Genomic DNA, 57,671 nt, shown 5'->3' with positions numbered 1-57,671 from the left:
AGTGATAAATCAATTTGCATGACAGTAGACATGTTGGTATTGGTGACTATACCTTCACTGTCTTTAGTTAAGGCAGCAGGATCAATATTATTTAAGTCTAAAATATCAACCGTTGCTTTTTCGCCAGAACTATTAATGGCATAAATCCAACCTGTTGATTGTTGATATTGTACTATTTCAGCAGCTCCTTCAGGAGACTCTGCATTTAATACGGCACGTGCAATAAGTGACGTTGTTAAAGATTTAGTGGCGCTTTTACCGTCTTCACCAGCAACACCTTGCTCTCCCTGTTCTCCTTGCACTCCTTGTTCGCCAGTTACGCCTGCTGAACCGTCTTTACCGTCATCACCATTACATGCGGTGAGAGAAGCAAGTAATAAACCTGCTAAAGATATATTTTTAAGTGTTATCATTATATTACCATTAAGTGAGTAGAGTTATTTTGAGCTACTTTATGGCATGTTTATGACAAAAATTTTGCGCATAGATGACAGTATAATTACGTTTCGATGACTACCGTAGTCTGATACTTTACTGACTAATAACAACTTAACTCAATGGAACGGCGTTCATTGTTGGTTAAATGTATGGTACTTCTATTTTAAACACTTAAAATAATGCCATTGAAAACTTAAAGTTAATTTACATGCAAACGCCTTTACCTATTGATAGCCTCAATGTTGAATTTCTTCGCTGTTTGAAATTACATCGAACCTTGATTTTATCCGCCGAACCTGGGGCGGGAAAATCGACTCGACTGCCATTGTGGTTATTAGAAGAGCAAGCTTATGTTCCAAATCGCAGCCAAAATAAAATATATTTATTACAACCAAGACGTGTTGCGGCTAAAAATATAGCGACTTATTTGGCTAGTCAATTAGGAGAAACTGTTGGCCAACGTGTCGGTTATCGACTTCGCAACGAAAGTAAAGTTTCAGAGAATACTCGTTTAGAAGTGGTCACTGAAGGCGTTTTCGTGCAAATTATGCAAGCAGATCCCGAACTATCTCACACCTCATTAGTGATTTTTGATGAATTTCATGAACGATCACTACAAGCGGATTTAGCATTTGCTCTTGCTCGTGATATTCAACAAGGTTTGCGAGAAGATTTAACCTTATTGTTGATGTCGGCTACTTTAGCCAGTGATGAATTAGCCCATGCTTTACCTGATGCGGTTTGTTTACATACCCAAGGTCGAAGCTTTCCTGTCACGCTTGAATATCAACCCATTAAACATAATCACGCTTGGCGAGAGCAAATAGTTGCCGTGATCCAGCAAACACTGAAAACGCATGTTGGCTCCATGTTAGTTTTCTTACCGGGTAGTGCTGATATTCGTTTCCTTGCCTCGGCACTAGAGAATATCGTGAATAAAGAGGTAATAATTTGTCCACTTTATGGTGATCTCAGCCTTGTTGAACAGCAGCAAGCGATTAAACCATGCAAAGCCAATGAAAGGAAAATTGTCTTAACAACCAATATTGCTGAAACAAGTTTAACCATAGAAGGTATTAATATTGTTATTGATTCAGGACTTGAAAAAGTCGCCATTTATGATGAAAGCACATTAACGAATAAATTAATGCAACGAAATATCGCTAAATCTTCTGCTATACAACGAATGGGCAGAGCAGGGCGAATGTCTAAAGGGCATTGTATTCGATTATATAACGAAGAAGAATTTCATCGGCGAGCAATGCAAAATGGTCTTGCTATTCATCAAGCAGATATTTTACCTGTTGTGATTGAAGCAGCGCGTTGGCAAGTGAGCCGATTAGCGGATATGCCATTTTTAGATTTGCCCAATGCGGCTATTGAGGAGCAAGCATGGCAAACATTGCAAGATATCGAGGTTGTTAATGATAAAAGGCAATTAACCAGTCATGGCCAGCAGGTGGTTAAATTACCTTGTCATGCACGTTTTGCGCATATGATTATTCAAGCAACATCGTTTGAAAAACAATATCACTGCCAAGGGCTGGCTTTTCTTGCCTGTATTGTTGCGGCACTTTTGGAAGAACGAGATGTTTTTTCAATAGAACAAGCGCGAGACAATAGCGATATTGTGCAACGGGTACGCTTTATTCTCTCGAAGGCTCAAAACTTTAAAGCTCGACAAATTATGCAACAAGCCAAGAAACTGGCTGAAAAAATTCAGGGGTTAACGGGCAGTTCTAAGCAAATAGTATATCGCTCGGTTGATAATATAATGCTTGATAGCATGCCAATTGATAAGCTCGGCGTACTCGTTTATTTAGCTTATCCAGAAAGGTTATTAAAAAGAAGAAACCAAAACGGTGATTACTTAGCCAGTAATGGTAAAGGCATTACATTAGCATTTGCCGATGCATTAAATAATGAAGAATACTTGGTGGCTGCTCATGTCACTCAATATCAACAACAACTGCAAGTACGTATAGCGGCTATTGTTGATATAAAGCAATTGCAGGCATGGTCTTTAGTAAAAATCAATTTACACGAGCACCTCTCTTTTGATGAAACGTCAGGGCGTATTTTGGCCGTAAATCAAAAGAAAATAGGTGCCATTTTACTGGAAGAAAAACCCAATAAATCGCTTATCAATGAAGAGAAAATTTTTGCATTATGGCATGCGCAATTACAAAAAAATGGCCTGTCGTTGCTAAATTGGCAAAAGGAAGATAAAAGCTTATTGTTACGCTGGCAATGGCTTAATTCAACGTCCAGTGAAAAGAATTTACCTGATGTAAGTGAGCAGTCACTTATAAAGAATGCTTCGCTATGGCTACAACCATTTGTGACTAACGTTACAACACGTGCCCAAATAGCAAAACTGAACGTCTCAGAAATGTTATTAACCCTACTCGATTATCAACAACAGCAACAATTGAAAAAAGATGCCCCGAATTATTATATTGGCCCAACCGGAAGAAAATGTGCGATTCGCTATAGCCTTGATCAAGCACCAATTGTTTCTTTACCTATGCAAGAGATTTATGGTTTAAAAATTTCGCCAACGGTAGGCGGAAATAACTCCAAAGTAAATTTAACTTTTGAATTGCTTTCGCCTGCACAAAGGCCCATTCAAGTGACTGCTGATATAGCAGGATTTTGGCAAGGCAGTTATAAAGCGGTACAAAAAGACATGAAGGCTCAATACCCTAAACATTACTGGCCGGATGATCCTGCTAGCGCTCAACCAACAAACAAAACTAAAAGGCATATGAAAGCGCCTTAACGTGGTTTACAATGTTTTTTTTTACTTAGTTAACGTATAAAAATTTTATGACTTTACTTATCACCTATTTAGCGATTGCCATTGGTGTCTCATTTTTATGTTCTATTTTAGAAGCGGTATTATTATCGGTTACGCCGAGTTTTGTTGAAAAAACAATAAAACAGCGACCATTGGGAGGGAAGGTTCTCAAAACGGTTAAAAAAAATATTGATAAGTCTATTTCAAGTATTTTGATTTTAAACACTTTTGCACACACTATGGGAGCTGCCGGCGTTGGTGCGCAAGCTATCCGAGTGTTTGGCGAAGAAAAAGAAACCTTAATTGCCTTTTTATTAACTTTAGCTATTTTATATTTATCTGAAATCATTCCTAAAACTATTGGTGCTAAATTCTGGCGTAAATTAGCTATTCCTTCTGCTTATATCATCAGCTTTTTAGTGAAAGTCGTTTATCCGTTGGTATGGTTCTCTTCGTTGGTCACTCGCTTGTTTAATAATGGTAAATCTGATGTTGTTAGTCGTGATGAAATTAGAGCTTTTGCTGCTTTAGGTCATAAAGATGGTTCTTTATATCACCAAGAAAATCAACTAGTTGAAAATATTTTAACCTTAAGGGAGTTGAAAGTTGTTAATATTTTAACGCCCCGAAGTGTCGTGCATGCGCTTGATCAACAAACATCAGTGTCTGATGCGTTAGCAGCTGAAAAAACCGCTAACTTTACTCGCATTCCTGTTTTTGATCAGACCGTTGATAATATTGTTGGTGTCGTGTTAAAAGCCCATTTATTTCAAATCGAATTGCAAGGAAAAGGGGAGCAATCCTTACAAACGATTATGTTGCCAATTCATCGGGTTTCAGAGAATTTACCCGTGTTATTATTACTCGATTTATTCATTAAACGTAATGATCATATTTTTCTTGTTGAAGACCAATTTGGTCAAACGGCTGGACTAGTGACACTTGAAGATGCCATAGAAACCCTACTTGGACGTGAAATTGTTGATGAAAGTGACCAGGTCGTTGATATGCAAAAATTGGCAAAAGCACAATTTAGACAGCGTTTAAAATCTAACAATGTAAAAGTGTCTGAAGAGCATTCATCAGAAAAAGAATAACGAGGCATTAGTGTCAGAAAAACAACAAGCATCTGCAGACGATAATACAAAACCAGTGTCAAAATTAAAAAAGGTGCTGGTATTGTTCGCGAAACTCTCTTTCATTTTATTGATCTTATTAGCATTTTATACTTTGTACCTTGATGCCAAAGTGGTCGAAAAGTTTGAAGGGCAACGTTGGCAAGTGCCTGTCCAAGTGTTTGGTAAAGTGGAACGCTTTCATATAGGCGATGAAATTAATTTATCTCGACTGAAAGATAACTTGTTACTCACCGGATATCGTCGTACTAGCGCCGTTAAACAACCTGGCGATTTTGCCATTTCTAAAAAACGTATCATTATTTATCGCCGTGCTTTTGATTTTGGCGCAGGTGTTGAAGCACCTGATATCGTCACCATTGATGTTAAATCAAAAGGCCAAACTCCCGTAGTAAGTCAATTATATCTTGATAACCAAGTGACTGATTATGTGGAAATTGAGCCTTACTTAATGGGGCGAATTATTCCAGAAAATAAAGAGGATCGCGTGTTGATCCCTTTGCAGTCGGTGCCTGAAAAATTACTCGATACGTTATTAATCGTCGAAGACAGAGATTTTTATTTTCATGCGGGCATTTCTCCATTAGGTATTTTGCGGGCACTTTATAACAACCTAAAAGCAGGTAGAACAGTTCAAGGTGGTAGCACTTTAACGCAGCAGTTAGTTAAAAATATGTACCTAACACGCGATAAAACCTTATGGCGCAAAGTAAATGAAGCCATTATGTCGTTGTTGTTAGAGTATCGATACAGTAAAGATCAATTACTCGAAGCCTATATTAATGAAGTGTATTTAGGGCAACATTTTGCCAATGGTATTTATGGCTTTGGCTTAGCTGCTGAGTTTTATTTTGGTGAAAACATTGCACAACTAAGTAATGCACAAATGGCGACGTTGATTGGGGTGATCAAAGGACCGAGTTATTATGATCCTTGGCGCTACCCTGAACGCACTAAAAAGCGTCGAGATTTAGTACTTAAATTGATGTTTAACGAAGAATACATCTCCAAAGACGACTATTTATTAGCGTTAAAAACCCCCCTTGATATTAGAAAGTCTCGTCGATTAGCGCCGACAAAACAGAAATTTCCTGCTTACTTACAATTAGTTAAAAAAGAATTATCTGATCTACTTTCACCGGCTTTGCAACAGTCTGGAATACGAGTTTTCACCACTTTTTCAGTGTCTGAACAAATTGATTTAGAAAAAACGGTTAATAAACAACTTATTGAGTTGGCGAAAAAAAATGAACATGATCTACAAGTCGCGATGATTTTAACCGACATTGATAGCGGAGAAATTAAAGCACTCGTTGGAGATAAAAAAAGTGGTTATGCCGGTTTTAACCGTGCGCTTAATGCCAAACGTCCCATAGGATCTTTAATTAAACCGGCAATTTATCTCGCTGCATTAGAGCGTTATCAACAATATCAATTAGGGACATTACTTGATGACAAAGCGCTAAGTTTTGATTTAAACGACGGTGAAATATGGCGTCCTAAAAATTATGATGGTGAATACCGAGGGCAAGCCTCTATTTTTACGAGTTTAGTAAAATCATTAAATATACCTACGATTAATTTGGGGATGGCATTAGGCCTAGATAATGTTGCTGATATTATTCATTTATTGGGATATAACGATGATATCACCCTAAGACCATCGTTATTACTAGGGTCGATAAATATGTCGCCTTATCAAGTAAATCAGTTTTATTTACCTATCGCTAACCAAGGAAATCATGTGCAAAGCCATGTGGTTGAGTCGGTGATTTCTGCGCAAGGGGAAACTATTTATCAACATATCGTTGAAGAAACGCCGTATTTTTCTGCGCAAGCCAGTTATTTAACCGATTATATGTTAACGCAAGTGACACAACAGGGCACCGCAAAATCATTAACCTGGCGACTCAAAAATAAAGTGGTTGCTGGTAAAACGGGAACCACTAATGACCAACGAGATAGTTGGTTTGTTGGATATGATGGTAAACATATGGTCACAACGTGGTTGGGACGAGATGATAATAAAGCGACCGATTTTACTGGTAGTAGTGGCGCACTGACTTTATTTGCCGAATACATAAAGAAAATTGGAGTAACAGATAAAACAGCGATCGAACCTACCGGTATTAAACTTGTGCCATTTGACCAAGAAACCGGACAAGCGTTATCAGGTGCTTGTAACAATTCAATTGTTTATCCGGTTATTTATGATGGCTTAATATTAAACGATTCATGTAAGCAGAAAAAAAATGAACAAGCTAAAGAGTTAACTTGGTTTGAAAAGCTATTTGGCGGATAAATTATCTGCTAAATATGATGAAAACCTCGTAGTAAATAACAATCATTTGTATTTAATACCTTAAGAACACAACATCTTCAAAAAAAATAGTTATTTGCTAGGGTAACTGCCTTATTTACCTTGTAAAAAATAGGGCTTTTCTTTATGATCAGAAAAATTTTTTGTCGTTAGTTTCATTTGAACAAAAAGTATCGGTGAGTGTTCGGCACTGATGTAGTAATCATAAAAATCAAACTTGTTTAAATAGAATAATAATTGGAGATGTTGGATGAGCAATACGCCCGTGAATAACGGCCGTCGACGCTTTTTAACTGCGGCTACTTCGGTAGTTGGTGGTGTTGGTGTTGTCGGTGTGGCAGTGCCTTTCATTGGATCCTGGAACCCAAGTGCGCGTGCGAAAGCTGCCGGTGCTCCAGTTGAAATCAATGTAGGTAAATTACAGCCTGGTCAATTAATTCGTGCAGAATGGCGCGGTAAACCTGTCTATGTGATACGTCGTACTGAAGAAACGTTAAAAGCTTTAGCTAATCATGAAGATCAGTTACGTGATCCACAATCTGCTGAACCTCAACAGCCTGAATATGCAGCCAATGCATATCGTTCTATCAAACCTGAATATATGGTGGCATTAGGTGTTTGTACGCACTTAGGTTGTGCTCCTACGTATCATCAGGGTAATTTTGAAGAGCAAGTTGAAGGCGTGAAAGACGGTTTCTTCTGTCCATGTCATGGTTCTAAGTTTGATATGGCTGGCCGTGTATTCCAAGGTGTTCCTGCTCCTACTAACTTAGTAGTACCAGAGCATTCATTCCCAACTGAAACCACCGTCTTAATTGGTGTTGGTCAAGGAGAAGCGTAATGTTTGCAAATTTTATGGCTTGGATTGACAAGCGTTTACCGGTGACAGATTGTTGGAATAAGCATTTAGCCCAATATCCAGCACCTAAAAACTTTAACTTTTGGTATTTCTTTGGCTCGTTAGCTATGTTGGTTTTAGTGAACCAAATTTTAACGGGTATCTGGTTGACCATGAACTATGAACCTTCAGGGGAAGGGGCATTTGCTTCAATTGAATACATCATGCGTGATGTTGATTATGGTTGGTTGCTACGTTATATGCATTCAACAGGTGCTTCGGCATTCTTTATTGTTGTTTATATGCATATGTTCCGCGGTATGATGTACGGCTCTTACCAAAAACCACGTGAATTATTGTGGATTTTCGGCATGTTAATCTTCTTAGTATTAATGGCTGAAGCCTTTATGGGGTACTTATTACCTTGGGGTAATATGAGTTATTGGGGAGCACAAGTTATTATCTCGCTCTTTGGTGCTATCCCCGTTATTGGTGAAGAATTAACGATTTGGATTAAAGGTGACTACGTTATCTCTGGTGCTACACTTAATCGTTTCTTTGCCTTACACGTTGTGGCGTTACCATTAGTCTTGGTTGTCTTAGTATTTTTACATATTTTAGCCTTGCATGAAGTAGGCTCTAATAACCCTGAAGGGACAGATATTAAAAAGCCAAAAGGTAGTGTTAAACCTGAAGAATTAAGTAAGTTTAAGTTCCATAAGCATTATTCAGATAAGTACGATATTGTCGATGCTATACCGTTCCATCCGTATTATTCAGTAAAAGATATTATGGGTGTGGTTGGTTTCTTAATTTTATTCTGCTGGGTGATGTTTTTTGCTCCAGAGGGTGGCGGTTACTTTATTGAGGCGCCAAACTTTGAACCTGCGAACGGTTTGAAAACGCCTGAGCATATTGTACCTGTATGGTATTTTGGACCATTCTTTACCATTTTACGTGTTATTCCGGATAAATTATTAGGGATGATCACTATGTTCGCGGCTATCGGTATGTTATTCGCTTTACCATGGTTTGATCGCGGCGTGGTTAAAGCACTTAAATTCCGTAGTAGAACACATTTCTTAAACCTAACTCAGTTTGCTATTTGTTTTATCGTGTTAGGTATTTTAGGTACTATGCCGGCAACTGATTTAGCTAATTTAATTGGTCGAGTTGCTACATTTGGATATTTTGGATTTTTCGTAGCGCTTTGGTTCTATAGTAAAAATGAAAAAACTAAGCCAGTACCAGAGAGGGTTTCAGGATAATGAAAAAGTTACTTATAACAATTTTAGCTTTAGTTCCTTTAATGGCTTCTGCTGCTGGTCCTAGCATGGCTTTGGGCAAAGCAAATAATGATTTATCTGATAAAGAATCACTAAAGCGTGGTTTTGAGTCTTACTTAAATTATTGTTTAGGCTGTCACCAGCTACAATATCAACGTTACAACCGTACTTTTGCCGATTTAGGTATCGATGAAAAAGAAGGTGTTGAAAAATGGATGCCAACAGGAGAAAAACCTGGTGATCATATTACTAATACTATGCCAAAGAAAGAAGCTGCAGCATGGTTTGGTACTGCGCCACCAGATTTAACCTTAGAAGCACGTTTTAGAAGTCCTGATTATATTTATACTTATTTACGTACGTTTTACGAAGATAGTAAACGTCCTTTTGGTGTAAATAATAAAGTCTTCAAAGATGTAGGTATGCCGCATGTATTACAAGACCTTCAAGGGGTAAGAACAATAGATGAGCATGGCGAATTATCTTCAGCGAAAGGCGGTAGTATGACGGCTGAAGAATATGACGCTTTTGTACGTGACCTTGTTAACTTCCTTGAATATGTCGGTGAGCCAAATAAGCTTGAACGTAAAGCATTAGGTTACTGGGTTATTGGTTTCTTATTGATCTTATTTATTCTTTCTTATTTACTGAAAAAAGAATATTGGAGAGATGTACACTAAGTTAAAATTAGTGTCGTAATTTTTTCTGGGGGCATTTGCCCCCATTGTTAATTTTTTAATAGTAGAATTTTGGAGGCAAAATGGCCGTAGCTGCAAACAAACGCTCAGTGATGAATTTATATTCACATGCAGATGATATGTATAGCCACCAAACACGTATAGTGTTGGCGGAAAAAGGCGTTGGTGTAGATATTCACTTGGTTGATATGGCGAATTTGCCAGAAGATTTAATTGATTTAAATCCTTATGGAACAGTACCAACATTAATTGATCGTGAATTAGCACTATATGAAGCATCAATTATTATTGAATATTTGGATGAGCGTTTTCCTCATCCGCCATTGATGCCTGTTTATCCTGTATCACGTGGTCGTAGTCGTTTAATGATGCATCGTGTTGAGCAAGATTGGTATAGCTTAGCTAAGATCATTTTAAATGGTCCGGCAGATGAAGCTGATAAAGCAAGACAAGAATTAAAAGAAAGCTTATTAAGTGTTGCGCCTATTTTAAATGAAGCGCCTTACTTTATGAGTGAAGAGTTTAGTTTAGTGGATTGTTATTTAGCACCGCTATTATGGCGTTTACCTGTACTAGGTATTGAACTAGATGGCCAAGGCTCTAAAGAGCTAAAAACTTATATGCTTAAATTATTTGAACGTGAGTCTTTCCAAGCCTCTTTAACTGAAGCAGAACGTGAATTACGTTTTGGAAATCCGGTTTAGTCTTGATGTCTGACTCAATGACTTCATCAAAGCCCTACATTGTTAGGGCTTTTTATGACTGGATTTCAGATAATCAACTCACTCCTTATATTGTTGTTGATGTGAGCGTATATGGCGTTTTAGTGCCTATGTCGTATGTCAGTGATGGTCAAATCACTTTAAATATTTCTTCATCAGCGATTGGTGCTATTTCCATGGCTGGAGAGCAAATAGAATTCAGTGCTCGGTTTGGTGGCAAATTAGAAAATATCGTTGTGCCGTATGGTGCCGTTGCTGCAATCTATGCGAAAGAAAATGGTGCAGGTACCTCTTTAGCAATTGAACACCCAGATATTGAAGAATTACCTGAAGAAACAAGCCCTGCAACGTTATCAACGGTTGCTTCAGATCCAAGTGATTCCACAAGTGAAAAGCCGAAAAGTAATGGCAAAGGGCGAGCAAGTTTAAAAGTCGTCAAATAAAAAAATCCACCTAGGTATTAGGTGGATTTTGTATTAGGTGGATTTTGTATTAGGTGGATTTTACTTCGTCGGTTTTCATCATGAATAATGATCAACTTAATCACTAAGCTGAAGTGCGAACTCAATCTAAATATTCAAACATCTTAAAGACTTTATTCACACCACTAATATTACGAGCCACTTCAACAGCTGCATTTGCTTCACTGTTTTTAATTAAGCCCATTAAAAATACTTCGCCGTTTTCGGTAACCACTTTAATATTTGTAGCGTCAAGTCTGTCACTACCAAATAAGGCAGTTTTCACTTTTGAAGTTAACCAAATGTCATTACTTTTCGTGGTAACAGAGACCGTATTACCGATGCGTATTTGGTCATAAATATGTTCAATACCATCGACTTGGTTAATGGTTTTAATCGCCAAATCTTTTAAATAGCTATTCGGAGCTTGACCAACGACTAATACTTTACCGTTCACACTAATCACTTGTAGATTAGTGTTATCCGAAAGTCCGTTAACTTTCGCTAAGTTATTATGTGCGACAAGTTCAATTTTTTGATCGTCTACTTGATTACCAAAACTGCGATTATCGTTAACAACGGTTGCCCCGCCGATCACTCCAACAACGGCTGCGGCAACACAACCTTGTAAAATTGCGGCTGTAGAAGCGATAAAAATAAATTGTGTTAATTTCATGCTATTTATTCTTCTTGTGGGAAAAGTGTGGTATCAATAATGTCACATAGGCAATGAATAACCACTAAGTGTACTTCTTGAATTCGGGCAGTTCGTGAAGAGGGGACACGAATTTCAACATCTCCTTCACCTAACAAACCTGCAATATCACCGCCATCTTTACCAGTAAGAGCAATTATCGGCATATCACGAGCAACTGCTGCTTCAATGGCTTTAATGACATTACGTGAGTTACCACTGGTTGAGATCGCTAATAACACATCACCGTTATTACCCAAAGCACGTACTTGTTTTGAAAAAACTTCGTCAAAGTGATAATCGTTACCTATTGAAGTTAGTGTTGAGCTATCTGTTGTTAATGCGATTGCGGGTAAGGGAGGACGTTCTGTTTCATAACGATTTAATAACTCAGCAGAAAAATGCTGAGCATCGCCAGCAGAGCCGCCATTTCCACATGCTAAAATTTTATGTCCTGCAAGTAGGCTTTGTACCATCACCATACCAGCTTGTTCAATTGGACTGGCAAGGGCCTCGCTAGCGGCAATTTTAGTTTGAATGCTTTCAGTAAAATTGCTTTTAATTCGTTCTAACATAAATGAACTTTGCTCCATAAATTATGCTGGGTGTTTAATTCTATAATAGACTTTAGCTAAAAGCATTTTTTAGCCAGTGAATCGTTGGATTGTTGGTATCGCCTTCAATAGCGACAATATCAAATCGACAGGCGGTATTATATTCATTTAAGTTTTGCTGTTGTAAGTAAAATATTGCTGTTTTGATAATTTTTTGTTGTTTTTGCTGGGTAACGGCAGAAATAGCGCCACCAAAATGATTATTTTTACGATATTTTACTTCAACAAATACAAGACAATCGTCGTCTTTCATGATCAAGTCTATTTCACCTTGGCGACTATGAAAGTTTTTTGTTAATAATGACAAACCATTGTCTATTAAATAATGCTCGGCATATAGCTCCCAAGAATCGCCTAGGGTTTTAGTCGAGCGTTTAGTTGTCTCAGTAGTTTGCGCGAATTTATTCAGTTTGTGCCATAGCAACTTCTTGTACCTTATCCTTTTGGTAACGACCCCATAATAAACTTCTCGTTAATACCGTATTATTGTTCAGTTTTAGGATGCCTGTTTGACCATAGTGCCTGATATAGGGATATAGTTTAAACATATGAAATTTATCAATAAGCGATAAGCTGTCGTAACCCATCGCAAAAATTCGTTGTAAGCTGTCACTTCTGTTTGGCCAAATTGTTTCTATCAATTGTTTTAACGGTTGATTCTGCTGTTTACTGGGTAGAATCCATGGCATTTCAGTAAACTCTAAACCTGTTAGGTCACGACTATCACTTTTATCGGCGTTATCGCTGTGACTACGCGAACTTGCAAAGATAGGAATTTGATTAGAAAAAGGACTGATATTGACATCAATATAAGGTTTTAATAAACGAGTTTCATTAGGAGAACCCACTACATAAATCATATCTAAGTCACGTCTATTTCTCGCTTCGGTTTTAATTTTTTGTCGAATTCGCTTATCAATATTATTTATACGCGCTTGGCTTGCCGACACACCTAAGCTGTCTTTGAGCTCATTTTGCATGGTTGCGCCACCATTTATATAAACTGTCTCCGGTGTTTTTCCGGTAATTTTATGCCATTGCGATGCGAAAGTTTCAGCAATGCGTTTACTGACATTATCTTTCTGGCTAAATATAATGGGATGACGAAAGTTTCTTTGACTTAATGTTGTGGCTGCTTGAATTGCTTCATCAGCAGGGTTCATTGAAAGTACGATATGTTGTTCTTTTAAAGTTTCTCTTGTTGGCGAATTTAATAAAAGTGTTGGTAGCGTAAGTGCAGTTTGAGCGAGGTATTGATCAACATTTTCTTTTAATAATGGCCCAATAACATAATTAATACCTAATTCGGTAAAGGTTTGACTAAGCGTTGTCATATCCACTTTATTGGAGTCAATAAAATGGAGTTTTTTGTTCTCGGCATTATTATATGCTGACAATATACCTTGTTGTGAAGATTCACCCGCCGCTTTTTGTCTGCCAGATAACGGCAGTATAATAGCGATATTTTGCTGATTTTGAACAAAAGTTACCTCTTCATTCATCAATTGTGGAATTAAAAGGTTAGCAGGATGTTGTGAAAACTCTCTTTGCCATTGTGATAAATAGCGTTGAAAACTACTGGAATCATAACCAAATCGATGAGCAAAATTTAATAACTGTTGCCAGCCTTGTATCTGTGGAGGCTTGTTTGAAACCAGTTGTTCAATTTCCCATTGAGATAATTGATTTAACGTCAGCCAAAGCGTGTCAACATCAATTTTAGTGGTGTTGGGATTTAATTCAAACGCTCTTAAACGTGCATCCACTGCTGCTAAGTTCAAGCCACGTTGGTGTTGAACCTCTGCGAGTGTTTGATAATATTGAAATTGAAGAGGGGGAGAAAGCAAATCCGCCGCTTTAATTTGTTGAAGCGTTTTCAAAGCGAGTTCTATATTCCCAATTTGTAATAAACCTTGGGCTTTAATTAATACAAGTTGATCTCGTTGTAATTGATCTTCGGCAAGTGGTAGCGTTTGTTCGCTAAGCCATAAAGCTTTCGCTAAATTATTTTCATCAATAAACTTTTGGCTTGCTGAAATAATTAAATTAATCGCCTGGTGAGGTTCAGCATTTGCCGCTTGGTTTAAATATTCATCGGCGCTAATTGCTGCATCTATATCAACAGCAATGGTACTATCTGGTTGTTTTGCTTTTTTTTGACTGACTTTTGGGGTCGAACAGCTAAATAAAACACTTGCTAACAACATGGTGATCAACAGGGAAAAAGTGTGTTGTGATATTAAATTTTTGTTCACAAAGAAAAGCCCGTAATGTATCTAGTTACTGTATAATAAACGTCATCTTCGATTGGCTCAACACAAGTATAGATAAATGACAGATAAAGCAGAAATTTTAGGTACCTTATATATTGTTGCTACTCCGATAGGTAATTTAGCCGATATCAGTCAGCGGGCGTTAGATACTCTCGCAAGTGTCGATATCATTGCCTGTGAAGATACCCGACATACCAAAAAATTATTGTCTGCTTTTTCTATTTCCAATAAAACCTTATCACTGCACGATCATAATGAGAGACAAAAACAAGAGTATGTTGCTAGCTTATTACAAGCAGGTAAAAATATTGCTTTAGTATCTGATGCTGGTACACCTTTAATTAGTGACCCAGGATTTCACCTTGTTAGATATTGTCGTAGTTTAGGGATAAAGGTGTCGCCAGTACCAGGCGCTTGTGCTGCTATTTCAGCCTTGTCGGTTGCCGGTTTACCAACTGACAGATTTAGTTTTGAAGGCTTTTTACCGGCTAAATCTGGTGCAAGAAAAGCCGTGTTACAATCGCTAGAGCATGAAGCGAGAACCATGGTTTTTTATGACGCACCACGCAGAGCGATTGATACTGTTAAGGATATTGTCGAAACCTTAGGAGGAGAACGTTATGTTGTTATTGCAAGAGAACTCACTAAAACCTTTGAAACTATATATTCTGACATGGCAGAAAATTTACTTGCTTGGTTAGAGCAAGACTCTAATCAATTAAAAGGGGAAATGGTATTAATTATTGAAGGTTATAAAGCCGATGTTAATGAAATATCTCCACAAGCTATCGCGACGTTAAAATTATTATTAACAGAGATGAAGCCTAAAAGAGCATGTGCCATTGCCGCTGAAATTCATGGCGTCAAGAAAAATGCCCTTTATGATATAGCTTTATCGTTAAAATAATTTATTATCATAGGTATGTAGGGACTTTATAGATATTACATTGGATTTTCTAAGCATGGCATTAAAAGGAATAAGCACATGGCAACTATGCATGATTATGCTGTTTTTACAGGGAGCTATATTGCCAGCTACCACTATCGCCAACACATTTAAAATTACCACACCAGATATTATCACTGTCGTCCCTAGGGTAGAAAATAAATTACTTAAATCGTACCAAAAAGTAGGTATCAAGGCAGAACTCATTCGCTTACCGGCAAGAAGATCTTTGGAAACAGCGAAGGAAAGTGATTGGGTTGATGCAGAACTTGCTCGATCTGAACAGCTTGGTAGCATACTTGTCGATTATATTAGAATCCCTACGCCACTATTAACCCTTTCAGTGAATAGCTATAGCCAAAAAGCCAATCAATGTTTTCCTAATTGGAAGTCATTAAAATCTTCTCAAGTTGCCATTTTACGAGGTTTTTTATCGATAAAAGCACGATTAGTTGAACATAATATTAAATACTTAGAAGTTACTTCTAATGCTCAAGCGGTAGCGATGTTAAAAGCAAATCGCGTTGATGCGATTATTACTCCTGAGTTTTTATTAACCGATACATTAAAAGCACGTTTACAAAATAGTGCTTTGCATTGTATGAAGGTAATTGAAGCCGTGCCGCTTTATCATTACATACGAAAAAGACATCAAGCCATTGTGACACAACTAAAAGAAGTGATTAAAGAAGCGTTTAAAGACGAGCCCTAAAATATAGTTGTTTTTCCTGTTGGAGATGATGATTTCATCAGGTAGAATGCGCCTCGAGTTGACGAGACAATCGCTGCCTAATTTATTTCGATATTATTAGGGGGAGGAAAGTCCGGGCTCCAATGAGCAGGGTGCCAGGTAACGCCTGGGCGGTGCAAACCGACGACAAGTGCAGCAGAGAGAAGACCGCCGATGACTTCCTCGGAAGAACAGGTAAGGCTGAAAGGGTGCGGTAAGAGCGCACCGGATTGCTGGTAACAGTAATTGCAGGGTAAACTCCACCCGGAGCAAGACCAAATAGGGTTTCATTACTTTAAATAGTATACGCGTGGCTCGCGTGGAAACCGGGTAGGTTGCTTGAGCTATAAAGCGATTTATAGCCTAGACGAATGATTGTCACTCTTTTTCGAAAGAGATACAAAACCCGGCTTATGTGTCAACTCACCAATTTTAGTAACCGCTTAAGCTATTGATAATGGTTTAAGCGGTTTTCTAAAATCTTTTCATATTCTTATCGTTTCAATCACAAAGTGCTGCACGGTCAGGTGTAAGGAAAATAAAACTTTAAAGACAGTGAGTTTTATGTAACGTTGAAAATATTCTATAGAACCAATTTATAGTACTGTTTTTTAACGATTCTTGATAGTAAGTGCCGTATTGTTTGGGTAGATATATTCGTGAGATATAACTACCTCTCTAAATTTTAATACCTTTTATGTGCTTTTGCAGTATCAGCCATATGAGAATGAGATCTATAAAATAGTTTACCAGCTCCGCTTAAGTCGGTTTTTGTTGAAGTAATAAATGAGCAAATATTTATCTTTGGTGAAGAAGTTAACTTGGGTGTTGATTTAAATTTTTTAAAGCTTGTGGTGTAAAACCCGTCCAACGTTTAAAAGAGCGGCGAAAATTGGTGATATCAGAAAAATTGAGGTTTTCAGCGATCTTTTCGTTATTATAATTTTGTTCTGTTAATAAGAACACTGCTTGTTGTTGCCTGACCATGTCGAATAATTGTTGATAAGTCACATTGTGCTGGCTGAGCTTTCTTTTTAACGTGGCATTACTGATTGATAAATGGTTTGCTAACCAGTCAGCATTAATTTCTTGTTTATTTCGCACTCTTTTGATCATTTGTTGCATCACATAATGGATAAATCCTATCTTAAGTGTGATTGAAGGCACTTTTTGTTGGTAATGTTTAGTCAAGTCTGCGTTTCCGTTTGCAAGTGGAAACATTAATAATCCATTATCAAACTTTATCTGTAGCGGTAAGTGATAAACTTGTTGAGTGTTAAAGGTTGATACGGCATTAGCGCTTGGTGAAAACTCAAACTTACAGGGTAAATACGCTTGATATTGTTCTATATGCCGAGGTGCCGAGTAAGGAAATCTTATGGTTAACCGACTGAGTGGAAGTTGTTTTTGTTTAGCTATCGAGATGATTAAACTGGAGAATAACTCACAAATAAATTGATAATGGTTAATGTTTTCTATGCTAATTGCTTGATTAAAAATGAAATATTGATATTGCTCCGTACTCTCATTACGCATAAATAGAAAAGGAAAAATTTGATAATGAAAATGACGAGCAGCGGCGATTATATCGCTTAAGTTTTCAGCATGAGCGATTGTCTGACCAGCCGATTCTAAATGATTTGGATATAGCCGACTACCTAATAAAAATGCACTATCACTATGAGGTAAGTATTTACTGACATTTTCTATAACCCGAGAAAATTGCTGATGAGAAATTTTTAACTTCGGGTTGGATAAATCACTTAAAAATAACTTACTGCCTTTGAGTAATTTATCTGGCGCAATATGACGTTGCTTAGCCATATCAACTAATAATATCACCCAAAGGGGTATTGCTAGCGATTTTTTATGTTGTTCAAAAAATGGCATTAGGCACTGTACGGTTTTTTAGCTAATTGCTTTGCAGCGCTTAAATGATTATTGATGTCATACAACACTTCCTCGTAACTGTGCCAGCCTCGATACTGATGATTACAGGTGATCACTTTAGGGTAAATTGCCTCACTTGTTTGGCCATGTTTAAAAGCGAGGTGTTCAATGGCACGTTTTGTTTGCTGTTCAATTTCCTTGGTTGTCACTTCTAGGGTATTGGGCATTAATACAATAAAACGATCACTAGCATATCGACAGGCAATATCACCATCACGAATATTCATTTGAATTAATTGCGCGACTTCTCTGAGCATTAAATCACCATGTTGATAACCATAATCATGATTAAATTGAGCGAAATGGCGAAGATCGAACATCATTAACGAGAATGATGTTTGTTGTTTCTTTGCCTGATTAATTTCAAGCTTTATTTGCTGTTTCATGTATTCGGCACTGTATAAGCCCGTAGTAAAATCAACCAAACTATGTTCTCGATAAAAGCGCTCTGTTCGGCTAAGTTGATGATTAATAGCTGTTTGCTCTTGGTGCCATTGATATAAAGCGATACTCATTAATACCATACCTAATGGAGCAGGTAGTGCTTCAATGGCGGTTAGCCAGTGATCGTCGGGATAAATGAAAAACTCATCGAGAAAGTCGAGTAATACCGACACATGGGTAAATAACAAACCGATAAATAATAAATTTGTCACCCGACCCGATGGGCGGCTAACCAGTGTGAAAAATATCCATATCAGTGTCATTAATGTAATGCCCCCTTCGCCAGCTATATCAATAAAATCGATTTCACTGGTCTGCTTTAATTGGCCAAAGGAATATGCACCCAAGCAAACGATGGCAATAGTCATCAATAAACTATTAATAAGAGTTTTGTGAAAAGGTAGAAAAGCAAAGTTCATAAAAATAACTATTCAAGTAATTAGTGCTGATTAGCATAAAAATATGTAGGGCTCAGCGGAAGGGTCATATTAGCTCACAAGAGTTACAACTTTTTTACAGCAAAGCGATAAAGTTAAATATATTCAGCAATACTCCTTGAATAACCGTGAGAAAATGCAAGGTTGAATTAGCTCATTCATCTTAAAAATAATGATATTTGAGTGATATTTGATTCAAATTCGCCCGTTGGTGAAGTGAGTGAAATATTACTGTCATTTTTATTGGTTAGCGTCTTCACGTTTCTTAAACCCGCGACAATAAAAATTGTCGTCAACTACAAAATGATGAGATACGAGAATGACCAAATTAACTCCGTGGAAGCAGTTTAAATACTCTGCACTAGCGATAACTTGTGGTGCTGCTCTATTCAACACTACAGTGCTAGCGGCTGAATCTAATTTTTCTGGCCGTGTAACTGACGCGTCAAATTCGGTATATTTTGAAGGTGCGAAAGTGCGCTTGATAGAATTAGACATTACAACGATCACTGCTCGAGACGGTTCTTTCCGTTTCAGTAATGTGCCTCAAGGGACATATACGTTAGAAATAAACTATTTAGGCGCTGAAAAAGTAACTAAAAGTATTACTGTTGGTACTGATGGCGAGATTCAGCAAAGCTTTGTTATAGGTTCTGACATTCGTAGTATCGAAAATGTTATCGTATATGGTCAACGTGCAGGCCAAGCAGGTTCAATTAACCGTCAGCGTAATGCCGACAATTTAATGTCAGTGGTTAGTGCAGACATAATAGGACAGTCGCCTGATCAAAATGCAGCAGAAGCGTTGCAACGCCTACCGGGTATGTCAATTCAACGTGATCAAGGTGAAGGGCGTTTTGTTGCTATTCGTGGTATCGACCCCAATTTAAATAACGTCACCATCAATGGGGTTAATGTGCCTTCGCCAGAATCAGGGGTTCGAAGTGTTGCCATGGATGTTATTCCGTCTGAGCTGATTCAAAGTTTAGAAGTGAGTAAAACGGTTACACCTGATATGGATGCTAATGCAGTGGGTGGCTCTGTTGAAGTTAAAAGCTTAAGTGCTTTTGATAAGCAAGAGCAAAGCTATAGCGCAACAATTCAAGGCTCTTACAATGAATTGATGGAAGAAAGCAGCCCTAAATTATCAGGTAGTTTCACTGATGTTTTTCAACTCTCTGGTGGCTCACAACTTGGTGTAGCTAGTGCTATTTCATGGTTTGAACGCGAGTTTGGCTCTCACAATATTGAAACAGGTGGCGGCTGGGCTGAATTTGAATACGAAGATGCAGTAACAGGAGAAGATGTTGAAACTTTTGGCGCTGAAGAAATTGAGCAACGCCATTATGCTATTACTCGTGAACGTCTAGGAGTTGCCTTAAACTTTGATTTGCACACCTCTTTAACCGATAAATATTACTTACGAACCTTGTATAGTCATTTTTCAGATGATGAGTTTAGAACCAGTAACCAATATAAATTATCTGATGGTGCCTTAGATTCTAACTCTTATACTCAAAGTAGCGCACAATTTATTGACGCTGAAATGGAACGAGGTACGAAAGATCGTTACGAAAAACAAGAAATTTTATCAATTGTATTAGGTGGTTCAAACCAACTTAATCAATGGTTAGTTGAATACGATGCTGGTTTTTCAAAGTCAAAGGAAGATGAGCCAAACCGTATTGATGTGGCTTTTGCTGGCGAAGATTTGCTTCTTGGTTATCAATCAACAGGCAATGTGCCACGTTTAACTCAAAGTGCTGCAGCCCATGATCTCACTAATTTTGAAATTGATGAGATAGCTTATGAAAATAACCGTGCTGAAGATGAAGAAATTAGCGTCAAGCTCGATCTAAGTCGTGATTTTGTTTGGAATAACAACAACGGTGTTTTCAAGTTTGGTTTCAAGCATCAGTCACGTGAAAAATCGAATAACGTCGATGTAACTATTTACGACGGTGGCTTTGACGAGGTAACCGCGGCGAATTTTGAAACCGCTTCTCCTCGCTATGAACTAGGAAATTTTGGTCCTAGTCTTAGCCAAAGCGGGCTGTCGAGTTATGTTAATAGTAATAGGAGTCAGTTTGAAATCAACGAACTTGATACCATGATCGATTCAAACGCGGGCTCTTATTTTAGTGAAGAAGATGTTACTGCTGCTTACGCAATGATTACGCTTGATATTGACAAGTGGCGAGTTATCACAGGTCTTCGTTATGAAGATACCAGTTTTGAAACTACCGGAAATCGTGTTGAGCTAATCGAAGATGGTGTTAATGATGATGAAAGCGTTAATATTTCGCCATGGCATGTCAGCAAAGATTATGCTCACTTGCTACCAAGCTTAAATGTTAAATATCAAGCGTCAGAAAAGCTGCTTGCTCGTTTTGCTTTTACACAAACTATTGCGCGACCAACCTTTGGCGATTCAGCTGCATATCAATTAATTGAAAGTGAAGTGACTGAAGATGATGGTGTAATTGAAACTGAACGAAAAGCTGAAGTAGGTAACCCAAACTTAGAAGCTTTTGAGTCAAACAATATTGATTTTTCAATTGAATATTACCCAGGTAATATTGGCGTTATGTCTGCGGGCCTATTTTATAAAGATATCAGTAATTATGTTGTGCTTGCTGAAGTGCAAAATAATGGTCAGTGGGACGGTTATGAAGAGGTCTTTCAACCAATCAATGGTGGAGGTGCGTCATTAACTGGCCTTGAGTTAGCGTGGACAAAAAACTTTGACTTTGGATTATTTATTAGTGCAAACGGTACCTTTGTTGATACTGATGATGATTTACCAAATCAAGCTGACACATTAGCAAACTTAATGTTGGGGTATGAAAACAATAAATTCAGCGCCCGCTTAAGTACTTCATACAAAAGTGAAAGCTTCCAGTTTGTCGACAATGATTCATCTGTTTATGAAGACACCCATACTCAAGTCGACTTCACAGCTAAATATTACTTTAGCGACACCATGCAAGTGTATTTTAACGCCGTCAATATAACCGACGAACCTTTATATATTTACCATGGCGATAGGGCATACAACTATCAATATGAAGAATATGGCGCGTCGTTTGAGTTAGGTTTTACCATTAACTCGTTGTAATAAGTAATGGCTAGCAAGGCAAATGTTATGTTTGCCTTGCTGTTGAATGAGTAAGAGAAATAACGTAATGAATATGAATTTTAAGGCAATTTGGCTAGTGAATTTTCTAGTCCTTATATCGCCATTTTTTAGTAATGCCAATGTTAAACAAGTCGCGACACCAATAGATATCGAATTTTTACAATTAGTGCCTAATGCTGTTGAGGGTAATCGTCAGCAAATTGCTGTGAGCGAATCCCAAGGTATTAAGCTATTGAATGAAGATTTGGCGGTTGTTGCACAGATACAACAACCCGCTGAACATTTAGATTACCGTCAATTGCCCAATGCGCTAAATAAAGGTGTGGTCACTACTTTAGACACGAATACCGGAGAATTGTTATTTATTGAAATTGATCATAAGCAGCAACAGCTTGATATTAAGCAGCGATTTAAGCCCAAAAATAGTGCGATTGATGCTTTATGTTTAAGTGCTGCGTCACATGGCATTGACATATTCACGGTTGATGTTTTAGGTCAGGTTGTCCACTACAACGTGTATCAAGCAATAAATCAGGTTTGGCAATTAACTGAAATAACACGTTTTCCCGTTGGACCAAATGTGAAATCTTGTGCGGTTAGCGAAAACGCTGAATCACTTTATATCGTCGAAGAAAATATTGGTATCTGGCGATACTCTAGCAACCCAGAGCATGAGCGTACTCGCGAGCTTATTCAATTGGAAAAAGGATTAGAAGTTGAATATGTAGATACCACTGAACAAGGTGATGTTGCCATTGTTTCTCCAGATAAAAATGTTGTGTGGTTATGGGATCAAGCAAACAAGCAATTAACGCAAGAAAAACTACCAAAAAATGTCGCACCTAAAACAGTTCAAGTTACTCGTATGGGCGATACGCTTGTCACGAACCTTTATGATGACAACAGCAAAAGAATTTTGAGTGTTCAAATTGAGCAAGTAGGTAATACCGATTTTCCTCAAGCAGAGCCAGTAGAAAGTTTATTGCCTTATGGCCAAACTGAGTCAGTGTTAAGTTTTGGCGATGCAGCAGATGATCCTGAAATATGGGTAAACAAACAAACACCTGAAGCGAGTTTGGTATACACAACAGATAAAAAATATGGTCTAAATGTGTATGACTTATCAGGCAAATTAGTGACAAGCTTACCTGTAGGTCGTATTAACAACATCGATATTCGATATGATGTTATGGTCAATGGCAAAAGTTTTGATATTGCCGCAGCGAGCAATCGTACTTCTAAAAGTATCAGTGTATTTGCTATTGATAAAATAACCGGCTTACCGACACACCTTACGAATATAAAAACAGATTTAACAGACCCTTATGGTTTTTGTTTAAGTAAGCATCAACGTCAAATTACAGCATGGATAAATGATACTGATGGCCGTTTTCAACGTTACGATTTTCAGTTCAATGGTGACACAGTTACCGCAGAAAAAACGCTTGAATGGACAGTTGCTAGTCAACCTGAAGGGTGTGTTAGTGATGATGAAACCCAACGACTATTCTACGGTGAAGAAGCTAAAGGGGTATGGCTAAAACACATTGATAACAATACACCAGATAAATTCATTGCCGGCTTACACAATGAAATTGCTGCAGATATTGAAGGTATGAGCTTATATCAATATTTGGATAAGCATTATTTGGTGGTCTCAAGCCAAGGCAATAACCGATATTCTGTTTATGCCATTGATAATCAATATAAATATCTAGGAGTTTTTGAAGTTGGTGCTAACTGGCCAGAGATGATTGACGGTGCATCTGAAACCGACGGTTTAGCCGTTACTAGTCAATTTTTAGGGGCAGAATTACCGAACGGATTATTGGTAGTGCAAGATGGGCACAATGTTATGCCTCAAGCAGCACAAAATTTTAAATTGGTCAGTGGTAGTCTACTAAGGGAATGGATTGCTAAAAGAGTGCCATCGATATAAATAATGCTATTAAGCAACTGTAGCTAATAATGTGAAAGCAGTTAATATAGTTAGCTGCTTTTTCTGCAAGTATTTTCAAAACTCATCGAGTTAAATGAGAGAATAAACAATGGTAACAAGACGAGATTTTACCTTAGGGTTAACGGCACTTGCCTTTACTGGTTTAACCGGCTGTAGCTTAGGTTCAAAATCAAACAAGCATTTCACAAAACTAAGTAAAGGTTATGGAAAACTTATTGAAGACCCAAAGGGGTTATTAGACTTGCCAGAAGGATTTAGCTACAAAATTATCTCAGAATTCAATCAACTGATGAGTGATGGTATGGCTGTACCTGATAGGGCTGATGGTATGGGGTGCTTTCCACTTGATGAGAGTCGTGTTGTGCTTGTTCGTAACCATGAACTTAAGCCAGAACATTTAGCTAAACAACCTAAATCAATTCAGCAGCATAAAACAGCAAAAGCCTATGATACTTTTGCTAATGGAGTTGCATTACCCGGCGGCACCAGCAATGTTATTTATAATACCAAACTTCAAAAGGTTGAACGTGAATTTATTACTCTTACTGGCACAATCCGAAATTGTTCAGGAGGCGTTACGCCTTGGGGAACTTGGTTAACTTGTGAAGAAACGCTTGCAAAAGCAGACAGCGAAATTAGCAAAGATCACGGTTATATTTTTGAAGTGCCGGCCAATGCAACAGGCTTGGTTACAGCCAAACCTTTAAAAGCGATGGGACGTTTTAATCACGAAGCGGCAGCGGTTGATCCTAAAACAGGCATTATTTATCTCACCGAAGACAAAGGTGATGGGTTATTTTATCGCTTTATTCCTAATACTTATGGAAAACTTGCTGAAGGTGGTCAGCTACAAGCGCTGGTAATTAAAGAGCAACCCAAGTTTGATAGTCGCAACTGGGTGAATACTAATGCTAAGTTATTTAACTGGCTTGATGCAAAATGGATTGATATTACTGATCCAGAAAGTCCAAATGATGATCTTCGCATTCAAGGTTTTGACAAAGGTGCAGCATTGTTTGCTCGTGGTGAAGGAATACATTGGGCTGATGGTGAATTGTACTTCTGTTGTACTAACGGCGGAAATAAAAAATTCGGACAAATTTTTCGTTATCAGCCGAATGCAACAGATAATCAAAGCGGTCGTATTCAATTGTTTTTAGAAAGTGAAGATGACTCTCTGTTTAATTTTGGTGATAACCTAACTGTAACACCACAAGGGCATTTATTAGTATGTGAAGATGCCTATACAGACACTGTTGATAATCACCTAAGAGGTGTTACCCCTAATGGCGAATTATACAACTTTGCTAGATTACGCACTCAAACTGAGCCAGCAGGCGCCTGTTTTTCTCCTGATGGAAATACCTTATTTGTTAACGTGTATTCACCCACAAAAACACTAGCAATACGAGGCCCTTGGCATAAAATAATCAAAACAGATAGTTAGTTTTTATAAAAGTTAGCTTATGTGTCAATTCACCAATTTTAGTTACCGCTTGTTTTATATTTAGTAAATAAGCGGTTCAATTAATACACTCATTCACTTAAATAGTCATTAATCTTCTTATTAACAGAAATGCAGAAGAATTAATTCAGCACATTTATGTGTAAATAGTGTTGAATATGTATTCTTATAGCTCCTTGAGCTTGTTAATTAAATATAATAAATCAATATTTCCCTCATGAATTCACGAGTCAAATTGTATCGTTACCTATAAGTGTGAATAAAACTAACAGATTATCAATTGGTTATGCTTAGTGCATTTTACGTTTTGCAAAGCTGATGACATTTTTTAAGTTTGCTAACTCTTCAATACAATCATCACAAATTGGGTGGCTTTTGCTGAACTCAAGTATAGGAGGGAGTGTTAATGAAAGCCCTTTTAAAGCCAGAAGTTTAATGTCTGAGTCTGCTTTTTCAGACTCACTCACCTTCTTTAAATAATCGTGTGGCACGGTTAAGAACTTTAAAGATAACGTTAACTTATTGGTTTTTTCATACAGGGAAGATAAATTATGACAACTACAGATCCATGCCATCATAGTTTCTATACATAACGGGTTGTTCCTATAACCAAAAGCTAATAAATCATAAGCTTCTGAATAAAAATATTCAGCTTTTTGCCATTGGTTTTCATTAAAGCAATTATTGCCTTGGGTTAAGAGTGACTGCCATTGTACGTTTTCCATCATCAATCCTTTTATAAATTAATATACCATAATCCAAATGATAATCATTTTCATTTGTATTTCAAGTGATAAATGCTAATTTTAGCGATGAGGGTTGAAAATTAGTTGCAAAGATAGGAAATACTAAGTCCCCTAAAAGTCGCTGTAGTTCACTAGGTATCTGAACATATTGAATCAATGCCACTGTTAACTCTGCTCAAGAATATCAACACCCTAAGTTTCAAAAGTTAGCTATTTAAGCGTTAGGTAAATAGTCAAAAAAGGAAGTGATAAATTTATACGGCTGTCTTTAATTTCTTTCTGATCTTTCATTTGAGCATACTAGAACTAAGCTAATTAATGTCACATTTTCTATCTTATTCTTTATTGTTTTAACAAGTTATATTGTTCGTTATTGAGTGGAAGCTTGATTGTTAAAATACCAAGATAAAACTTATTAACCTCTTGTTTAATAGGGCTTTTGGAGAATGTTGTTCATTGTTCGTTAATTAGAGTTTAATGGCGTTGTAAGGTTTTACTGTTTGATCTTGTAAGATCTGCTGGTTGATTTTTCATCCTTTTTTAGTTAGAGTACTAATCATTAGAGCGCTAATAATTAAATAAAAGGAAACAAGATGAATATCATACGCGATATTTCAAAAGGCAGTAGTACCGTAGATTTATTATATGCTAGAACTCACTATCAACATCACTTTGCTCCAATACGTCATTTCAATCGATATATTAATTTATTCAATCCTCCTCCTACTTTTAATTAGTACTATTTGTATTTTCTTGTTTCATACTCGTTTTACATGAAGCGAGACAATCTTTGTTTTATAAAAGTTAAATAGATAGTCAAATTTAACAATCCAGGAAAACAAGACTTAAATATCAGTCTTTTTTAATTTCTGAGTATTCTCATACTCATTCATATATTGACATAAGCTGTCAGTATTAAAGTACTAAATAACTTATTAAGGGTTTCACGTGAGTTTTAAAACTTGGCAAAGAATAGTCATTAAAGTCGGTAGTGCGTTATTTGCCCCCAATCAAAATGGTTGTAGCAGTCAATACTTACTTAGTATTGCAAATTTTATCGTTCGTTGCCGTTTATCAGGCATACAAGTGGTTTTGGTTTCTTCCGGCTCTGTAGGGGCTGGCGCGCATTTATTTGATGAATCAGGTGAAGATAATATCGTGATAAAAAAAGCCATGGCAGCCGCAGGTCAAGCTGAAATGATGGCTACCTGGGACAGGCTTTTTGATTTCCCAACAGCACAATTATTATTAACACATGGCGATTTACGAAATAGAGATCGTTATGAAAGTATCCGAAATACCATTGATACTTTATTAGTAAATAATATTTTACCTATCATTAATGAAAATGATGCGGTAACAACAGATAAGTTGAAAGTTGGCGATAATGATAATTTATCGGCGATGGTTGCTACGGCTGCCAAAGCAGATTCGTTAATTATTTGTTCAGATATTGATGGGCTTTTTGATGCTAATCCTCATTTGAATGACGACGCAAAGTTATTGTCAGACGTTTATCAAATTAATGATGACATTTATGCTATGGCAGGCGGTGCTACGAGCAGTGTTGGTACCGGCGGCATGAAAACTAAAATTCAAGCAGCAGAAAAAGCCATTGCTCATGGTATTGATACTTTCATCGTGAATGGCTTTAAAGAGCAAAGTTTTAATTCATTATTGAAAGACGAAAACCCAGGCACTCATTTTTATCCTCATAAAGATCCCATGCTTGATGGTGTTCATTGGATGCGTCATACCACTCGTGTACAAGGTGAGTTGATTGTCAGTGAGGATTATCAGATTAGCGAAAACCAACCAAACGATATATTAGATATCGACGACTTAGTCAGTGTTAAAGGTAATTTTTCGTCGGGAGATACTGTACTACTGAGGAAACATAGTGGTGAAAAACTAGCGAAAGTGAAAACCAATTACAGTAGTTGCTTACTCAACTTTATCGCCTGTAGTGATAATACTAATTTTTCTGAAGAACTAGATAAAACTGATGAACCTATTTTATCTAAACAATTTATCGCCTTAATGGAGTCTTAATGAGTTTAATTACTACAATTGCAAGTAAAGCCGCACAAGCCGCTAAAGTTATGGCTATTCAAACCAGTAAAGACAAAGCGCTGTTGTTAAATGATATGGCAAAGGCATTGCGTAATAATAGTACAATCATTCTTCAAGCTAATGCGCTTGATATTAATTTTGCGCAAGAAAAGTCGTTAAGTGAGGCAATGCTCGACCGTTTACAATTAAATGAAGCTCGTATTGAAGATATGGCCATTGGTTTAGAAACGGTTGCAGAAATTCCCGATGTAGTAGGAACGCAGAGAGAGCAAGGTGTTAGGCCTAATGGTTTGAAAATTAGCAAAATGCGTGTGCCATTAGGCGTAATATGTATGATATACGAAGCGCGACCTAATGTGACCGCCGATGCCGCAGGATTATGCATTAAGTCAGGCAATGCCGTCATATTAAGAGGTGGCAAAGAAGCATTAAATAGTAGCTTAGCTATTGCGAACGTTTTACAAAAAGTTTTAGTACAACACCAATTGCCTAAAGAAATTGTCACAGTTATCGACCAACCTGATCGAGCATTGATGACAGAACTGTTAATGCAAAAAGATCACATTGATTTAGTGATCCCACGCGGTGGCGAAGGCTTAATTAATTTTGTCAGTGAAAATAGCCAAATTCCCGTGATCCAACATTACAAAGGCGTATGTCATTTATTTGTTGATGAAAAAGCCGATATTGATAAAGCGTTAGCTTTGCTTTTAAACGGCAAGACGCAACGTACCGGTGTTTGTAATGCTTTAGAAGGGTTACTTGTTCATCAAAAAGTTGCCAATAAATTTTTACCGTTAGTGGCGAAACGTTTTGAAGAACTTGACGTGAAAGTGAATGGTTGCCCTCGTACAGCTCCTTATTTTAACAACATAGTGCCGTTAACTGATTCAGAATTTGGAGAAGAATACTTAAGCTTAGAAATTGCTATTCGTGTGGTCGATGATTTTGGTCAAGCAATTGAGCATATTGATCAATTTGGTAGTCATCACACCGAAGTGATATGCACTGAAGATCAACAAAAAGCGATGAACTTTCAACGTTTAGTGGATGCGTCGGTGGTGATGGTAAATGCATCTTCACGTTTTTCTGATGGCTCACAATTAGGCCTTGGCGCTGAGATTGGTATTGCCACTTCTAAATTACATGCCTACGGGCCTATGGGTATTGAGTCATTAACTACTGAAAAATATTTAGTGAACGGTGAAGGGCAAGTGAGGGCTTAATTCGCTCAAACAGACAATAGCTGTTAATCGCTAAAAACACTCGCTTATTTAAAGCGAGTGTTTTTATTTTTATTAGCAATAAAAATGGCTAAGAGATGCGAACTTTTTTAACGATTCGCTTATAATGCGCTTACCTTAACTTTTTAATGCTCGCTTTGTTATGCTCCCTGGTGAATCTTGCTTTACCTCCTTTAAAGAATCGATCGCGGATCACGCATTACCTCAGCGTTTTACCTACCCGTTTTATTATCAACCTCATCCGCTTGCACTTGTTGCCGTGCAAGAGTTGCAGCAATATTTATTGAGTCATCATCAATGGCATTATCATGTTGCCATGTCAATGAACGAGCAAGTGGCTACATCGACCAATATCGACGAAGTAAATGGTAAAATGTTTGGGGTGTTAGTGGTGAAAAATCCCCAAGGTGAATTAGGATATTTGTCGGCATTTTCTGGCAAACTCGCCAAGCAAGACTGTTTAACAACTTTTGTTCCGCCTGTTTACGATATGCAGCAAGAAGATGATTTTTTTAATGAGAAACAATTGGTTATTAATGACATTAATCAACAGATAACCTCTCAAGAAAATAGTGCTTTGCTGGCTAAGTTAACCGCAGAGCTTGCTGAATTAACTGAGCAGTATGACCAAGAATTAGCTGATTTTCGTGACACTATGGTGGCTAATCGCAAAACGCGAAAACAAAAACGGGCCTCGGCTACGCAAGCATTACAACAGGGTGAATTAACTGAAACAGACTATAAATCGTTTAGTATTCAAATGAGTCGTGAAAGTGTGGAAGACAAACACGCGTTAGCGGATTTAAAACTACACTGGCAAGAAAAAATTACGGCGATAGAGACCACATTAAATCCGTTAACAGAATTGCTTGCTGATTTAAAAAAGCAGCGAAAAAAGCTATCAAATGCCTTACAAAAATACCTTTTTAAGCAATATCAATTTCTTAATAAAAACGGTGATGCACAAAATTTATTAACTTTATTTAAAAATTCACTTTTTCAAACACCTCCTGCGGGTGCTGGCGATTGTGCTGCGCCAAAACTATTACACTATGCTTTTCGACATAATTTAACGCCTATCACTATGGCAGAATTTTGGTGGGGAGCAGCGCCTAGCTCTGAAATTCGTCAACATAAGAATTTTTATCCGGCGTGTCAGGGAAAATGCCAACCGATCCTTGCACATATGCTTGCAGGAATAGAGCTAGATGAAAATCCGTTATTGGCGAATCCTGCTGAAGGTAAAATTTTACCGATTGTCTATCATGACCAAGATATTGTCGTGGTGAATAAACCGGCTGAATTTCTTTCTGTGCCTGGCAAGACGATAACTGATTCTGTTTATAGCCGTATTAAAGAACAATTTCCACAGGCGACTGGATCACTCATTGTTCATCGTTTAGACATGGCAACCTCAGGACTTTTGATACTTGCGTTAAATCCAAGGGCGCATAAAAAGCTGCAACAGCAGTTTATCAACAAAACTATTGAGAAACGATATGTTGCGATTATTGAAGGAGAGTTAATCAAAGAAGCAGGCAGTATTGATTTACCGCTAACGGTGGATATTAATGATAGACCACGCCAGTTAGTGTGCTTTACTCATGGTAAAAAAGCGCTCACTCGTTTTGAAAAATATCATCCTCAACCAAAATTTACCTCAGATAAAAAATTGACCAAAGTATATCTTTACCCTAAAACCGGCAGAACACATCAGCTACGTATGCATTGTGCGCATGTGGATGGTTTAAATATGCCAATTTTAGGTGATGATTTATATGGTCAAAAGGCTAACCGACTGCATTTGCATGCTGAATATTTAGCCTTTGAACATCCGGTGAACAAAAAGCAGATGGCCTTTCAACTAGACGCTGAGTTTTAAAAAGTACCTTAATGTGTGTCTCAAAATTGCGACTTGTCATAAACTAAACTGTCTCGAAAGTGACACAATTGCAATTGCACTTTGCGTAATGTTTTTTTAAAGTCCTTTTATATTAATGGCTTAGTGACTTTAAGTTTTTTGGCATAAGACTTGTACTTAACCAATCAACAATAAATAACAGTATTGATGATTATGGATGTACAAAGAACAATAGTCGCTAAACCATTGTGGAAAAAATATTGGATTATTTTTCCTGCGATTGTCTTGCTCACGACTATCTATCTTTTAAAAAACTATTTGGGCGATGCTTCTTATTTTCTCGATAAAAAATCATTTGTTACCGCTAAAGTTCAGCAAGGAAACTTCACGGTAAATGTTCGCGCTTCGGGGTTATTAAAACCCCTAAATATCCGTTGGGTATCATCACAAGTGGCTGGGAGAGTTGAAGAAGTTTTTGTAAAAGCTGGCGCTAAAGTGCATGTTGGAGATGTACTGGTGCAATTATCAAACCCTGAACTTCATCGAGAGCTTGAAACTGCGCGCTGGGAGCTTGAAGCTAATAAAGCTGAAAGTCATGCCGCCTATGTAGCCCTTGAATCACAAATGGTAGATTTACAAAATGCAGTCGTATCTGCTGAATTTAGTTATCAATCAGCCAAATTAAAATTAGACGCTGAAACCTTATTAATGCAGCAAGGAAACGCGACGGTTTCTGCACTCGATTATCAAAAAAGCCAGTTAGCGGTGAAACAACAAATGCAGTATTGGCAAGCGCAACAGCAAAAAGCGGAGAAAATGAAAGCTAATATGGCTGCCACTAAAATCGCACAAAATGCGCGCCTTGGCTTAGTTGAAAACAATTATCAACGAGTTGTCGATCAAGTGGCGGCATTGCAAGTGAAAGCCAATACCGAAGGAATTATCCAACAAGTATCCCTTGAGCTAGGTGAACGCACTCAAGTGGGTGATAGCGTAGCGTTAATCGCTGATCAACACTCTTTATTTGCTGAGTTGCAGGTTCAAGAAGTGCGAGCACGAGACATCGCTTTAGGGCAATTCGTGAGTATTGATACTCGAAGAAGTGAAATTTCAGGCAAAGTCATTCGTATCGATCCTGCGGTGAAAAATGGCATGGTGTTAATTGATGTTGCCTTAACGAGTGAATTACCGAATGAAGCCAGACCTGATTTAACCGTCGATGGCTTAATTGAAATTAGCAATATTGCCGATGCGTTATATATCAAACGACCTGTGTATGCGCCTAGTCATACCACGGTTAACCTGTACGCCTTGAGTGACGATAAAGCGTTTGCTAATAAGCGAGTCGTTAATTTAGGCCAGACTTCTGTGAATAATATTCAAATATTGTCGGGTTTATCAGTAGGCGATGAAGTCATTATTTCAGACTCAACGGCTTGGCAAGATCATCAACAAATTATGATTAATTAAAACCAGATTTGAAAACAGATTTGAAAACAATGTTAGCTAACTAAAATAACTTGTGAATAAAGAGATAAAAATTATGACTGCGTTAATTACCTTAAATAATATTAGTAAAACCTTTTTCACCGAAGAGATAGAAACTCGTGCACTAAATGATATCAATTTAGTGATTAATAAGGGTGAGTACATTGCGTTAAGTGGTCAATCTGGCTGTGGTAAATCAACATTGTTGTCGTTGCTAGGTTTGCTTGATTCGCCAAGTGGTGGTCAATATTTATTAGCGGATAACGATGTTTCATCATTAACCCGAGACCAACGTGCAACTATTCGATCTGAACAAATAGGATTTGTTTTTCAATCGTTTAATTTAATTTCAGATTTAACAGTCTTTGAAAATGTCATGTTGCCATTGACGTATCAAGCAAATAAATCTAAACAATTTATGGAGGATAAGGTGAACGAGGTTTTAGCTAAAGTTGAAATGGGACATCGAAAAAATCACTTTCCTTCGCAATTATCCGGTGGTCAGCAACAACGAGTTGCTGTCGCTCGAGCATTAGTGAATGATCCGAGTATCATACTTGCTGATGAACCAACAGGTAACTTGGATTCAAAAAATGCCGAAGCTGTCTTACAGTTATTTGATGTCTTACATCAAGATGGCGCTACGATTTGCATGGTAACGCATGATCCAGCGTCCGCGAATAGAGCAAGTCGTTGTTTAGAAATGTTTGATGGTCAGTTAATCAGAGATCACGTCAATCGTGCGAACTCAAATCAGGTTAATCCTGCTGAAATAGCTGTGGGGTAAAATAATGTCAATGTTTATAGATATTAAATACGCCGTGCGATTACTGTTTCAATCGCCAAAATTTACTGCGATGACCATAGGTGTGTTAATTGGTGGTTTATCCATTAGTTTATTTACCTTTTCTTTCCTCTATTCCACTATATATAAGCCTTTACCTATTCCTGAAGGAGAGACAGCAAAATCTGTTACGGTTTATCATAATGAAAAATTCCGACATATCACCGGTTATGAATTTGAAAACGTAAAAGACACGTTATCGAGTTTTGAAGAATTTGGTATTTATGAAAATGCCGATATCAGGGTTTCCGTGGGGCAGTCAGGAAAGAATTATTCGGGGAGTTATATCCGTCCAGGCTTTTTCGAGTTTAGCCGTATACTACCGATTCAAGGTCGAGTTATTCAAAGCAAGGATCTAGAAGAAGGCGCAACACCTGTCGCATTAATTAGTTATGAATTATGGCAAGCGGACCATCAAGGTAGTAATGACATTCTAGAAAAAACTATGGTGCTTAATGGCCAAATTACGGAAATTATTGGTGTGATGCCAAAGGCTTACCGCTTTCCGCATTCATCACAAATTTGGCTGCCTTTAACGAATAGTTACTTTAATGATGATCCTGAAAAAAGTGCGAGTTATTATGCTTATGCGCGGTTAAAGCAAAGCGTAGAAATTGCGCAAGCAGAGCAAGAGCTGGGTCAAGCGATAAATCAAATTTATCAACGAAACGTCAAATTATATGACTTGCCAGAGCTTAATAAAACCGTGCAATTATTGACATTTCAAATGGCTCAAACAGGCAATGATGGCAATATTGTATTTGCTTTTTTAATGCTTATCTCTTGGTTAATTTTGTTACTTGCTTGTATTAATGTTGGTAATTTGTTGTTTGCTCGAACCATTGAGCGTCAAAAAGAAACCGCCATCAGAGCAGCATTAGGGGCAAAAACTAAGCGATTAGTGAGTCAGTTAATGTGGGAAGGAACTATTATTACTTGTCTTGGTGCTTTGCTTTCCGTGTTATTGGTTGCCGCCGTGCTTGATTATACTGAAATTGTGCTGAGTTCTTGGCTACCTAATGGTGGAGCGTTTTGGTGGCATTATGGTATGGACGGCGCAACCTTGTCGATGGCTATTTTATTTACTTTAGTCACTATTTTATTATCTACTTTTTTACCCGCTTGGCGTTCTGCAAATCAAGATATTAATTTGGTATTAAGAGATGGCACTAGAGGCGCACAAAGTAAAAAGTCAGGACGTTTGTCTCGAATATTAGTTACCACACAAGTATTTTTAGTCGCAGTATTAATGCTTATTGGCTCGATATCGGCCTTTATTGCGCATAAATTTATTAATATGGATATGGGAGATAATTATCAGAATGTAATGACGGCACGCTTTACTATACCAGAATCAAAATATACCGATCAGCTACAACAATTAGCGTTATTGAACGAGTTAATCGAACGACTTAAATCTAACCCTCAAGTAGTTGATGTTATCACCCATAATTGGATGGGGCCTTCAGCAATAAGCTTGGATGGGCATGAATACCAAGCGGAAGAAGATAAGCCAAAAATTGATACTATTAGCGTGATAGGTGATAGTGCTACGGTGGGTATTGAGCTAAAAGCGGGACGGCAATTTACCCATATGGATAAATTAGGCCAGCAAAAAGTTGCCATTATTAGTCAATCCATGGCGAATCGATATTGGTCAGGTGAATCGCCATTAGAAAAAAGTTTTGTGATTAACGTCGATGATAAAGATGAGAAAGTAGTGATTGTCGGGGTGGTTAGCAATCGCATGAATGCCAGTAAATTGTTTGGCAAACGTGATAGCGCTGATGAAATATACTTGTCAGGCCTACAGTTCGCTGACTCTTTTCAGATTTTACATTATCGTGTTCAGCCTAATGCAAAAAACCGAGCAGAAATTTTTTACCAAGCCATGTTTCAAACGGATAGAAATATAGAATTAGCCTATGAAGTTCAACCGTCAGATAAGAATCGAAACATGATGCGAGATTCAATGCGATTAATGTCTAATATTACCTTTGGTACCGGATTTTTTGCTTTACTGCTTGCTATGGTCGGCATTTATGGTTTAACGGCTAACTCGGTAGCACAGCGAACGCACGAAGTGGGTATTAGAAGAGCAGTTGGCGCAACCGACAAAAGCATTATAAACATGTTTTTAAAGCAGGGCGCTAAACAATTATTGATTGGTCTTGGTCTTGCGATGGTGCTGTTTTATTTACTTGCCTTTGGCTTTCATAAATTTACTGAAGGAATCTTTCCAATAGCCATCTATTTTATGCAAGCAATTGTCGTGGCTGTCGGTTTGTCATTAGTGGTGATGTTTGCCACTTATTTGCCGACCAGACGAGCCGTGAAAATGGAACCGAGTTTAGCGCTCAGGTATGAGTAACTTAGCTCGCATATCGTATTAATGATCTAAGCAGATAAATCAGCAACTTTATCTGCTTTTTCATCTTGATTCAAAACTTGTTCCTTGAGTGAATATTACTTAAAGTGAATACATAACTTCGGAAATGTGTACCATAGTGACGAAAAAAATTCTTATAGCAGATGATGATATCAACATCATTGCCAGCTTAAAATTTGTTCTTGCCGATGAAGGCTTTGATATTTTAGCCGTAACAACACCTGAAGCGGCTTTAGCAAGTGTTAAAAATCAAGCGGTTGATTTAGTGTTACTGGATATGAATTTTCAACATGACACTACTTCTGGGGCAGAAGGAATTTCGTTGGTATCTGCTATCACTTCGCTTGAATTAAATATTCCCATTATTGTGATGACAGGTTGGGCAACCATAGATATTGCTGTGGAGGCCATGCAAGCAGGGGCCAAAGATTTTATTCAAAAACCTTGGAAAAATGAGCGTATGCTCAGTGCAATTGCTAATCAATTAGCAATTGTGCAGTCAGATAAAAAAGCTCAACGACTTAGTCAGCAAAATCAATTACTTACCTCGCAGTCGCATCCGAGTAATCGACAAGGTATCATTGCTCAATCGCCAGTTATGCAAAAACTGTTATCAACGCTTGATGATTTAGCACAAAGTGAAATGAGTATTTTACTGACGGGGGATAACGGCACCGGAAAAAGCATGCTAGCTTCTTATGTGCATCAAGTATCAAATCGTGCCAAGCATTCCTTTGTACCGGTGAATATGGGAGCTATTCCTGAATCGTTATTTGAAAGTGAAATGTTTGGTCATGTTAAGGGCGCATTTACTGATGCCAAAGAAAGTCGCGTCGGTCGATTTGAAATGGCAGAGCAAGGCACGTTGTTTTTAGATGAATTAGCCAATATTCCTTTTGCGCAACAAGCGAAATTATTACGAGTTTTAGAAGAGCAAAAATTTGAAGCCGTTGGCAGTAGTAAATCATTACAAGCGAATGTCAGAATTATTTCAGCAACCAATAGTGATTTATTAGCCGATATCAAAAACAGCCAGTTTAGAGAAGATTTATATTATCGTCTCAATACCATTGAATTACGTGTACCATCACTTAATGAACGTATTGAAGATATCCCTGCATTAGCTGAACATTTTCTCTTACAGTTTAGTACTAAATATCATCGTACTTTGCCCCAATTAACCGATGAAGCTGTTTTAGCGCTGCAACAATATCAGTGGCCGGGCAATATTCGTGAGTTAAGTCATTTGATGGAACGCGTGTTATTTACCTGCAAAAAAGCGTGTATTGATGCAGATGATTTAATGTTAAAAGTGTCTGAAGATAATGGTGAATCTTTAGATGATCCTAGTTTGAGTCTTGAAGCTATCGAGCGTAAAGTGCTTATTAAACGGTTAGCTTTTTTCCAAGGTAATGCCACGGAAACGGCAAAGTCGTTAGGGTTAAGTCGAAGTGGCTATTATCGTCGTTTGAGTAAATATGAACTTGTTTGAATCGGCTCGTCAGTGGGTATTGGGAAATGCTAAATATTATCAAGGCGATAATCAGCTCAAGTTAGTGCTATTGGTTTGTGTCCCTTGCTTTACTATCACGATAGTCGCGTTGTGCTTAGCTGATATTTCTTTATATCTCATTGCGTTTATTATCATCATACTTACTCTGTTGTGCAGTTATGTTGTGGTGGCAAGTCAGCTCAATTCTGATTATCAAATTCGTACCTTGTCGAATTTAATTGAATCTATGATTGATGGCGATTACACCCTAAGAGGACGCTTACAAACCAACCAAGCTTTTCAAGAATTACTCAATTTAATTAATGAGTTGGCCGATACTTTATCGAAACACAAAATTGAAGCAAAAGAGTCGCGATTATTGCTAGAGCGCATTATGGAGCAAATGGATGCCATTGTGCTTGCTACTGATGAAACTGGTTTGGTCGTGATGGCCAATGCCTCCGCGAAAAAATTAGTGCTGGGTAAGGTAAATAATATTGAAAACACACTGCTGTCATCCACGTTAATTGGCGAGGAAATCGAAAATGCGACTTCTGGCATTGTTGATTTTAGTCATACTCAACTAACGGGCGAGCATTTTTTATTAAAAGAAGCTTTTTTAAGTGAAGGTAAAAAGCATCAACTTTATATGCTTACTAATGCCGAACGCTTGTTAATGGAAAAAGAGCGAAAAGCCTGGCAAAGCTTATTACGTGTTTTAAGTCATGAACTGAATAATTCATTAACGCCTATTGTGGCAATTAGTCAAACTATGCAGTCAAAACTGCAAAAATTAGCGGATGAAAAACAACAAACATCGTTACTTGATGGCATAGGTATTATTAATGAAAGGGCGGGGTCTTTAAGCGAGTTTATTGCAAGTTACAGCCAATTAGCACATTTACCAAAACCAAACATTTCAACCCTTGCGTTTAAAACTATGCTCGACAATCTTGCTGCGTTATTCCCTATGTGTCGCGTGATTACGGATATTGATGCAACATTAAAGATTAGCGCTGATAAGAATCAATTTGAGCAGGTCATGATTAATATTTTTAAAAATGCCGTGGAAGCCATGGCGCAGCAAAGCGAAAAAATCATTCACGTCAGCGCTCGTCAAGAAGGTGCGTGGCAACATATTACTATTGAAGATCAAGGCGCGGGAATTGCCAACTTAGATAACGTTTTTGTACCATTTTACACCACTAAAAACCAAGGCAGTGGTATTGGCCTGACGTTATGTCGGCAAATAATGTTTAATCATAACGGCTTAATTAAGTTGAAAAATGTTGAAGTTGATAACCAAGGCTTAGATAATCAAGGCATAGAAAATCAAGGCGTTGCCGTAACTTTATCTTTGCCATTGAATGATAGCGTTAACTTTTCTTAACTGTTTTTATTCAATATTAACTTTTGAAGCGGCTGTGATTATCCATTTAAAATTGAGGAAAAAAAGGCTCTACAATTTATAGAGCCTTTGTTTGGTCAGTCGACGTCGACTATTCGTCTTCTTCAATCAAGGTCATTAATGAGGTGTTACCCCCTGACGCCGTGGTATCAATACTGATGGTTTTTTCTGTCGTTAAACGCTGAATTAAATTATCTAAATATTCAGAACTAATTACCGGCAATATTGCTCCTGGGCGCTCTGCTAACTTTTCACTGAAGAAATGTTTACGATCACATAAACTATCGACCACAATACCTGATAAAGCTGGATGCTCTAACATGGTTGATAAATGACGTAAGCGAGCTACTTGGAATACATTTTTATCTTCACCTGTCGCAATAAACTTGTCTCTAAAGGCCAATGCTTCGTCGTAAAATAAGTCTGAAACTACCGTAATAACAGTGTTTCCTGTAGCTAATGCAGTAACAATTGATAATACCCAAAAATGGAAAGTTACATTTTTATCGGCAAAACAAATTAAGTTACCGCGGTTTTCCAAATATAAGATATTTGACTCACCTGTTGGCCCAGGCAATAACGTTGGTTTTTTCAAACGTTTTTCAATATTGATTAACTGCGAACGAGCCGACATTAATGTTCTGTCTAAATCGTCTGCTAAATCATCTACAATACCGACATGAGCAATTTTAGCTAGCAACTGACGTACACATGAAATGCGGGTATTTAAATCCGTTAAACGCCAATTCTTTTCAGCAGAATTGGCTTTATCCATAATGATATTCGCTTCTTTAACCGACTCTTCACCGCCATCTAACGCATCTACTTGCGCAGGTAACAAGTTAAATTGTTCTGGGCTTGGTGTTGCTTTTTCTTTTACTAAACGAGTTAAATAATTTGGCCCACCCGCTTTTGGTCCTGTACCTGAAAGTCCTCGGCCACCAAAAGGTTGAACGCCAACAATTGCGCCAATCATGTTGCGGTTAATATAGATATTACCGGCACGTGACAGTTTGGCTAAATTAAACGCTCGTTTTTCTATGCGAGTATGGATCCCCATAGTTAAACCAAAACCTGTACCATTTACTTTATCAATAACGGCTTCTATTTCATTGCCTTTAAAGCGAACTATATGTACACAAGGACCAAATACTTCTTGTTGTAAAACATCGATATCACTGATTTCGTAAAGGCGAGGCGCAAAAAAGAAGTGCTCGTTATCTTTTGATGCCGTTGATACTTCACATTGATATAAAAGCTGCCCTTTTGACTGCATGTAATCGCTGTGAGCATTAAGTGCATCAAGCGCTTTTTGATCAATTACCGGGCCGATATCTGTGCTTAACTGTGCCGGATCACCAACATGTAATTCTGCTAATGCGCCTTTGAGCATAGTAATAACATTATCGGCGATATCTTCTTGCAAAAATAAAACACGTAATGCTGAACAGCGTTGACCTGCCGATTGAAAACCGGATGAAATAACATCATCAACTACTTGCTCAGGTAGCGCGGTAGAATCAACAATCATACAGTTTTGGCCACCGGTTTCTGCGATCAAGGGTACTTGATCGCCACCACGTTCTGCTAAGGTCTGTGAAATTAAAGTACCTGTTGCGGTTGAGCCGGTAAACATAACGGTTTGAATGCGTTCATCTGGAATTATCACGCTGCCTACTTGGCTTCCTCTGGCAATAACTGCTTGTACCACGCCTTCTGGTAAGCCCACTGATTTCATTAATTCAATGGTGCGAAGGGCAATTAAACTTGTTTGCTCTGCAGGTTTAGCCAACACGGTATTACCGGTAGAAATGGCGGCAGCAACTTGACCTAAAAAGATTGCTAGAGGGAAGTTCCACGGGCTAATACATAACACAACACCACGAGCTTCTAAACGTTCATCTGCTTCAAGTTCAATGGCTCTTTGAGCATAATAGCGACAAAAATCAACGGCTTCTCGAACTTCATCAATACCATCTTGAGCAACTTTACCGGCTTCTTTAATACATAAAGCAATTAATTCGTCTGTGTGACGTTCAAGAATATCAGCTACGCGGCATAATAAATCGGCACGTTCTGAAACCGGTGTGTTAGACCATGATTCGAAGGTTGCTTGTGCAGTATCGATCATCGCTAGCATATCATCCTTGCTATGGATATGATGAAAACCAATGACTTCGCTGTGATCTGCCGGATTCTTTACTGCAATCGCGTCTTTTGGCACATCGTTGCTGCTAATTAAGTTGTCTTTTAGCCACTGATCTAATGATTCTTTTAAAGGCGTAATGCTGTTTATATCGGTTAAATCTAAACCTTTTGCGTTATCACGCCCTTGGCCTTTTTTGTCATAATATAATGCGATAGGTTTAATAATCTGATTATTGTATTTATCTTTTAAGCGTTGAGTTTTTTCTACTGGATCTTCTAATAAAGATTCAACTGGTTGAGATTCATCAACAATTGCATTAACAAATGAAGAGTTTGCACCGTTTTCTAATAAACGACGTACAAGGTAAGCGAGTAAATCTTCATGTTGACCAACAGGCGCATAAATACGACATTGGATGTGTTCATTACTGACTATTTGATCATACAAAGAATCGCCCATGCCATGTAAACATTGGAATTCAAAACCTTCTTTATCATCACCCGCCAATTCTACAATGGTTGCTGCTGTATAGGCATTATGTGTAGCAAATTGCGGATAAATGGTATCTCTGTAGGCTAACAATTTGTTCGCACAAGCATGATATGAAACATCGGTAGATGATTTACGAGTGAACACAGGAAAATGCTGCAAACCATCTTTTTGGGCATTTTTAATTTCGCTATCCCAATAAGCACCTTTTACTAAGCGAACCATCATTTTACGGCCGGCTTTTTCAGTTAGTTCTCGTAACCAATCAACCACGAAAATGGCACGTTTTTGATAAGCTTGTAGAGCAAGACCAAAACCATTCCAGTCGGCTAAGTCGTTATCACAAAAAACCGCTTCAATAATATCGAGCGATATTTCTAATCGTTCAGATTCTTCTGCATCAACGGTTAAGCCAATATTGTATTGCTTAGCTTGTAAACAAAGCGCTTTTAATTTTGGCACTATTTCAGCCATGACGCGCTCTTTATGGGTAAATTCGTATCTAGGATGAATAGCGGATAATTTTACTGAAATGCCCGGTACTTTACGTGGATCATTTTTACCTGATGCCACAGCGGCAGCACCGATTGTGACAATCGCGTCTTGATAAGCTTTTAAATAACGTTCAGCGTCACGCATTGTGCGAGCACCTTCACCAAGCATATCGTAAGAATAAACATAACCTTGCTGTTCTTTGGTTGCGGCACGCTCTGTTGCGGCTTTGATGGTTTCGCCCATAACAAACTGTTTGCCCATAATTTTCATGGCATAGTTCATTGATTTACGAATTACAGGTTCACCCAAACGGCCGATGGTTTTTTTCAATAAACTAAAGCTGTCTTGGTTGCGTTTATCGGCGTAATTCACCATAGAGCCAGTGATTAATAATCCCCAAGAAGAAGCATTTACAAACAAAGAATCACTGCTACCTAAATGGCTACTCCATTGACCCTGCGAGATTTTGTCACGAATTAATTCATCTTGTGTATGCTTATCAGGAACACGTAATAAGGCCTCTGCTAAACACATTAATACCACACCTTCTTCACTTGAAAGAGAGTACTCTTGTAATAAAGCGTCAATAGCACCATTGCCCGCTTGGTCTTGGCGAATTTTTAACACCATTTTACGCGCGCGTTCCCATGCTCGACTTCTGGCACTAACGTTCACTTCTGCTAATGGTAAAATGTGATCTACGGCATCATTTTCATCAATGCGATAAAATTCACGAATTTTTTGACGTATGCTGTTTTGAGTATTTAATGAACCAGTGAATAGCATAAATGTACCTTATTAAAGTTTAATGGTGACAAATTTTGGTGCGAATTTTATAGTTAATGCCGCAGAATGTGTTTGCGTTTTTCCGTAAATAACAAGATAATTTACTGAATTTTCCGAAAATAACCATAGATTATGCTTAATTATGAGTTCTGCTAAAACACGTACCTTAGATCGCATTGATTTAACTATTTTAGACACTTTGCAAAAAGATGGGCGAATTTCGAACACTGATTTAGCAAAAAAAGTGAATTTAAGTGCAAGCCCTTGTTTAGAGCGAATGAAGCGATTAGAAAAGGAAGGTTATATAAATCGTTATGGTGCATTCTTGAATGCCAATAAACTAGGTTTTGGCATGAAAGCTTTTGTGCAAGTAACACTAGACCGAACCACAGGTGATGTTTTTAACGACTTTCGAAAAGAAGTGGTGAAAATTGAAGAAGTAGCTGAGTGTCATTTAGTGGCGGGCGGTTTTGATTATTTAATTAAAGTGCTTTTTAACAACATTGAAGATTATCGCGAAATACTTTCTGAAATTGTCAATTTACCCGCTGTTTCACATACCCATACTTATATTGTCACCGAAAACGTCAAACAAGATGCTGGTGTCCCTATTATTATTTGAATATTTTGTAGTCAGTTGGTTGAATCGATTAGTGGTTACATATCTACGATGAGTGGTACTAGTAATCTTTTAACGCTAATTATATAGTAAAAGCACTTCATAGTTATTAGTTATAGTGAGCTATGAAATCATTTTTAATCATATCTAAAGAGATTTACATGAAATTTAAATTATTGACATCGGCAAGCTTATTGTCACTTGCTGTATTAACAGGTTGCGGACAGCAAGCAACAACAACTAAATCAACAGTAAGTTTTCAGCCAGAAAAGGTTAATGCTGAACGTATTAAAGCGCATGTTGAATTTTTAGCGGATGACATGTTAAAGGGTCGTGATACCGGTAGTGAAGGTCATCAAATTGCTGCGAATTATGTTAAATCAAATTTCAAACAATTAGGTTTATTGCCGCAAGGCGACCATGGTACCTATGAGCAAGAAGTTACCTTCCGTAAAGCATTTTTAGAAGAAGGCAGTGCAAAAATGAGCATTGAAAATGCGTCTGGTACTGTTGATTTAACTTTTAAAGATGACTTTATTATGTCTGGTTCATCGCTTGAACATGAATCAATGATACAAGCTGAAACGGTTTTTGCCGGTTACGGGGTTATCGCTCCTGAATTTGGCTACGATGATTATCATAATTTAGATGTTGAAGGAAAAATTGTTGTCGTGTTAACGGGTCGCCCGGATGATTTACCTTCTGAAGAAGGTGCGCATTTAGGCTCTGGTCGTGAAAAAATTCGTCATGCGGCTGAACGTGGTGCGGTAGGCTTTATTACGGTTCATACACCAAAACGTGAAAAAGTACGTAGTTTTGAAAAGTCAGCTAAATATGCAGGTACTCCACGTTTAAGTTGGGTAGGTAAAGACGGCAAACCCTTTGGTAAATATGAAGAAATAAAAGGTGGAGCTTATATTCACCACGAAAGTGCGGCAGCTTTATTTGCCGGTGCTGAAAAAAGTTTAGCGGATGTTTTTGCTAGTGATACAGCCAATGAAAGTATTAAAGGTTTTGACTTAGCAGCCAAAGTAACGTTAGCAAGTAAGTCTCGTCATGAAGAAATTACTAGCCCTAACGTTGTTGCTACTCTTGAAGGCAGTGATCCGACATTAAAAAATGAATACGTGGTTTTTAGTGCGCATTTAGATCATATCGGTGTAAGTAAACATGGTGATGATCATGAAGATGGCGAAGAAGCAGATACGATTAACAACGGTGCTTTAGATAACGCTTCTGGTGTGTCAATTTTATTAGAAACTGCTCGTTTACTTGCTTCTATGCCTGAAAAACCAAAACGTTCAGTGTTATTTGTTGTGGTAACGGGTGAAGAAAAAGGCTTACTAGGTTCAAGCTATTTTGCTAATAACCCAACGGTTCCTGTGATGCAAATGGTAGCAAATGTGAATTTAGATATGCCGCTTATTCTATACCCTTTTGCTGATGTTATTGCGTTTGGTTCAACACACTCTACTTTAGGTAGCATTGTTGAATCTGCGGCGAAAAAAATTGATATTAGCTTGAGTCCTGATCCTATGCCAGAGCAAGCTTTATTCACTCGTAGCGATCATTACAGCTTTGTAAAAGCGGGCATTCCATCAGTATTTTTAATGACAGGCTTTAAATCAAAAGATCCTGAAATTGATGGTGGAAAAATGTTTGGCGACTTCTTAAAGAATCATTATCACCAGCATAGTGATCAAATTGATTTACCAATTCGTTGGGATGCAGCAGCAAGTTTTGCTGAAGTTAACATGATGATTGGTGTTGAAATTGCTAATGGTGAAAATCGTCCCGTTTGGAATGAAGGTGACTTTTTTGGGAAAACTTTTGCGCAATAATTTTCAGGTTATTGGGTAAATTTATTCAAAGCGCAACATGAAAATGTCGCGCTTTTTTGTTTTCTTCAACAGTACAACCAGTTACACTCAAACGACTTAAATTATTGGACATTATTAATGATGAATGCTCATGAATACGCGATTCAGGCTAATGGTTCTTTCGCATTACCCGACGCTTGTTTTAAAGTAAAGTCGTTGATGGAAGATGAAAACTCTACCATTGAAGATTTTGCTAATGTGATCAGTGTAGACCCTTCCATGACCTCTCGATTACTGCAAATTGCTAATAGTGCAATTTATAGTTTTCCTGGAGAAATTAGTACTATTTCACGTGCTATCACTATTATCGGTACACAAGCGATTTATAATATGATGTTAGTTGATGTTGCGGCGTCAGCATTTAAACATTTCTCTAATCAAGCTATCGATTTAAAGCGATTTTGGCGAATGAGTGTTTTTTGCGGTTTAGCGACAAAAAACTTGGCGATAAAGTCGGGGATCCGTGATATTGAACGACTTTTCGTTGCTGGATTATTACAAAATTTTGGTGAATTAATTGTCGCTAAAATTAGCCCTGAAATTGCTAAAGAATGTGAAGGTTATTCGCCAGAGAAATTACCTTGGCAGTTACAACACGAGCTTCTGGGTTTTAGTTATACCGATGTTTCTGCTGAGTTATTAAAAATTTGGCAAATTCCGGAAAAAATTATTTTGCCGATTCGTCATTACAATGAAGCGCATACCATTCAAATTAATAAAGATGTCAAAGTGTTATATTTAGCATCACGCTTAGCGTTAGTAGATTCTCACCCTGAAACCTTTAATTATGATGACACGATTGACGAGTCATTGTGTAAAAGTTTAGCGATATCTACCGATGATTTGAATGCTGCTGCAGATTTTGCCAGCCAAGAAGCTGCAAATATTTTACAAATTATGGACGCCAAATTATTTACCCGATAAACAGTTAAAAGGTATTAATTCATTGGTTTTAATATCTTTTTTAATAAGGTATGGATAAAGGGTTAACTTATCTGTACACAACGTTTACGTTAACGGCAATGCTAGGCGAGACATTCAAACGAAACCTTGCTAGCATCGAATATCAAAAATAAAGGCTGTCCATCATATCGAGATAGCTGATAAAAATTATAACAAGCAAGAATTATTATAAGAAGGACATCATGACCGCATCTAGAGAACATTTTAGCTCACGCATTGGTTTTATTTTGGCGGCTGCAGGCTCCGCTGTTGGTATTGGTAATTTAGTTGGATTTCCTGTAAACGCAGCCAAAAACGGTGGTGGTGCATTTTTATTGATGTATGCATTATTTGTGTTTTTCATTTGTTTACCGGTCATGATTGCTGAAATGGCGGTAGGTCGTAAAACACAAAAAGAACCGGTTGGTGCTTATAAATCCTTAAGTAACGGTAGTAAAGCATGGGGAGCAGCAGGCTTTTTAGGGGTGTTAACGCCGTTTATGATCGCGGTATTTTATATGGTGCTCACTGTGTGGCTATTTGGCTACATTGCCCTTACTTTGTCAGGGAATCTTGATTTTCTTGCCAGTAGTGAAGGGTTTGGAACTTTTATCAACAGCCCTTATCTTTTTGTAGCTATGGCGATTGTCGCTGGCATTATTAATTTTATTTTAGTCGCTGGCGTGAAAGACGGCATTGAAAAAGCGGCAAAAGTGTTAATGCCTGCGTTGTTTATTATGCTGATCTTAATGGTTATTTTTGTTTTAACCTTAGATAACGCGATAGCTGGTGTGAAGTTTTTTGTTATTCCTGATTTTTCTAAAATAACGCCTTCAGTGATCAATGGCGCACTTTCTCAAGCGTTTTTCTCGTTATCACTTGGAATGGGTATTCTAATTACTTATGGTTCATATATTAATAGTAAAACGGATATTGCAAATTCCGCTAAATTAGTCGCAATAACTGATACTGCGGTCGCCTTTACTGCAGGCTTAATGATTTTACCCGCGGTATTCTCGTTTAACCCCAATGTCAATACAGCTGAATTAAGTGATAGTTCTGTCTCATTAATTTTTACGTTTTTACCTAAAATCTTTTTAGCGTTGCAAGTTTCAATTGGTTATATCGGGGCAAGTTTAGTGGCGGCGTTTTTCTTTATTTTAGTTTTTTTTGCTGCTATCACTTCACTTGTTTCGATTTTAGAAGTGCCGGTATCTTATTTAGTCACTGAAAAATGTCATAGTCGTAAGAAGGCTTTAACTATTTTATTAATGACAGCAGGTACGTTAGCTGTTTTTGCAACGGTATCATTTGGAATGGTGGCATTTTTCACTGAATTTACAAGCTATGCCGGCGGTACGCGTTCTTTCTTTGATGTGGTGTATGATATTTTTTATGACACTATTTTACCGTTAAATGGCTTTTTATTGTGTGTTTTTGTTAGTTATCGTTGGAAGAAAAAGCAGCTTACTGCTGAATTATCAGAAGGTAGTGACAGTTACGCAGGCTCTTGGGTAGAAAAGTATGTAAACTTTTCATTAGGTACTTTTATTCCTGTAATTGTGTTCTTTATCTTCATCAATACAGTTGCGACGAAGTTCTTTGCGATAAACCTATTTGGTTTTTAATTAGTCATTGAACAAGCTTTAAAGTAGGCCGAATAATTTGATATAATTATTCGGCCTTTCTATTTTAAATCCCTGCCTTATGATTTCATATATTAAACAAAATCTTGAAAAAAATGACTTAAACCAATGCCAACGAATTTTTCATGGTAGAGGGCATGCTTATCAAACATATGAGCACGTTAATGTTGATTGGCTTTCACCTATTATTCTGATCACTTTGTATCAAGCTGTAGATAAACAATGGCTTGCTGAACAAGTGTTAGCGTTATCATCGTTAACGGCTTTTCAAGAGAAGTGTTTATCGATTCAGGCGCAGCATCGTTATCAAAAATATGCGCCGATTGAGGTGTTATGGGGCGAAACTATTACTTCAACTACGGTTGAAGAGCATGGTCTTAATTATCATATCCAATTAGGGAAATCTCAAAATATTGGTTTGTTTTTAGACATGGCAAATGGCAGGAAATGGCTCTTAGATAATAGCCAAGATAAAAATATTTTAAATTTATTTGCTTATACTTGTGCTTTTTCTGTAGTAGGTATAGCCGGTGGGGCTAAGCAAGTGATCAATATTGATATGGCTAAAGCTGCGCTTGCGAAAGGGCGAGAAAATCATAAGTTAAATAAACAAGATCTTGGCCGAGTAAAATTTGAAGGGGTGGATATTTTTAAGTCTTATGGTCGACTCAAAAAACATGGCCCTTATGATATTTTAGTTTGCGATCCACCTTCCTTTCAAAAAGGTAGTGTCGATATTGAGCGAGATTATAAAAAAATAATTCGCCGTATTCCGTTATTAGTTAAACCACAAGCCGATATTTTGTTGTGTTTAAATTCGCCCGATTTAGATGAATCCTTTTTATTAGGCGAAGTTGCGCGGGAATGTCCTGATAGTATTTTTCAAGAGAAAATTATCAACCCTGAGGTGTTTGTTGAAGCAGAATGTGGCAAGGGTTTGAAGGTATTACGATTTAAGTATTTACCGTAATACCTTAAATGAGTGTGGCAGTGCATAAGGTTTAATTCACGACAATTCTCGCCGCTAATAAAATTAAAAAACTACCGGTAATTTTATCGATAATATAACTATTACGTTTAAGCTTTTCTAAAATTGGTCCACGAGAAAACATAAAGGCGACAATTAAATACCATAAGGTATCGATGATACCCACGGTTGAAACCATAATCACTTTTTGCTGATAACTTGCATCGCTATCAACGAATTGGCTAAATAATGCCAAGAAAAATATCGCTAATTTGGGATTTAAGAAAGCAATTAAAAAGCCGTCTTTCCAACCGTTAATCACTTGTTGATTATCTTCTGGTGCTAACGCGTCTTCTTGCAGGTCAAAATTTTGCTTTTTACTCATCAAGGCTTTAATACCTAAATAAACTAAAAACGCTGCCCCAGCATATTGAATAATCGAAAATAACATTGGGGATTGCACTATAACCACGCCAATACCTAAAGCGGTTAAGGCCGCATATAACGCAACCCCTGCACCATGACTAATGGCAGTCGCATAACCTTGCTTGGCGCCGCCAAAAAGCGTGTTTTTCACAACAACAGCTAAACTGGGCCCGGGAGATAAAGCGCCCATTACACAGATAAAGGCTAACGATAGCCATAAATGAAATTCCATTAATCTTCCTAATTCTTTTGTCTAATTCGCTTAAAACTTGCGAATCTTGGCACACCTCGCTTTGTTTTGCCAATATATTGATAAGTTATTGTAGCGCCAATAGGTGGAGGGTTTTTGCGTTGAAGATCAGAAAAGCCAGTACCTATTTTAAACTGTAAACCTGATGGAGTTTCTACCAATAATGAACCCAGCATCTGCTGATATTTTCCTTTGCCAGCAATATGTTGAATTACTCGTGCTTCAGCGTCTTGATACTTTTTTAATTTCATTAACTGTTTGCTGCGCCCTTTCCTGTATAAAGCATCTTGGTGATGCAACATTAATCCTTCGCCATGGGCTTTAACTACGTCATCTAAACGTTGGTAAAGCTCTGCTTTGCTGTACATTTTAATTTGTTGGACCATCTTGAGAAATGAAGATGGGCTTTGATGAATAAGTGTTTTCATCGCGAGAATTCGTTGAGAAAATGTGCCTGTATGGCTCGGCAAGTCAAAGATCATAAAACGTAATGTTAGCCAGCAGTTATTGTCATCTTTTTGCTGAGAGACACACGATGCTGTACTTTCAAACGTGTTTCTATCACGCCATATTTCACCATCTATGGCTGTATTTGGCCAGTCTTTGGTAAACCAACTTGGCGCATTTATTTGATTTCCTGCACGACTAAAAAGTTTGGTGCCATCCCAATAGCCTCTAATGCCATCTAACTTTTCACTAACCCAGTAATCTTCTATCCGAATATTTTCTTGCATGACTACGCCGTGTTGAATAGGCGGTTGAAAATTAGCGGTTGCTGAGGGCTGGGTTGATGATTTTTGCCCATAACCACTCAATGCAAACAAACTTAGTAAAGTAACTAATAGCTTCGTTATTACTGACATGATGAACATCCTTGTTCTAGCAATGAATGACAATAGTATAGTGATTAATTTAACTTTCACCTTAAATTTAACTTTTACTGTATAGAGTAAAAAATGTACTACACTGACAAACTAACAAGGATTGTTACTTAGGAATAAACATGCGTTTTATTTATGTGATTAGCATTTTACTTTACCTCACTTCATGCTCTGTTTGGGCAACTAAAAAAGCTTGTCAACCATACTTGGATAAGCTTCGAAATATTCAATCACAACAACGAGCTGGCTATAGTAATAAAAAAGGGCGTTCGCTTGCCGACCGAGAACAAAAAGCACGGGATAAATGGTGGCAATGTCAGCAAGGTAAATTAAAAAAAAATAAGAGCAAAAAATCTAAGGCAAAAACAAAAAAAGCAAATAAATCTACGACAAGTTACAGTCAACTTTCGCAACTAAGTTCGACAGCAAAGCGCAAACCTAACGCGTTAAGTTTTACGGGTTCATTAACGATTAAAGCGAAATTTAGCGGTAGAAAACAACAGGCTTGGCTTGATTATTATCAACAACCGCAAAAATGTAAGCAGCCAAAATCCACCAAAATCTTTGCGTTCTGCCTTGAAGATGAACAACGTCAACAAGATGAGTTTGACCGTCAATATCAGTGATCGTCAAAATCAAAAAACACCTTAATAAATAGCTATTTTTTGGTGTTTTTAACACACTATTTAGTTTTGTAATTGGTTAACTATTTGTACTTTAAAGTTTTTATTTTTGGATTGAATATTGCTTATTGTTAAAGTCTGTACAATGAATAGCTATCATTAATGAAATAACATTAAGTAAAGGTGGAAAAATGGCAAGAACAATTAAAAATACTTTGATATCACTATTAGGTTTTATCCTAGTAGCCATTGGACTTATTTTTATTTTACTGCCTGGGCCGGCATTTCTATTTTTGCCAGTAGGGCTAGCATTATTAAGTTTACAATATGATTGGGCGAAAGTGTGGTTAAAACGCTGCCAACGGTTGATGAGACAGAGTGCGGTACAGTTAGATAAGATGTGGTTGAAATTTAAATATCGAAATTCTTAAACGAACCTTTCAATTTTCTTTGATTAAAAAAGCGTACTGCCAGAGTGATAGTACGCTTGTTTGTTGATAAATCTTAACTTTGAAGTTATGACTAACTTAGCAATTTAACTAATTGATTAAGCAGTAAATTTAGCTTTTTTGTCGTTGTATTCTTGCACAATTGCATCGATAACTGATTGCTCATATGGGCGCAAACCACTTAACAACATATGTTTTTTTCCATGGCCAATTTTTTTGCCGTTCGACATTAAATTGAAAATTAAATCAGCAACGCCACGTTTGCCATCTATCGACAGTGTAGAAGTAGCTAATTCAAGATTTACTTCATTAAAGGTCAGTGTATCAAGATGAATACTCATGCTTTCATACATAACCATAGGACGAGTAGGATTGATCATGACTTGTTTTTCAGCCATTAATGCCACCAAAATATGTGGAAATGTGTGACCTGAAAACTCAACGTAAGCTTTTGTTAATGCGCTAACTGTTGTTGCTTCTTTGGTGTTTTCACCACTGACATCTATGGTTAAATATTCTTTCTCATTCTCATCTACTATTGCTGCATGCGATTCAATATCATCTGGGAATATTAATTCAACACCATCATTGACCATGCCAGAGAAGGTAAATTTCATTTCTTGAGAAAGGCCTGATTTTTCAAGTGTTAAAGAAAACAGTAAATCGCCTGGCACACAAAACCTTTTTGCGTCTACGTCGTGCAACGGATTAAAATCATCGGCAATTTTTTTGGCGAAATCACTGGCTTGTTGACGAGTGAAATTAATTTTCCCCGCGGCGTTATTACAATAACTTTCTAAAAACATAAATACATCTTACTCACTAAACACAAAACCGACCTATTCTAACAGTTGTTTCAAGAAAAATCGAAATAATATAAGGAAGTCCTTACAAAGCAGACCAGTAAAATCAAGGGGTTGAGTGTACACCTGTACCAAATTTAGCTTTTGAACGCAGAGACGAGTTTTTCTTTTTCTTTTTTTGTTAATTGCTTTAATTGATATTCACGTTGACAGGCTGATTTTCTATCTATGGTTGTTTCTTGATAGGCAAGAGAGACAGGTCGGCGTACACGTGTATATTTAGCGCCTGTTTTGTTGCAATGGTTATGTTGTTTAAGTCGTCTTGTGATATCGGTAGTCACTCCCGTATAAAGACTATTATCTGCACAACGCAGTATGTATACGTACCAATTTGAACAATTTGACATGATGGAATGTACGGCGATTGTTAATTTTCGATGGAGTAGTGTGCCATTTTTCCTTAACATGTCGAAATAATATTTTTATTCATGGCAAATCAATGCAAACAGAAGTCGGCGCATTAAGAAAAATGACCGCTCAATTAGATGAGCAAGGTCACGTTCATTATCAATTACCTATTGGCGAGCAACTCCTGCCATTAAATGAACTAATTGGTAAACAGCTCAGCCTTATTTATCACGAACATATTAGTTGCTCTCATTGTGGACGAAAAACGAAAAAGAGTTTTTCACAAGGCTATTGTTATCCATGTATGCAAAAGCTTGCTCAATGCGATATGTGCATAATGAAACCTGAAACATGTCATTTTGAACAAGGTACTTGTCGTGAGCCTAAATGGGGTGAGGCGAATTGTTTTATTCCTCATTATGTTTATTTAGCGAATACTTCAGGATTAAAGGTGGGTATTACTCGACATACTCAAATTCCTACTCGTTGGATTGATCAAGGGGCAACACAAGCTTTACCTATTTTTAAAGTGAACACTCGCTTACAATCAGGATTAGTGGAAATAGCGCTTGCTGAATTTATTGCCGACAAAACTAATTGGCGAACTATGCTAAAAGGTAATGCCGAACCAATGGATTTAGTTGCTAAATCTCAAGAGTTAATGCCGCTAATTTCACAAAAGTTACATGATATTCGATTAAAATTTGGTGAAGACTCCGTTGAACAATTATCAAGTGATGTGGTTGAATTGGTCTTTCCGGTTGAGCAATTTCCTACAAAAATTGTTTCGCATAATTTTGATAAAAAACCTGAAGTGAATGGGACTTTACTCGGCATTAAAGGACAATACTTATTCTTTGATACAGGGGTCATTAATATTAGAAAGTTTTCTTCGTACCATATTCATGCGTTGGTTAATTAGTTCAATTAACTTGAAAATTGGGTCTATAATAACAAAGAGAAATATTGCGCTATTATTTTGAAGAAAATTATCATTGGCTGTTTTTGGTATTGTTTTGTTGGATTTATAAAGGGTAAAGCTTATGGATGCTTTGGATTACGCTGAAAAGGCGAGTGAAATTTTTGTGCTATCTGATTCTTTTATTCGAATTAAAGAGCTTATTGATGATGAAGCATCAACCATTGACGATATTTCTGATGTGATTTTAATTGATCCTGCATTGGCAGGAACAATATTAAAACTAGCTAACAGCTCTTTTTTTAATTACCCGGGAAAAATAGACACTATCTCAAAAGCTGTTTTAGTCTTAGGTATCACAGAAGTTTATAATTTAGTGATAGCCTACTTCACCACTAAAGCGTTTAAATCTATTTCTGCTCCCGCTGAGTTTTTAGAAAGTTTTTGGGAGCAAAGTGTTGATTGTGCCCTAATGATTAAATATTTAGGTTTTAAATTGGGCGTGCCTAATGCTGAGCGGTTATTTATTTTAGGTTTGTTACATAATTTAGGTGAGTTAGTTATTCAACAATTCCAAGCGGAAAATGTTGAATTAGCGAATAAATTTACGACCAAAGAATTGCCTTGGTTAAAGCAAAAAGAAGTGTTGGGGTTTACTTATGCTGATTGTACCGGTGAATTACTGAAACTTTGGCAATTACCCTATAATTTAATTGAGCCTATACGTTTTCAAAATGATGATGATTTTGAATATAGTACGATGGAAACCAAATTATTATACATAGCTAAACGAATGATGTTATTGAATCGTCAATGTAAATCTCATGTTCAAGGTGATGTATTAAGTCATGAAAAGTTAGCTGAATTAGCGCTTGAGCAAGAGGTTATTGATTCAGCAAATAATTATTGCGACATGGAGCGTTTAAGTATTTTAGCGGTATTAAACCCAAGTGCAGCGATGATTTATTAACCTGTCAAACTACGGTGCTATTCTCATGATTTAAACGGTGATTATTAATAGTAATCGCCGTTTTTTATTGTCGCTTAAAGATGCACCAACTATCACCACTATTTTTAACGTTATGCACCACGATGGTGCTTTAAAGTGCTTTGTCTTTTTATTTTCTTTGTTATCTATCTGTTAAATAAGCTTTTATTTCAATTGGTATAACAATTGAATATTCATAACCAAATTATAAAAAGGGGTAATAAATGAAACTTATTAGCGCAATTATCAAACCGTTTAAATTAGATGATGTTCGAGAGGCCATCTCTGAGATCGGTGTTGAAGGGTTAACAGTAAGTGAAGTAAAAGGGTTCGGTCGCCAAAAAGGTCATACCGAACTATATCGTGGTGCCGAGTATCAAGTGGACTTTTTACCGAAAGTAAAACTTGAAGTCGCCGTAAATGATGATGTTGTTGAACGTTTAGTTGAAACCATCACTAAATCTGCTTACACCGGAAAAATCGGTGACGGAAAGATTTTTGTTTACAACCTTGAGCAAGCCGTACGTATTCGTACTGGTGAAAATGACGTAGAAGCACTTTAAGGGGAATATCATGGAACAAAATATCTTTCATCTTCAATATGCCATGGACACGTTTTATTTCTTAGTGTGTGGCGCATTAGTCATGTGGATGGCTGCTGGCTTTTCAATGTTAGAAGCTGGTTTAGTTAGAGCTAAAAATACCACAGAAATATTAACGAAAAACGTCGCGCTTTATGCGATTTCTTGCATGATGTATTTAGCATGTGGTTATGAAATTATGTACGGCGGTGGTTTCTTTTTATCAGGCATAGAAACGGTTGACGCTGATGCCGTATTAAAGTCTTTTGCTGAACGCGAAGATGGTTTTACTGGCGGTGCAATTTATTCTGCAGCCTCTGACTTTTTCTTCCAAGTAGTTTTTGTTGCTACAGCCATGTCAATTGTTTCAGGTGCAGTTGCTGAGCGTATGAAGCTATGGGCTTTCTTAGCATTTACTGTTGTGTTAACGGCGTTTATTTATCCTATGGAAGGTAGCTGGACTTGGGGTGGCAATGCTGTATTTGGCATGTTCACACTTGGCGACTTAGGATTTTCTGACTTTGCAGGTTCTGGTATTGTTCATATGGCAGGTGCTTCTGCAGCGTTAGCAGGTGTATTATTGTTAGGTGCTCGTAAAGGTAAATATACTGCTGATGGTCGTGTAAATGCGATTCCAGGTTCTAACTTACCATTAGCTACATTAGGTACTTTCATCTTATGGATGGGTTGGTTTGGTTTTAACGGTGGTTCAGTATTAAAGTTAGGTGATATCGGAAATTCACATTCTGTTGCCATGGTATTTTTAAATACTAACGCAGCTGCTGCTGGTGGTGCTGTTGCCGCATTAATTTTAGCTAAAGTATTATTTAAGAAAGCTGATTTAACTATGGCTTTAAACGGCGCATTAGCTGGTCTAGTTGCTATTACAGCAGAGCCTTCTACACCAACAGCTTTACAAGCGACATTATTTGGTGCGATTGGCGGGATCATTGTTGTACTTTCAATCGTTAGCTTAGATAAGTTAAAGATTGATGATCCAGTAGGTGCTATTTCTGTTCACGGTGTGGTTGGTTTATTTGGTTTACTATTAGTACCAGTAACTAACGACGGAGCATCTTTTAGTGGTCAATTAATTGGTGCGGCAACTATCTTTACTTGGGTATTTGTTACTAGCTTTGTAGTTTGGTATGTACTTAAAGTGACTATGGGTATTCGTGTTACTGAAGAAGAAGAATATGAAGGTGTTGATAAATCTGATTGTGGTATGGAAGCTTATCCAGAATTCACAAACGGTTAATTAATCGCTAACGTTTTAAAAAGCAGCTTAATCGCTGCTTTTTTTATCTTTAAAATTTGATCAAGAGAGGAATTTAGTTTGTGATGAATAACGATGTTTTCTTTTCTTTATTAAAGGTTTATTATCTCTATCAAGCTTTGTGACCAAATTAGGCGTCACAAAAATCTTATTTATTGAGGGCAGTATGGCAAGAGAACAATTTGGTATTTGTGCAGAGCCAAGCTTACATGGCTATTATTTAATGTTTAATGTATTAGATGATAAAAATGCGCATATTCGCCAAGCATTATCACGTTTACCTGCTTTGTTTGATAAATATGCTGACCGCTTTTCTGAGAGCAATTTAACGGGTGTTGTCGCAATTGGCGCTACATATTGGGATGAACTCAACCCAGATGCTCGTCCTAAATTTCTGAAATCGTTTAGTGAAATTAAGTGTGATGATCGTATTGCCCCTGCGGTAAATTATGACTTATACATCGAAGTGAGAAGCGATCGTGCTGATGTAAATCATATTGTTGCCGGTAAAGTGTGCACGTTGCTAGCTGATAGCGTTGAGCTGATTGAGCAAGTACGAGGTTTTCGTTTTCTTGATGGACGAGATTTAACTGGTTTTGTTGATGGCACTGAAAACCCTCAAGGCAGACATCGTCGCCATGTAGCCCTAGTGAATGTGGAAGAAGATGAAGCGTTTTCAAGCGGCAGTTATTTACATATTCAACGTTATCGTCATAACTTAAATTTATGGAATCGGTTGAAAGTGAAAGAGCAAGAAGATGTGTTTGCTCGTACTAAAGTTGATAATGAAGAATATACCAGCGAAAACAAGCTTGAAACTTCTCATATTAAGCGCACAAGTTTGAAGGACGATGATGGAAAGAGTATTGAAATTGTCCGTCAGAGCATGCCTTATGGTGATATGAAACTACAAGGATTGTTCTTCGTATCTTATTGTAGTTCGCCACAACCTTTTGAAATGATGCTAAAAAGTATGATTGAAGGGGACGAGCATGGCCATTTTGACCACATGCTCAAATATACTCAAGCTGAAACTGGCGCCGCTTTTTTTGCTCCAAGTTTAAATTTCCTGTCTAAATTAGGGGCGATTGAGATTTAATTTTTATCTTAGTTAAAAGTTATCTTTTAAAGTAACAAATTGAAGAGGTTGCTATGTAGTCACTCTTTGCTTTAACATCCTCGATAAGAGCTCCGGCGT

Annotated in this window: 48 protein-coding genes and 1 other RNA gene (2 of these 49 only partly in view); 35 read left to right on the top strand and 14 right to left on the bottom strand. The window is 37.5% G+C overall.

Annotated elements, in window-relative coordinates:
- Positions 1-413, bottom strand: the 5' end (the start) of a protein-coding gene (locus tag Q4493_RS03680; protein ID WP_303449493.1) for a choice-of-anchor I family protein. 1,399 nt of this gene lie to the left of the window's left edge; only the first 413 of its 1,812 coding nucleotides appear in the window; the start codon lies at positions 411-413; the stop codon falls past the left edge of the window.
- 233 nt (positions 414-646) lie between these two features.
- Here Q4493_RS03680 and hrpB point away from each other — a divergent pair, with 233 nt between their 5' ends.
- From hrpB to Q4493_RS03640, 8 genes are all read left to right on the top strand, one after another.
- A complete protein-coding gene (gene hrpB, locus Q4493_RS03675; protein WP_303449491.1) occupies positions 647-3,220 on the top strand; it encodes an ATP-dependent helicase HrpB in 2,574 nt (857 codons plus the stop codon).
- A 47-nt stretch (positions 3,221-3,267) separates the two neighbouring features.
- A complete protein-coding gene (locus tag Q4493_RS03670) occupies positions 3,268-4,335 on the top strand; it encodes a CNNM domain-containing protein (protein ID WP_303449490.1) in 1,068 nt (355 codons plus the stop codon).
- 10 nt (positions 4,336-4,345) lie between these two features.
- Entirely contained in the window at positions 4,346-6,676 is a 2,331-nt protein-coding gene (mrcB, locus tag Q4493_RS03665; RefSeq protein ID WP_303449489.1) for a penicillin-binding protein 1B, read from the top strand.
- Between the two features lie 268 nt (positions 6,677-6,944).
- Positions 6,945-7,535 carry a ubiquinol-cytochrome c reductase iron-sulfur subunit gene (gene petA / locus Q4493_RS03660; protein WP_303449487.1) on the top strand — a complete coding sequence of 197 codons (591 nt, stop codon included), beginning with the start codon at positions 6,945-6,947 and terminating at the stop codon, positions 7,533-7,535.
- Positions 7,535-8,800, top strand: coding sequence for a cytochrome bc complex cytochrome b subunit (locus Q4493_RS03655; RefSeq protein ID WP_303449486.1), 1,266 nt, complete (start codon positions 7,535-7,537; stop codon positions 8,798-8,800). Before petA ends, Q4493_RS03655 begins: the two co-directional genes overlap by 1 nt.
- Positions 8,800-9,498, top strand: coding sequence for a cytochrome c1 (locus Q4493_RS03650; RefSeq protein WP_303449484.1), 699 nt, complete (start codon positions 8,800-8,802; stop codon positions 9,496-9,498). The genes Q4493_RS03655 and Q4493_RS03650 overlap by 1 nt, the downstream gene beginning before the upstream one ends.
- 80 nt (positions 9,499-9,578) lie before the next feature.
- Positions 9,579-10,220 carry a stringent starvation protein SspA gene (gene sspA, locus Q4493_RS03645; RefSeq protein WP_303449482.1) on the top strand — a complete coding sequence of 214 codons (642 nt, stop codon included), beginning with the start codon at positions 9,579-9,581 and terminating at the stop codon, positions 10,218-10,220.
- 17 nt (positions 10,221-10,237) lie between these two features.
- The gene (locus Q4493_RS03640; protein WP_303449481.1) at positions 10,238-10,681 is read left to right on the top strand and encodes a ClpXP protease specificity-enhancing factor; all 444 of its coding nucleotides are present in this window, start codon (positions 10,238-10,240) and stop codon (positions 10,679-10,681) included.
- Between the two features lie 121 nt (positions 10,682-10,802).
- On the opposite strand, the gene dolP is transcribed toward Q4493_RS03640, so the two are convergent.
- From dolP to Q4493_RS03620, 4 genes are read right to left on the bottom strand one after another with little or no spacing between them, the layout of a single operon-like run.
- Positions 10,803-11,375 carry a division/outer membrane stress-associated lipid-binding lipoprotein gene (dolP, locus tag Q4493_RS03635; RefSeq protein WP_303449479.1) on the bottom strand — a complete coding sequence of 191 codons (573 nt, stop codon included), beginning with the start codon at positions 11,373-11,375 and terminating at the stop codon, positions 10,803-10,805.
- A 5-nt stretch (positions 11,376-11,380) separates the two neighbouring features.
- Positions 11,381-11,968: a phosphoheptose isomerase gene (locus Q4493_RS03630; RefSeq protein ID WP_303449478.1), complete on the bottom strand. Its 588-nt coding sequence runs from the start codon at positions 11,966-11,968 to the stop codon at positions 11,381-11,383.
- 52 nt (positions 11,969-12,020) lie between these two features.
- Complete coding sequence (locus Q4493_RS03625) at positions 12,021-12,431, bottom strand: YraN family protein (protein WP_303449476.1); 411 nt, start codon at positions 12,429-12,431, stop codon at positions 12,021-12,023.
- Positions 12,409-14,262 (bottom strand): penicillin-binding protein activator, encoded by a 1,854-nt coding sequence (locus tag Q4493_RS03620; RefSeq protein WP_303449474.1) that lies wholly within the window; start codon positions 14,260-14,262, stop codon positions 12,409-12,411. Before Q4493_RS03620 ends, Q4493_RS03625 begins: the two co-directional genes overlap by 23 nt.
- 76 nt (positions 14,263-14,338) lie before the next feature.
- Here Q4493_RS03620 and rsmI point away from each other — a divergent pair, with 76 nt between their 5' ends.
- The 3 genes from rsmI (at position 14,339) to rnpB (ending at position 16,386) form a co-directional block, all read left to right on the top strand.
- Complete coding sequence (gene rsmI / locus Q4493_RS03615; RefSeq protein WP_303449473.1) at positions 14,339-15,187, top strand: 16S rRNA (cytidine(1402)-2'-O)-methyltransferase; 849 nt, start codon at positions 14,339-14,341, stop codon at positions 15,185-15,187.
- A 55-nt stretch (positions 15,188-15,242) separates the two neighbouring features.
- On the top strand, positions 15,243-15,938 hold the full coding sequence (locus tag Q4493_RS03610) for a transporter substrate-binding domain-containing protein (protein ID WP_303449472.1): 696 nt from the start codon (positions 15,243-15,245) through the stop codon (positions 15,936-15,938).
- Between the two features lie 54 nt (positions 15,939-15,992).
- Positions 15,993-16,386: RNase P RNA component class A (gene rnpB / locus Q4493_RS03605), an RNA gene on the top strand.
- 386 nt (positions 16,387-16,772) lie between these two features.
- On the opposite strand, the gene Q4493_RS03600 is transcribed toward rnpB, so the two are convergent.
- Complete coding sequence (locus tag Q4493_RS03600; protein WP_303449470.1) at positions 16,773-17,846, bottom strand: helix-turn-helix transcriptional regulator; 1,074 nt, start codon at positions 17,844-17,846, stop codon at positions 16,773-16,775.
- Positions 17,846-18,718: a diguanylate cyclase gene (locus Q4493_RS03595; protein ID WP_303449468.1), complete on the bottom strand. Its 873-nt coding sequence runs from the start codon at positions 18,716-18,718 to the stop codon at positions 17,846-17,848. The genes Q4493_RS03600 and Q4493_RS03595 overlap by 1 nt, the downstream gene beginning before the upstream one ends.
- A gap of 388 nt (positions 18,719-19,106) precedes the next feature.
- Between Q4493_RS03595 and Q4493_RS03590 the strand changes: the two genes are divergently transcribed.
- The 3 genes from Q4493_RS03590 to Q4493_RS03580 all read left to right on the top strand — a co-directional run bounded on the left by Q4493_RS03590 (position 19,107) and on the right by Q4493_RS03580 (position 25,333).
- Positions 19,107-21,905, top strand: a complete 2,799-nt coding sequence (locus Q4493_RS03590) for a TonB-dependent receptor (RefSeq protein ID WP_303449466.1) — start codon at positions 19,107-19,109, stop codon at positions 21,903-21,905.
- 73 nt (positions 21,906-21,978) lie between these two features.
- Positions 21,979-23,865, top strand: a complete 1,887-nt coding sequence (locus tag Q4493_RS03585; RefSeq protein ID WP_303449464.1) for a phytase — start codon at positions 21,979-21,981, stop codon at positions 23,863-23,865.
- A gap of 109 nt (positions 23,866-23,974) precedes the next feature.
- Complete coding sequence (locus Q4493_RS03580) at positions 23,975-25,333, top strand: alkaline phosphatase PhoX (RefSeq protein WP_303449463.1); 1,359 nt, start codon at positions 23,975-23,977, stop codon at positions 25,331-25,333.
- Between the two features lie 308 nt (positions 25,334-25,641).
- On the opposite strand, the gene Q4493_RS03575 is transcribed toward Q4493_RS03580, so the two are convergent.
- Positions 25,642-26,076 (bottom strand): hypothetical protein, encoded by a 435-nt coding sequence (locus Q4493_RS03575; protein ID WP_303449462.1) that lies wholly within the window; start codon positions 26,074-26,076, stop codon positions 25,642-25,644.
- 614 nt (positions 26,077-26,690) lie between these two features.
- Between Q4493_RS03575 and Q4493_RS03570 the strand changes: the two genes are divergently transcribed.
- The 9 genes from Q4493_RS03570 (at position 26,691) to Q4493_RS03530 (ending at position 38,878) form a co-directional block, all read left to right on the top strand.
- Entirely contained in the window at positions 26,691-26,834 is a 144-nt protein-coding gene (locus Q4493_RS03570) for a hypothetical protein (protein ID WP_303449461.1), read from the top strand.
- Positions 26,835-27,045: 211 nt separating this feature from the next.
- On the top strand, positions 27,046-28,149 hold the full coding sequence (gene proB, locus Q4493_RS03565; protein WP_303449460.1) for a glutamate 5-kinase: 1,104 nt from the start codon (positions 27,046-27,048) through the stop codon (positions 28,147-28,149).
- Entirely contained in the window at positions 28,149-29,396 is a 1,248-nt protein-coding gene (locus Q4493_RS03560; RefSeq protein WP_303449459.1) for a glutamate-5-semialdehyde dehydrogenase, read from the top strand. The genes proB and Q4493_RS03560 overlap by 1 nt, the downstream gene beginning before the upstream one ends.
- 160 nt (positions 29,397-29,556) lie before the next feature.
- Entirely contained in the window at positions 29,557-31,296 is a 1,740-nt protein-coding gene (locus Q4493_RS03555; protein WP_303449458.1) for a pseudouridine synthase, read from the top strand.
- 192 nt (positions 31,297-31,488) lie between these two features.
- On the top strand, positions 31,489-32,745 hold the full coding sequence (locus Q4493_RS03550) for an efflux RND transporter periplasmic adaptor subunit (protein WP_303449456.1): 1,257 nt from the start codon (positions 31,489-31,491) through the stop codon (positions 32,743-32,745).
- Positions 32,746-32,818: 73 nt separating this feature from the next.
- Positions 32,819-33,550 (top strand): ABC transporter ATP-binding protein, encoded by a 732-nt coding sequence (locus Q4493_RS03545; RefSeq protein WP_303449454.1) that lies wholly within the window; start codon positions 32,819-32,821, stop codon positions 33,548-33,550.
- A gap of 4 nt (positions 33,551-33,554) precedes the next feature.
- On the top strand, positions 33,555-35,978 hold the full coding sequence (locus Q4493_RS03540; RefSeq protein ID WP_303449452.1) for an FtsX-like permease family protein: 2,424 nt from the start codon (positions 33,555-33,557) through the stop codon (positions 35,976-35,978).
- Between the two features lie 136 nt (positions 35,979-36,114).
- Positions 36,115-37,488: a sigma-54 dependent transcriptional regulator gene (locus tag Q4493_RS03535; RefSeq protein ID WP_303449451.1), complete on the top strand. Its 1,374-nt coding sequence runs from the start codon at positions 36,115-36,117 to the stop codon at positions 37,486-37,488.
- Positions 37,475-38,878, top strand: a complete 1,404-nt coding sequence (locus Q4493_RS03530; RefSeq protein ID WP_303449449.1) for a PAS domain-containing sensor histidine kinase — start codon at positions 37,475-37,477, stop codon at positions 38,876-38,878. Before Q4493_RS03535 ends, Q4493_RS03530 begins: the two co-directional genes overlap by 14 nt.
- 109 nt (positions 38,879-38,987) lie before the next feature.
- On the opposite strand, the gene putA is transcribed toward Q4493_RS03530, so the two are convergent.
- On the bottom strand, positions 38,988-42,815 hold the full coding sequence (putA, locus tag Q4493_RS03525) for a bifunctional proline dehydrogenase/L-glutamate gamma-semialdehyde dehydrogenase PutA (RefSeq protein ID WP_303449447.1): 3,828 nt from the start codon (positions 42,813-42,815) through the stop codon (positions 38,988-38,990).
- 139 nt (positions 42,816-42,954) lie between these two features.
- On the opposite strand from putA, the gene Q4493_RS03520 reads away from it, so the two are divergent.
- From Q4493_RS03520 to Q4493_RS03500, 5 genes are all read left to right on the top strand, one after another.
- On the top strand, positions 42,955-43,437 hold the full coding sequence (locus tag Q4493_RS03520; protein WP_303449577.1) for a winged helix-turn-helix transcriptional regulator: 483 nt from the start codon (positions 42,955-42,957) through the stop codon (positions 43,435-43,437).
- Positions 43,438-43,595: 158 nt separating this feature from the next.
- Positions 43,596-45,275, top strand: coding sequence for a M28 family metallopeptidase (locus Q4493_RS03515; protein WP_303449446.1), 1,680 nt, complete (start codon positions 43,596-43,598; stop codon positions 45,273-45,275).
- A 117-nt stretch (positions 45,276-45,392) separates the two neighbouring features.
- Positions 45,393-46,238, top strand: a complete 846-nt coding sequence (locus Q4493_RS03510) for an HDOD domain-containing protein (RefSeq protein WP_303449445.1) — start codon at positions 45,393-45,395, stop codon at positions 46,236-46,238.
- Between the two features lie 221 nt (positions 46,239-46,459).
- On the top strand, positions 46,460-47,884 hold the full coding sequence (locus Q4493_RS03505) for a sodium-dependent transporter (protein ID WP_303449443.1): 1,425 nt from the start codon (positions 46,460-46,462) through the stop codon (positions 47,882-47,884).
- A 79-nt stretch (positions 47,885-47,963) separates the two neighbouring features.
- Positions 47,964-48,872: a class I SAM-dependent methyltransferase gene (locus Q4493_RS03500; RefSeq protein ID WP_303449442.1), complete on the top strand. Its 909-nt coding sequence runs from the start codon at positions 47,964-47,966 to the stop codon at positions 48,870-48,872.
- 31 nt (positions 48,873-48,903) lie between these two features.
- Here Q4493_RS03500 and Q4493_RS03495 read toward each other — a convergent pair whose 3' ends face one another.
- Positions 48,904-49,527: a LysE family translocator gene (locus Q4493_RS03495; RefSeq protein ID WP_303449441.1), complete on the bottom strand. Its 624-nt coding sequence runs from the start codon at positions 49,525-49,527 to the stop codon at positions 48,904-48,906.
- A gap of 8 nt (positions 49,528-49,535) precedes the next feature.
- Positions 49,536-50,408 (bottom strand): DNA ligase, encoded by an 873-nt coding sequence (locus tag Q4493_RS03490; protein ID WP_303449439.1) that lies wholly within the window; start codon positions 50,406-50,408, stop codon positions 49,536-49,538.
- A 140-nt stretch (positions 50,409-50,548) separates the two neighbouring features.
- Here Q4493_RS03490 and Q4493_RS03485 point away from each other — a divergent pair, with 140 nt between their 5' ends.
- Positions 50,549-51,052, top strand: coding sequence for a hypothetical protein (locus tag Q4493_RS03485; protein WP_303449438.1), 504 nt, complete (start codon positions 50,549-50,551; stop codon positions 51,050-51,052).
- Positions 51,053-51,240: 188 nt separating this feature from the next.
- Positions 51,241-51,480, top strand: coding sequence for a PGPGW domain-containing protein (locus tag Q4493_RS03480; RefSeq protein WP_303449436.1), 240 nt, complete (start codon positions 51,241-51,243; stop codon positions 51,478-51,480).
- Positions 51,481-51,596: 116 nt separating this feature from the next.
- Here Q4493_RS03480 and Q4493_RS03475 read toward each other — a convergent pair whose 3' ends face one another.
- Complete coding sequence (locus tag Q4493_RS03475) at positions 51,597-52,304, bottom strand: DUF3581 family protein (protein ID WP_303449435.1); 708 nt, start codon at positions 52,302-52,304, stop codon at positions 51,597-51,599.
- A 134-nt stretch (positions 52,305-52,438) separates the two neighbouring features.
- Positions 52,439-52,768, bottom strand: a complete 330-nt coding sequence (locus Q4493_RS03470) for a GIY-YIG nuclease family protein (RefSeq protein WP_303449434.1) — start codon at positions 52,766-52,768, stop codon at positions 52,439-52,441.
- 32 nt (positions 52,769-52,800) lie between these two features.
- On the opposite strand from Q4493_RS03470, the gene Q4493_RS03465 reads away from it, so the two are divergent.
- The 5 genes from Q4493_RS03465 to Q4493_RS03445 all read left to right on the top strand — a co-directional run bounded on the left by Q4493_RS03465 (position 52,801) and on the right by Q4493_RS03445 (position 57,572).
- Positions 52,801-53,631, top strand: coding sequence for a DUF2797 domain-containing protein (locus Q4493_RS03465; protein ID WP_303449433.1), 831 nt, complete (start codon positions 52,801-52,803; stop codon positions 53,629-53,631).
- Between the two features lie 121 nt (positions 53,632-53,752).
- Entirely contained in the window at positions 53,753-54,598 is an 846-nt protein-coding gene (locus Q4493_RS03460; RefSeq protein ID WP_303449431.1) for an HDOD domain-containing protein, read from the top strand.
- 242 nt (positions 54,599-54,840) lie between these two features.
- Positions 54,841-55,179, top strand: coding sequence for a P-II family nitrogen regulator (gene glnK / locus Q4493_RS03455; protein WP_303449430.1), 339 nt, complete (start codon positions 54,841-54,843; stop codon positions 55,177-55,179).
- A 10-nt stretch (positions 55,180-55,189) separates the two neighbouring features.
- The gene (locus Q4493_RS03450) at positions 55,190-56,455 is read left to right on the top strand and encodes an ammonium transporter (RefSeq protein WP_303449429.1); all 1,266 of its coding nucleotides are present in this window, start codon (positions 55,190-55,192) and stop codon (positions 56,453-56,455) included.
- Positions 56,456-56,639: 184 nt separating this feature from the next.
- The gene (locus Q4493_RS03445; RefSeq protein WP_303449427.1) at positions 56,640-57,572 is read left to right on the top strand and encodes a Dyp-type peroxidase; all 933 of its coding nucleotides are present in this window, start codon (positions 56,640-56,642) and stop codon (positions 57,570-57,572) included.
- A gap of 51 nt (positions 57,573-57,623) precedes the next feature.
- Here Q4493_RS03445 and Q4493_RS03440 read toward each other — a convergent pair whose 3' ends face one another.
- On the bottom strand, positions 57,624-57,671 hold the end of the coding sequence (locus tag Q4493_RS03440) for a PEP-CTERM sorting domain-containing protein (protein WP_303449426.1). Its footprint extends 888 nt past the window's final position; only the last 48 of its 936 coding nucleotides appear in the window; its start codon lies beyond the right edge, outside the window; its stop codon occupies positions 57,624-57,626.

The sequence above is a fragment of the Colwellia sp. 1_MG-2023 genome, from assembly GCF_030546755.1.
Taxonomy (GTDB): domain Bacteria; phylum Pseudomonadota; class Gammaproteobacteria; order Enterobacterales; family Alteromonadaceae; genus Thalassotalea_H.
The sequence above is the reverse complement of the archived record's forward strand: the minus strand, read 5'-3'. Positions and strand labels throughout refer to the sequence as shown.

What these genes read in the sequence shown, in the direction of transcription:
- Q4493_RS03595 (WP_303449468.1), bottom strand. Translation starts at nt 18,718, where the DNA reads ATGACTATTGCCATCGTTTGCTTGGGTGCATATTCCTTTGGCCAATTA.
- Q4493_RS03530 (WP_303449449.1), top strand. Translation starts at nt 37,475, where the DNA reads ATGAACTTGTTTGAATCGGCTCGTCAGTGGGTATTGGGAAATGCTAAA.
- Q4493_RS03655 (WP_303449486.1), top strand. Translation starts at nt 7,535, where the DNA reads ATGTTTGCAAATTTTATGGCTTGGATTGACAAGCGTTTACCGGTGACA.
- Q4493_RS03540 (WP_303449452.1), top strand. Translation starts at nt 33,555, where the DNA reads ATGTCAATGTTTATAGATATTAAATACGCCGTGCGATTACTGTTTCAA.
- Q4493_RS03545 (WP_303449454.1), top strand. Translation starts at nt 32,819, where the DNA reads ATGACTGCGTTAATTACCTTAAATAATATTAGTAAAACCTTTTTCACC.
- rsmI (WP_303449473.1), top strand. Translation starts at nt 14,339, where the DNA reads ATGACAGATAAAGCAGAAATTTTAGGTACCTTATATATTGTTGCTACT.
- Q4493_RS03590 (WP_303449466.1), top strand. Translation starts at nt 19,107, where the DNA reads ATGACCAAATTAACTCCGTGGAAGCAGTTTAAATACTCTGCACTAGCG.
- Q4493_RS03570 (WP_303449461.1), top strand. Translation starts at nt 26,691, where the DNA reads ATGAATATCATACGCGATATTTCAAAAGGCAGTAGTACCGTAGATTTA.
- glnK (WP_303449430.1), top strand. Translation starts at nt 54,841, where the DNA reads ATGAAACTTATTAGCGCAATTATCAAACCGTTTAAATTAGATGATGTT.
- Q4493_RS03460 (WP_303449431.1), top strand. Translation starts at nt 53,753, where the DNA reads ATGGATGCTTTGGATTACGCTGAAAAGGCGAGTGAAATTTTTGTGCTA.
- sspA (WP_303449482.1), top strand. Translation starts at nt 9,579, where the DNA reads ATGGCCGTAGCTGCAAACAAACGCTCAGTGATGAATTTATATTCACAT.
- Q4493_RS03445 (WP_303449427.1), top strand. Translation starts at nt 56,640, where the DNA reads ATGGCAAGAGAACAATTTGGTATTTGTGCAGAGCCAAGCTTACATGGC.
- Q4493_RS03550 (WP_303449456.1), top strand. Translation starts at nt 31,489, where the DNA reads ATGGATGTACAAAGAACAATAGTCGCTAAACCATTGTGGAAAAAATAT.
- Q4493_RS03640 (WP_303449481.1), top strand. Translation starts at nt 10,238, where the DNA reads ATGACTTCATCAAAGCCCTACATTGTTAGGGCTTTTTATGACTGGATT.
- Q4493_RS03650 (WP_303449484.1), top strand. Translation starts at nt 8,800, where the DNA reads ATGAAAAAGTTACTTATAACAATTTTAGCTTTAGTTCCTTTAATGGCT.
- Q4493_RS03450 (WP_303449429.1), top strand. Translation starts at nt 55,190, where the DNA reads ATGGAACAAAATATCTTTCATCTTCAATATGCCATGGACACGTTTTAT.
- Q4493_RS03480 (WP_303449436.1), top strand. Translation starts at nt 51,241, where the DNA reads ATGGCAAGAACAATTAAAAATACTTTGATATCACTATTAGGTTTTATC.
- Q4493_RS03600 (WP_303449470.1), bottom strand. Translation starts at nt 17,846, where the DNA reads ATGCCATTTTTTGAACAACATAAAAAATCGCTAGCAATACCCCTTTGG.
- Q4493_RS03575 (WP_303449462.1), bottom strand. Translation starts at nt 26,076, where the DNA reads ATGGAAAACGTACAATGGCAGTCACTCTTAACCCAAGGCAATAATTGC.
- Q4493_RS03475 (WP_303449435.1), bottom strand. Translation starts at nt 52,304, where the DNA reads ATGTTTTTAGAAAGTTATTGTAATAACGCCGCGGGGAAAATTAATTTC.
- Q4493_RS03555 (WP_303449458.1), top strand. Translation starts at nt 29,557, where the DNA reads ATGCTCCCTGGTGAATCTTGCTTTACCTCCTTTAAAGAATCGATCGCG.
- petA (WP_303449487.1), top strand. Translation starts at nt 6,945, where the DNA reads ATGAGCAATACGCCCGTGAATAACGGCCGTCGACGCTTTTTAACTGCG.
- Q4493_RS03470 (WP_303449434.1), bottom strand. Translation starts at nt 52,768, where the DNA reads ATGTTAAGGAAAAATGGCACACTACTCCATCGAAAATTAACAATCGCC.
- hrpB (WP_303449491.1), top strand. Translation starts at nt 647, where the DNA reads ATGCAAACGCCTTTACCTATTGATAGCCTCAATGTTGAATTTCTTCGC.
- Q4493_RS03580 (WP_303449463.1), top strand. Translation starts at nt 23,975, where the DNA reads ATGGTAACAAGACGAGATTTTACCTTAGGGTTAACGGCACTTGCCTTT.
- Q4493_RS03490 (WP_303449439.1), bottom strand. Translation starts at nt 50,408, where the DNA reads ATGTCAGTAATAACGAAGCTATTAGTTACTTTACTAAGTTTGTTTGCA.
- Q4493_RS03560 (WP_303449459.1), top strand. Translation starts at nt 28,149, where the DNA reads ATGAGTTTAATTACTACAATTGCAAGTAAAGCCGCACAAGCCGCTAAA.
- Q4493_RS03465 (WP_303449433.1), top strand. Translation starts at nt 52,801, where the DNA reads ATGCAAACAGAAGTCGGCGCATTAAGAAAAATGACCGCTCAATTAGAT.
- putA (WP_303449447.1), bottom strand. Translation starts at nt 42,815, where the DNA reads ATGCTATTCACTGGTTCATTAAATACTCAAAACAGCATACGTCAAAAA.
- Q4493_RS03495 (WP_303449441.1), bottom strand. Translation starts at nt 49,527, where the DNA reads ATGGAATTTCATTTATGGCTATCGTTAGCCTTTATCTGTGTAATGGGC.
- Q4493_RS03515 (WP_303449446.1), top strand. Translation starts at nt 43,596, where the DNA reads ATGAAATTTAAATTATTGACATCGGCAAGCTTATTGTCACTTGCTGTA.
- Q4493_RS03610 (WP_303449472.1), top strand. Translation starts at nt 15,243, where the DNA reads ATGGCATTAAAAGGAATAAGCACATGGCAACTATGCATGATTATGCTG.
- Q4493_RS03510 (WP_303449445.1), top strand. Translation starts at nt 45,393, where the DNA reads ATGATGAATGCTCATGAATACGCGATTCAGGCTAATGGTTCTTTCGCA.
- Q4493_RS03505 (WP_303449443.1), top strand. Translation starts at nt 46,460, where the DNA reads ATGACCGCATCTAGAGAACATTTTAGCTCACGCATTGGTTTTATTTTG.
- Q4493_RS03630 (WP_303449478.1), bottom strand. Translation starts at nt 11,968, where the DNA reads ATGTTAGAACGAATTAAAAGCAATTTTACTGAAAGCATTCAAACTAAA.
- Q4493_RS03500 (WP_303449442.1), top strand. Translation starts at nt 47,964, where the DNA reads ATGATTTCATATATTAAACAAAATCTTGAAAAAAATGACTTAAACCAA.
- dolP (WP_303449479.1), bottom strand. Translation starts at nt 11,375, where the DNA reads ATGAAATTAACACAATTTATTTTTATCGCTTCTACAGCCGCAATTTTA.
- Q4493_RS03485 (WP_303449438.1), top strand. Translation starts at nt 50,549, where the DNA reads ATGCGTTTTATTTATGTGATTAGCATTTTACTTTACCTCACTTCATGC.
- Q4493_RS03585 (WP_303449464.1), top strand. Translation starts at nt 21,979, where the DNA reads ATGAATTTTAAGGCAATTTGGCTAGTGAATTTTCTAGTCCTTATATCG.
- Q4493_RS03670 (WP_303449490.1), top strand. Translation starts at nt 3,268, where the DNA reads ATGACTTTACTTATCACCTATTTAGCGATTGCCATTGGTGTCTCATTT.